Consider the following 57671-nt stretch of genomic DNA (forward strand, 5'->3'; position numbering starts at 1 on the left):
ACCTTTACGTTCGGAGCCTTGCTTATTGCTTACGGCACTATACGGGTAAGCCATAATTACTGGCCCGATCCCAATCATGTTTTTAATACATTCCCGCTCATGGGGGATGCTAACCTGCCGCTGGCTTTTGTGAGCTTAATGACCTTTATCCTGATTATGAGTTCGGTTACGATGGTGCTTGCCGTACACGAAGGACATAAAAGAAATAAGAAAGGTGTGGAAAAATGGTTGCTCTGGACCATTTTGGGCGGCTTCCTGTTTCTGGGTTGCCAGGCCTGGGAATGGACGCACCTCATTACGCATACACATCCGGTTTTAATGGACGGGCAAATACAGGAAATAGGGGCAACCATAAGGCATAATCATTTTGGGCCAATAGTTCCCGGGCTATTTCACAATGGCCACCAGGTTACCTTACCAGGCCCGGTTGGCTTTGGAAATTCCTTTTTTGGAATTACAGGCTTCCATGGGTTTCACGTTTCAATTGGGGTGTTCTTAAACATATTGATGTATTTCTGGACAGTGAATGGACGCTTTGCCCGTTTAGGACATTATGAGATGGTGGAAAAAGTAGGCTTATACTGGCACTTTGTAGACCTGGTATGGGTATTTGTATTTCTTTGTTTTTATCTTATTTAACCGATTTATTGTACTAAAAGCATACGCAACACATGGAACATACAAATCAGTCAATGGCAATTGCGCCCGAAATAACGTTTCAGCACGAGCCGGCCCCTAATACAAAAAGGATATGGAAAACCTTCTGGATATTGCTCATCCTTACTATTGCTGAGCTTGCCCTGGGCTTGTCTCACTACGCTTTTCATGTAGAAGGGTGGTTATTAATGTTTTTGAAAGGAGGCATGATCATTCTTTCCATATGCAAAGCCGTATATATTGTATCTATATTCATGCACCTTGGAGATGAAGTAAGGAACCTTAAGCTTACTATACTGGTACCGTTGTTACTGTTTATATGGTTTATCCTTGCTTTTTTGTGGGACGGTGTGGCATATAAAAACCTGCGCAACAAGTTTAATGTGCCGGCTCCTACCGAGCAGGCAGCGCCTCACGATGTGCAGAAACCCGGAACGCTGAATTAAATGTAGGGAATACTGATCATATTTTTATTTTTATGCCATCGCCCAACCAGCGATGGTTTTTTTGTAGATGTAGCTAAATCTTTTACTATGCGGAGTACTTTTGCACTGCTGTTAAGTGCCTTCCTGCCGGAGAGCTGTTCTTCTACCCGGCAATAGAAAAAGGGTATACGGCAGATGACCAAACCGTTTTTGCCTTACTGGAACGTTTGAAGAAAAATGCGGATGATAAAGACGCGGCAGCTTTACTGCCGGAAGCATACAGGCAGGCGTCTGATGTACGTAAAGCCATGAACAGCAATACCTATAATAATGGGAGTGCCGGTGACCGGTGGATGGAAATTGCCAGCCAGCTCCAGGTGGCTGCGCAAATGTATAGCCAGATCAAATCCATTCCGGCGGCTGCCAAAGTAATTCCTAACCCCTGGAGCCCTACCCTTAAAATACAGGAAGCGAAACAAAAAGCAGCGGAAGAATATTACAACCAGGGGCCGCATGAAGTGGCGCGCTATAGCGGCTACAAGGAGGCTCTGGAGGCTTCGGACCGGAGCCTGATCAATAATACCGGGACGCAGCGTCCGCCATTACGGGAGGAGCTGGCAGAAAGATTAGTAAACAATTGCTACAACCAGTTGCTAAGCAGGATACGGAGCGGCGTAAGTTTTTGAGAAGCTGTTTAAAAGTTGATGGTTCTTTTTCTCGCCACTACTTCCCATTGGGTAGTAATTTTTTTATTTTCCACCACGTAAGCCTTATCGTATAAGGCAACGGTAGGGCATATGTGTACCGGCACGCCGTATAGCACATCACCCGTATGGTAAGAAGAAGCGTTGGGCACACGCAATACAAAGTGTTCCTCGCTTTGCCCTGTGGGTACTGCATCGGGGGCATTCAAAAAGTGAACCCGCGGTAACGGGTTTTCAGCCGCAACAGCTTTATGCCCGAGGTCGGTGCAAATGGTATGCTCATCTACGATGGAAATAACCCTTGTAATTACAAGGGCCGCATAGTCGAAAGCTTCATCCGGGAAAGCATGCTTATATCCCCAGTCGGTAAAAATGAAAGTACCCGGACTGCATTCCACATTTTTCCGGTGGGCATGCGTTGGAAAAGTAGGTGTGCCGCCCATTACCATTTTTAAAGCGCGCTGATGGATTTCTGCTATTTTTTGATGCAGTGCAGCTACCTGCTGAAATCCTTCATCACTATTTTGTTGCCGTGTAGCGGTATCCGTATCGCGTATATGACCGTCATAGCCATGCAAACCAACCAGCTTTACATTTTTCAACGACAGGATAAACGCAACAAGCGGTAAAGCTTTTCCGGGAACAATACCTGTTCTGTTCATCCCGATATTCAGGTCTATAAAAACATTCATTACAATGCCATGCGCCTCAGCCACCTTGCTGATGTGTTTTGCGTTGGCTTCATTATCTGTTAAACAGGCAAAATAAACAGCAGGGTATGCTTTAATAAGGTTCGCAAATCGTTCTGCTTTAGGACCAACAAGCTGGTAAGCCAGCAGTACATCCGGCGCCCCGGTTGTTGCCAGCATTTCGGCTTCCGCAATGGTAGCGCATTTAAACTGGGTTATGCCTTCCTGCAGCATCATGCTGCACACTTCAGCCATTTTATTGGTTTTAACATGCGGCCGCAATATGCTTACATCGCTTACCATGCTTTTTAACAAACGGATATTTTCTTTTACCCGGTCTTTATACAACAGCAATGCCGGGGAATCTACTTTGTCAATATCATCAACCTTATACCATTCATTTGTTGAAGGAATATAATCAGCCATAACCCATTTATTTTATCATACCAGTTCAAATATCGCTTCTATCTCCACCGGTATATTGCCCGGTAAGGAGCCCATGCCTACTGCGCTGCGAACGCCTACGCCATTTTCTTCTCCCCATATGGCCGCAAACAATTCACTGCAGCCGTTAATTACATAAGGTTGCTTTTCAAATTCGGGCGTGCAATTTACCATGCCCAGTACTTTAATTACCCGCTTTATATTGTCGAGGCTACCGATCTGGGCCTTTATGGTTGCCAGCATCGTAAGTCCTACCTGCTTTGCAGCCAGTTTACCCTGTTCCTCATCCATATCTTTTCCAATACGTCCTTTTATAAGGCTTTGGTCTTCCTGCACGGGTCCGTGTCCCGAAAGATAAAGATGGTTACCATCAATGAGGCAGGGTTTGTAAACGCCCATTGGCTTTGGTGCCGGTGGCAGTGTTAATCCTAAACGAACTAATCGTTCTTCGGCAGTTCCGTCTTGCATATCAATACAATTTAGTTCAGCAAATATATTCATCAATTGCGTGATACCCGAAAGGAATAAATCTTTTGTATATTTATAAAGATTTCATTTTTTAGGTGTAGAAAAAAACCTTTGGTATGTATTGTAACTCCCACAGTATAGTTAAAAAAATATGCACGGCGGCAGTGCTGTTCCTTATTGCCCTGCCTGTTTTTGCGCAGGAAATTGGCGCGCAGTTATACAGTTTCAGAAAGCAACTGCCGGGTGACGTGCCCGCTATGCTCGAAAAAATAAGTAAAATGGGCATTAAGGAGCTGGAAGGCGGGGATAGCTATGGGTTACCTGTGGATGAGTTTAAATCACTGTTGAAGAAAAATAACCTGGAAATGGTGAGTGTGGGCGCCGATTTTCAGCAACTGGCCAAAAACCCGCAGGCATCTGTTGATCTGGCTAAAACCTACGGCGCAAAATACGTGGTGGTGTTCTGGATTCCGCATGCAGATGCTTTTACCATTGATGACGCAAAAAATGCGGTTACCGTATTTAATACGGCCGGGAAATTGTTGAAAGAAAATGGTATTGCTTTGTGCTATCATCCGCATGGATATGAATTTGGCGCTTATGGCAAAGGCACCCTGTTTGATTACCTGGCGCAGAATATGAATCCCGCTTATGCGAACTTTGAAATGGATGTATTTTGGGTAAAACATCCCGGTCAGGATCCGGTAGCATTGCTTAAAAAATATCCCAAACGTTTTCCTTTACTGCATCTTAAAGACAGGAAAGCCGGAACAGTGGGCAACCAGAAGGGAGAGGCGGATGTAGAAACCAATGTGGTACTGGGTTCTGGCGATGTGGGCATTGCCGCCATAGTGAAGGCGGCAAAGAAAGCCGGCGTAAAACACTATTTTATTGAAGACGAATCCTCCCGTTCGGTAGAGCAGGTGCCGCTTAGCCTGGCTTACCTGAAGTTGCTGAAATAACCGGGATTTGAAATTTGAAATTGATGATTTGAACAGGCTAATAGGCTTGAGGTAGAATATGTACAGGTTTACTTAACCTGCAACCTGATACTGCAACCTGATACCTGACACCTGATACCTGACACCTGACACCTGACACCTGTAACATCCCTTTCCGTTTTCAAATTTTCACGTTCCTGTATCCGCACCGTTGATGCCGTATTGAACCCTGTTCCTTCCGAAGGTCATATGCCGGGGGGGGCAGAACATAGGTTTTTGAATAGTAGTTGCTTCATGATACCCGGTTTTTAAAATTTAAAAAATACACCGCGAAGAATCGCGGCGTCTCTTGTATACTTAAAACTCCAAAACGGCTTTTATATATTATATTTTTACGGTGATTTGTATTATTCGCAATAACAAAAAAGTTTATTCAGAAAGCTTGCCATATTGTGTTTCCTTCTTCTTCATTTTTAGTTTGGTCGTAACCAGCGCTCCTATTTTTTCTCCCTGCTTTACAGCTACATCAATAGAATTCCGGTAGTGAATGCCGCCATAAAATCGGCTGATACCGGCTTCCGTTGCAGCTTCAAGGGGCGACTGGAAATCCCTGTCCGGCCAACCCCATGCCCTTTCCGTAGTATCGCGGAATGGCAGGCTTTCGCCATTGCCATAAATAGAAGTAAGCACGGTAGCAGCAGCCGTGGAAATGATAGCATGACCGCTGGTATATTCAGGAAAAGGCGGTGTTTGCAATTCAGGCTTCCAGTCCTCATCAATATACTTATTGATATAGGTTTCGGGACGAATAACATTCCATCCGAATTTCATATCCCAGCATGAGATAAATGCATCCATAATGGCAAACGCTACAGCGGTGTAGTGATATATTGTTTCATCAAAATCCACTTTTTTATTTTTGGCTATGATGCCGGTAATGCCCATCCAGTGCCCGCCTGGCGTCATAGCTTTGGTGGCAAACATTACGTGCCCGGCTACATTCATCTTAAACCCGTTGCAATCCCAGAAATCTGCGATGGCTTTTTGCTCAGGACTAAGGTTTTTACCGGTGAGGTATACTTCCTTCACCATTTTATAAAAAGCGCTATTGCTGTCTTTGCTGAAGTGCGGTGGCGGCGGCGCTATGAATTGATTAGCGCTGTCCATAACAATTGTTCTTATTGCCCGCCAATGCGGTTCCACTGCCTGAAAATATCCCGGCGGAGTGGGTACCCATTCGCCTTCATCATCGGGCACGGTATATTTTGCCGCCGAACGGGTTTGAGCATAGTTATCTTTTTTGCTCCATTGCAATACATGCTTTGCAACGGTATCTGCATATTTTACAGAGTTGTTATACATATCGGGGGGCATGCCATGATCTTTCGCCAGTTGATGCAACGAGTCTGTAATAGCAGCGGTAGTTTCCTTGGAAAACGTTAGCGCCTCGCCAATTTGCATAAATGCCAGTGTAGCCGCAAACTGGTATTGAATGGGTGCGCCGGGAGGTGGGGATGGTACGTCTTGCCAGTCTTTCAGTTGCCCGCTCAGCGTGCTGTATTTTGCATTGCCATGTGCCATCACTTCATAAGCCGCCATGTGCGCGTAAGCATAAATTCTGCTGGCTACAGGCGGCGTAAAAATATCGTAGGTAATAACTTCCGTCAACTGGTTGGTTATGTTGCTGTACAAAAGCGGGTTGCTCCATACCGCTTCGTAATCGTTTTTAGTATTACATGCCTGTAATACAATGGCTGCTGCCGCAATGGAACAAATGAACTTCTTCATGTTTTTAATTAGCCTGGTTAATATTTTATTGCGATGTACAATCATCATATAGCGCTGATAAAATGTAATCTTTAGTAGGGATAAAGTGTAAAACATCATATCATCTTATGGGCAAATGGCAGGGTATGCTTTTGTCTATAAGCAAAAAAATATACGGAGTAACAGCGCTCCTGTTTTATAAAAAATCATCGTATGGCCTGTTTGTTACACAAAGGCAGCAGCGCCGGGGTATGATTAATTAACAGGAAACGCGGCATTCAAAATCGGGGGGTTGCCAGGGGGAGGTGGCAGAAAAAGAAAGGAGTGCAGCAGGTGCAGGATGATGATAGACTGCTGCAAGAGTTTCGGTAATGATCTGCCAGTCTTCATTTTCCTGGCAGATATAATCACCGCCTGAAAAATGAAAAGAAAAAGAAGTATGGGATGATTTGCTGTTGGCAGCGTCCTTTTGAAGATCGTTGACCAGGCTGAAGAATGCGTCACGGGCTGTGCTGATCTTTATTTTTATATGGTTCGGTATGCACAGGAGAACGAGTGAATCGTTGAATATTTTGCGTTTTACATACTTGTAATGCACGCCATCAATATCTATTTCGCCATCATATCTTTCAAAATCGTTCCAGTTGCTGTGGTAAGGAAGATGTATGGGAATTTTTATTTCTACCAGGTCCTTTTCGTCATATTGCCGCTGATCTAATTGTACTTCCAGTTTTGCATTTTGCTGTACTTCCCAATATTGCAGTAAAGTGCTGTAACCAAAAAGGTTAAAGAGAAAGATCAATAGCAGGGATATAGCAGTTAACCGGCGTAAAATCAATGCAGTTATTTTTAATAAAAAATAAAAGATATTGCAATATAAATCTATTTCATTAAAAAAAGAACATGTTTATATAACATGCTTCTTATGAGTGCTGTGCCAAATGCAAAATGTGAAACGTGAGAAGTGGTAAATAGCGGGAGGTGAGATACACTATTGCCGGTTCACCTCTATCTCCCGCCTGAATGCCAGCCCGAAAGAATCATTCTGGCGGGCGCTCACTTTTCGCAATAGCATACACACATCATTTGCCTGGCTTAACATGAGCAGTTCTTATTTAGCGGCAATTACGCTGATCTCTACATTTACGTTTTTAGGTAATCCTTTAACTGCCACTGTTTCCCTTGCCGGAAAATTGCCCGAAAAATAGTTGCCATATACTTCGTTCACTATGGTAAATAAGCTCATATCCGACAAAAAAATAGTTGTTTTTACTACATGCTCAAAGTTAAGTCCGGCCTCGCTCAAAATGGCTGCTATGTTTTGCATTACCTGTGTTGTTTCGGCCCCGGCGTCTTTTGCGTCAATATTACCCGTTGCAGGGTTAATGGCTATTTGACCCGAAACGAATAACAGGTTGCCTGTCATTACCGACTGGCTGTAAGGTCCGATAGGGGCAGGCGCGTTTTGTGAATTAAGAACAGTTTTATCCATATGTATATAAGTATAAATGCAAAGAATGGTAGAAGTGCGAAGTTACTTAATCAGCCCAATGCCTGCTGGTTTGGGATTCGGCTTTGAATTTTGCTTTTTATTTTTCTTTTGTGATTTGTTTCCTGGTTCTTTATACTCCCTTCGGATTTCTAAATTCCGGTTTCGGGCTTTTAAACTTATTTTTGACAAACGCTAAAAAGTTGAATTAAATGGCCCTTTTGTTACATATTGATACTGCATTGGAAAAGGCCTTCGTGGGGTTGTCGCGGGATGGCGCATTATTGATGGAACTGAGTAATCCGGTGCAGTACGATCATGCCGCTTTTGTGCAGCCGGCTATACAGCAAATACTAAGCGATTTGCCTGTTGATATTAATGATATTGATGCGGTTGGCGTAATCAGCGGACCGGGCTCTTACACGGGTTTACGGGTGGGTATGGCCAGCGCCAAAGGAATTTGTTATGCGCTCGGTAAGCCATTGCTGGCAGTAAGTACGCTTGAAGTAATGGCCGCGGCGGCCATTGAGGCATTTCCCGGCTTTGATGCTTACGCCCCGATGATTGACGCGCGGCGGAATGAAGTGTATACAGCAGTATATAACCCGCACAGGGAAGTGGTATTATCTCCCCACGCAGCAACACTTTCCGGGGATTTATTTGCACAGGCGGCGGAGTATAAAAAAATCCTTTGTTCCGGCAGTGGAGCATCTAAATGGGAAGCTATGCCTGCGGTTAATGAAAATGCCTGTTTTGAAAAGGTAGATTATAGTGGTATTCACCTGTCAGCGCTTTTGTTTAACTCCTTTAAAAACAATGACTTTTGCAACCTGGCGTATACAGAACCGCTATATGTAAAAGACTTCTATTTTGCAGGATCTGAAAAGGCGAAATAGCACCCTATACATTTTTATTACTTTAACATGTGGGAGGGCGTTATTTGTGTTTTCGGTTATATCTTTGCAGTTGATATATTAATGATTAAATTTTAAAGTTATTATTCCTATGACAGGCCTTACAAATCCATACACAATGGTATTGAACGGATCGGCGCAGGAGAATGCATCCGAATTGCGGATTGACTTTCTCAATGTTAAAAAAGCCGCGCTTATTTTAAGGGCGCTCAATCACAAGTTGAGGCAGCAAATGATTCAGTTACTGGATGAAAAACAAAAAATGACGGTTACTGAATTATATGTGCAGTTAAGGCTTGAGCAATCGGTTGCTTCGCAGCATCTGGCCATCTTAAGAAGAGCAGGCATGGTAAGTACTACCCGGGAGGGAAAGTTTATTTACTACGCTGTGAATCATAAGCGTTTAGCCGAAATATACCATTTTGTTGAGCAATTATTAGGTTAATTCTTGTTGCTTTACTATAAACGGTTGATGTACCATTATCATCAACCGTTTTTATTTAAACACATTTTAAACTACGCTGTCTGAAATGTTGTACCCACACCGTAATGCTTTTACTCCCCGGCAATTAAGTGAACTGCTCGGAGATAATGACCATTTTATAGTGGTTGATACCCGCAGTGCCGCCACCTTTACAGAAGGGTTTATACCTGGCTCTCTTTTTATGGGGTTTGACGGACCCATTATAGAATGGGCTGTTAACCTGTTGCCCGCCGGTAAAAAAATTGTATTAATTACTCCTGCGGGAAAAGAAGAAGTTTGTGCAGGACTGCTGGCAGATGCCGGGTTTATGAATGTGGCCGGTTACTTAGAAGGCGGGTTTGAAGCATGGAAAGATTCCGGGGGAGCCATTGATATGATCATTGATGTGGATGCCGGGGAGCTGGCAATGGACATTCCCTTTGATGAAAACCTGGTAGTAGTAGATGTACGCCGGCCGGTAGAATATGCGGACGGCCATGTACAGGACGCTCTACATATTCCCCTGATTGACATGAAAGACCCGGGCAATATCGCCCATCTTAATGAAAGAGACAATCTGTACCTGTATTGCGCCGGAGGATACCGGAGTGTTATTGCCGCTTCGCTGCTTAAAATACAGGGCTATAATAACCTGCGTAATGTTACCGGTGGATGGGAGTCTATAAAACATACCAAAGGAATTACCATTGTAAAAGACAGCAGCGCGTTGAATTGAGTTAGGTGTCAGGTGTTAGGTATCAGCCGATGGCTAAAGTATACTAATGATGAACTGGTAGTTCCTTCTTTCACTTCTCACCCTTCCCTGCAACCTGTAACCTGCAACTCATTCTGCTCCCAGCCCGCCTTTACCTTTGTATAATTTTATCGGCCCGTCTAATTTTACTTCAAGCACCGTCATATAACCATCGGTAGCCGTGCCCGGAATTTCGTCAATGTATACCAAACCCGGCACCGGGCTCCACGATATTTTACCCACAATTTTATGGCTTAGCAACTGGTCTGCTCCTACCACTTTAATGCTTTGAATGGCATTGTACAATCCTTTGATCACTAATTTACCCCTGTTAAGGGCAGGTACAAAAAGATAAAGGGTGGAGGAATCTTTTGATATGGTACTTGGCCCATAAAAATAGCCTGGCGGCATACCGGCCTCCGTGTTAAAAATGGCTTCTTCGTGTTTGTGCGTCCAGTTGCCCAGTTCTTTTAATAAGTGCACCTGTTCCGTGGGTATCCAGCCATCTTCCCGTGGTCCAATGTCAAACAACAGGTTACCGCCATTGCTGATCACATCGGCAAAAATGGTAATCAGTTCATAAGGCGTTTTATAAGCGCTGTCATCCGGGTGGTATCCCCAGTTGTTGTTAGACGTCATGCAAAGTTCCCATGGGTTAAGCGAAGGGCGGGTAATCGGAAAATTTTGTTCAGGTGTTTCATAATCGCCATAACCGGCCAGCCGCCCGTTAATAATAGCGTTGGGGTTATGTGCAAGGATCATTTTTCTTACTTTTTGCGCCTGCCATTCGGCGGCGCTGTGTTCCCAATCGCCATCAAACCAAAACAGATCCGGGTTAAATTGTGTGCTGAGTTCTTTTATTTGTGACTGGTAAAATACCAGGTACCTGTTCCATCTTGAGGAGTCATTTTTTACCTGGTAGCGGCTGCTGTCCTTTAAAAACCCGGGGTAATCCTGATGGCTCCAGTCTAATATGGAAAAGTAGACCCCGGTTTTAAGTCCGGCATTTCGTAATGCGGCAAAAAAAGGTGTAATCACATCTTTCCTGGCGGGGGTAAGTTTAGCCGTACTCATATTGTTGGCTTTGGTATCCCATAAAGCAATGCCATCATGATGTTTGGTAGTTATTACCGCATACCTGGCGCCCGATTCTTTAATCAGTTGCGCCCATGCGTCCGGATTATAGTTTTTGGCGGTAAAGCCATTCAGTTGCTTCATATAGTCGGCATACGGCATCTTTTTGTTATGAAACGCCCAGCTTTCATCTACGCCGTTTACGGAATAAATGCCCCAATGGATGAATATGCCCAGTTTGGCGTCTTTAAACCATTGCATCTTGGCAGCGTTATCATTGGCATGGGGTTGCCCCTGCGCGTAAAAGCCGGTTAAGAGCAGGAGCAGCGCGTAAAAAAGTGAACGTATCATAGCTATATTGATTTTTTATATACTCTGTGAAGCAAATATCTTTCATTTTGCCGGAGATGAAATAGGAAAATTGGACTGGGGTTCTAGTTATTTTAAAAATTTATTAAAAACATTTTGTTTTTTTTGATAAAGTTTACTTTCTTTAACGTTTAATTCACAAAAAGTTAACCTTATTTTAAATAAAATGGCTGGTAAGACTCAATTATATAGGAAAAGAATAGTGAATCATCTTTATTTTTCCAAGATGCTTTCCTGTGCAGAAGTGAGTATGAAAATTGAAAAAAGTCTTTCTCTGACCACAAAGATATTAAATGAGCTGGTGGAGGAAGGATTTGTGGTGGAAACGGGGCATGCTCCTTCCAGTGGCGGCAGGCGGGCACAAATGTATGCGCTTAGGCCCGATATTATGTATACCGTATCGGTTGCCATGGATCAGTTTATTACCCGTATAGTAATAATGGACATGCAAAACAGGCATATTGGACAAATGGAGCGCTTTGAATTAAATATAGCCAATAATCCCGGGGCGCTGGACATTATTGCCGACAAGATCAGCGGCATGATAGAGCAGTCGGGCATAGCAAAAAATAAAATTGCGGGTATTGGTATTAGCATGCCCGGGTTTGTAGATGCCAGGGGAGGTGTAAATCATTCCTTTCTTGCAAACCGTCAGGGAACCATTACCGCTTTTGTTGAAAGCAAAACCGGTGTTCCCACTTTCATTGATAACGATTCAAGCCTCATTGCGCTGGCTGAGCTGAAGTTTGGCGCTGCCCGTAATAAAAAGAACGTAATGGTCATTAATGTGGGTTGGGGCATTGGTTTGGGTATGGTATTAAATAACGCGTTATTCAGGGGCGATGACGGTTTTGCGGGGGAGTTCAGCCATATCCCGCTTTTTCAGAATGGTAAGCTGTGCAGTTGTGGCAAAAGCGGATGTTTGGAAACCGAAGCTTCCTTAACGGCGGTAATAGAAAAAGCGCTGGAAGGGTTATCATCCGGCAGCACTTCAGTTTTAAAAAAGGCTGCGCTTGAGTTCCTTAGTCCGGAAGATGCGGGGGATGCTATTATTGACGCTGCGGCAAAAGGCGATCGTTTTGCGGTTGAACTGCTGTCGGAGGCTGGTTATAATATTGGCCGTGGTATTGCTATTTTAATTCACCTGTTAAACCCGGGATTGGTAGTGCTGAGCGGCAGAGGGGCTTCTTCCGGCAAAATATTACAGGCCCCTATTCAGCAGGCATTAAATGAGCATTGTATTCCACGGCTTGCTGCAAATACCGAAATTATAATATCCGACCTGGGGCATGAAGCCCAGCTTATAGGCAGCGCGGCCCTGGTAATGGAGAAATATGAGAAAGGAATAACACGTAAAAATAAGATCCAGGAAGCTGCCTGAGAGGAACCCTTAAACAAGATTTACAACTAAAACTAGCAATGATGAAATCAAATGTTATGCGCCTCTTGTTAATGCTTTTTATAGTATTATCGGGAGCTTATGCTTTTGCACAGCAAAGGAAAACGGTTTCCGGAACCGTGTCAGATGAAAGCGGGGCAGCGTTGCCCGGCGTATCGGTTGCTCCAAAAGGCGCAACTGCCCTTACAGCTACAGATGGAGATGGACATTTTAGTGTATCATTAACGGCTTCTCAAAATGTACTGGTATTTTCTTCAGTAGGATATGAAACCATGGAAGTAACAGTGGGAACGCAAACCACTTTATCGGTAATACTTAAACCAAGTTTTAAGGAAAATGAAGCGGTTGTGGTAACAGCATTGGGTGTAGCCAAACAAAAAAGGCAGTTAGGGTATTCCGTAACAGAAGTTAAAGGAGCTGAGTTGTCAAAAACAAACGAAATAAATCCTATTAATGCTTTACAGGGCAGGGTTGCAGGCGTACAGATTGATATGGGGGGAGCCGGAGGCCTTATGTCTAACTCCAAGATTGTTATCCGTGGTAACTCAACTTTAGGGAAAAACAATCAACCTATTTTTGTTATTGATGGCGTAATAATGGACAATGATATATTCAGTGGAAGCGGACGCGATTTTGGTAACGACCTGAAGAACCTGAATATGGAAGACTTTGAAAGCGTATCTGTATTAAAAGGTTCGGCTGCTGCAGCCCTGTACGGAACAAGGGCGGTGAACGGGGTTATTTTAATTACTACGAAAAAGGGCAAGCAACGAAATGGTATTGGTGTAACCGTTAACCAGTCGCTGAACATAACTGATCCCTATTCGGGGCCAAAGTTTCAAAACGAATTTGGTGGAGGAACTGTTGGCGATTTCTTTACCGATACCAGAGACCAGAATTACAAAGCCAATGAAAGGTGGACGACAAAAGTATTTCCAACTGATCCTGTTTCCGGCTTGCCATATATTGACAGGGGGATTGGTCGTGAGCTGGAAAACTGGGGCCCGCGTATGCTGGGGCAGGATGTAATTAATTACGATGGAACGCCTACCAAATATCTTCCGCAGCCTAACAATTTTTTAGATGCTTTTCAAACAGGTGCTGGGTATAATACTAACGTGGCTATTGACGGTGGAACAGAGAAGTCAACTTTTCGTTTATCCTACAACCGCAACGAGGCAGAAGGTGTAGTAAGCAACAACAAATTTGCAAAAAATGCTTTTGACCTTCGGGTTACACATCAGTTCACAAAGTTTCTTGAAGTCGATATGAGTGCGGCATATACCGATTTTAATGGCAAAAACCCACCCCGCCTGGGCGGATTGGATGCATTTGCTTCTTACAACTTTGGAAAATTATATTCCTGGATGATGCCGCGTAATTATGATACCAAGTACTGGTCGCAACAGGAGCATTATACCAGCCAGTTTGGGGGCGCGCCTAACCCGGGCAATAACGCTGAAACCAATCTTGCGCCTGAAACAAGATTCTGGTTCTCTCTTTACGAAAACAATTATTTTCAAAAAGAACAGTTGCTCAGAGGGCGTGTAGCGTTTACCGTTACATTAACAGATTGGGCTAAGTTGATACTGGAAGGAAATATCAACAATATATATACGCGTAACGAAACAAAAGAACTTGGACAAGGGCTTAATTTTTCTGGCGGCGCTTATGCACTTAACTTTCAAACCAAGGAAAGTAATATGCAGAAATGGATGCTGATGATGAACAAGGATATTAACCCCGATCTTACAATCAGTGGTTATATAGGTGGAGAAGCGCAGCGCTATAAAACCACTTTCGAAAATAGCGCTACAGATGGAGGTTTAAGTTACCCGGGCAATTATTTCATAGCCAACTCTGTTAACAAACCTGTTACCACTGCAGGCATTAGAAATCGCAGAACGTTTAATTCATTATATACCAGCGCCGACATTGGTTATAAAAACATGTTATTCCTCCAGGCAACCTGGCGCGGTGACTGGTCGTCTGCGCTAACCTATTCCAATGGAACAGGAAATAATTTTTATAACTATCCTGCTGCAAGTTTATCATGGATATTTACGGAGACTTTTAAAAGTAGTCTGCCTTCGTGGATAACCTTTGGTAAGTTAAGAGGCAATTTAGCGGCTCTGGGTGGCGATACTGATCCATTTAAAATTAATCCTGGATTTGCTTTTAACGGATATAGTAACGCAAACGGACAAACCATTCCCTTGTCGACTTACAGTACAAGTTCCGTATTACAACCCAATCTTAAACCTCAGCGAAAAATTTCAAAAGAGCTGGGTTTAGAAATGCGTTTCCTGGAAAACAGGCTTGGTTTAGATGTAAGCATATATCAGGACAATACAAAAAATCAATTATTAGACATTGGAACTCCAACCGAATCAGGTGTAAGCACCATCTTTATTAATGCGGGAAATATACAGAACAAGGGTATTGAAATTTCTTTAGATGCCACTCCGCTAAGAATAAAGAACTTTAGCTGGAACACCGCGTTGAATTATGCTGTTAACAGAAATATGATCGTAGACTTGTATCCCGGGAGGACCGAGTATAACCTAGGAGCAAATATAGGGGAGATCAGCACCTGGGCGGTTGTAGGTAAGTCCTATGGAACCTTGCGTTCTCAAATTAACTCAACTGCTTTTCAGGCGGTGGACGGAAACGGCAAACCGGTAGATGATCCCCGTAACGGCCTTCCTATTCTACAATGGCGCAGCGATTCAAGAACCGCGTTTCCTAACAGAAGTAATGTATGGCAGGATGTGGGAGATATTAATGCGAAGTTCCGAGCAGGATGGGACAATACTTTTAACTATAAAAACTTTAGCCTGAATGTATTATTTGATGCTAAAATAGGCGGCGATTTTGTTTTACTCAGTTATCGTTATGGCACGCACACAGGGGTGTTTCCTAATTCTCTTCCTGGCAGAGATGCTAAAAACGGAGGAATTGAATGGACATCTCAGTATGCCAATGACGGAGGCACTTATGATGATGGCATAATACCCGAGGGTGTTTTTAAACCAGGACAAATGGTTGATAAACCGGGAGGCGGACAAGCGGATGTAGGCGGTATGACTTACCAGCAGGCTTATGACCAGGGATTGGTTGAACCTTCGCATCTTCCTCAGTTCTATTATCGTTATGGTTCTTCTTCAACAGGCGTTTCTGATTACTGGGTTTTAAAAAATTCATGGATATCGCTGCGCCAGGTAGCTGTTTCATATCGGTTCCCATCTAAGCTTTACGAAAAATTAAAGTTGAATGCTTTGTCATTATCTGTTGTTGGGCGCGACCTGTTGTATTTACATAATACATTGCCTTACAATTTTAATCCGGCTTCAAATAATTCAAATAATACCGCTTATTCAGGTGAGGAAGGGTTTTTGCCAATGATGCGTTCATTTGTATTTACGCTCAGGGCTTCATTTTAATGAAATTGTTTTTTTTATTTAATTATTACAAATCATGAAACGCGTTTCAAAATATATAGCGGTTATGGGATTAGCGGTATTAACCTGCGGTTCCTGTACCAAACAATTTGGTGAGTTAAATACAGATCCAACTATTGTTACTACCCCCGATATTAAGTTCCTGTTAAGTTATTCGCAGGAAAGAGTAATGACCTATAATGGAGGAGAATGGATATGGGAAGGAATGGAGCAGTTGTTCAGGTATACCCAACACGTTACGGCCAGTCCGTATGAAATAACAGGTAATGTAAACGGTCGCTATGGCGTTTATTATTCCCAGATATTGCCTAACCTGTTTGAAATAAGAAGGCAGATCAGCACAATACCTAAAAAGGAGCAGTACCAGAAAATGCAGGAAGTTACCTATATCGTACAAGTGCTGCACGGTATTAAGGTTACCGACATGAATGGTTCCATTCCTTACACCGAAGCAATACAAGGCAGATATGAAAGTAAGTATAACCCGGTATATGATACACAAGAAGACCTTTTCAACACCTGGCTAACAGAACTGGATAATGCGATCAGTGTTTTATCTAATAGCTCGCTTCTTAATCAACAAACCTATGGTAATTCCGATATTTTTTACAAAGGCGACTGGGTAAAATGGGTAAAATTAGCCAACACGCTAAAGTTGCGCATTGCGGCGAGGTTAGAAAATGAGGATGTTGCTAAAACAAAGGAAATATTTAAGCAGGTGATGCAGGATGCTATTGGACCTATTGATAATGATGATGCGCAATTATCTTATTCCAACCCCGATTTTTCACCTTTTGGAAATGATATCAATTACAGAAGTGCCCGCTATGGCAGTACTTCTATAGTTAACTTTCTGAAAGCCGCTGATGACCCCCGATTACCTATCTATTTTGAGACAAATGACCTGGAAGGAACTTATGAAGATACCTTAACAAAATATGCTGCTAACCTCCCTGCATTTATTGATCCCAATGATCCGCATATTAATTTCCAGGGAGCGCCTGCAGACTGGACAACCAACCCAACTGTTGCCGGTTATATCAGCAATGCTTTTGCCGTAGGGAATACCAATGCAGGTAATACTGTTTCCCGTTTTTTTCTGATCTCTCCTATTAATCGTAAATTTTTCTCTCCGAGGTTAGATGGAGCTACGGGTAATTACACGGATGTTTTGGTAACCAATGCCGAATCCTGCCTGTTGGTAGCAGAGTTTATAGAAAAAGGATATGGGGATGGTATAGATACAAAAGGTACTGCGGAAGACTGGTATAAAAAAGGCGTTAGCTCTTCTATAAAAACGATGAACTCCATAGCGGTAGCCGCGCAATCGGCTACCGGTTTTAGTGGTAATGGCATTGCGGAAATTGAGGACTATTTAAATGGATCCAAGGTAAAATTTAACGGAATCAATGATCTCGAAAGAATTTATATTCAGCAATACCTGAATTTTTACCGCAATGCAAGTGAGGCATTTGTTTTTGTTCGCAGAACGGGGTATCCAAAAAACAGTTCCATCTATTATCAGCGTGAATTGTTTAATGAACCCATTGCAAGACGCTGGTGGTTGACTGATCCCGGAGAAGTAAACAGAGCAAACTGGAATGCGGCTATGACAGCACAGGGTTTTACACCCAATGCACAGGATATGCCCACGTTAAGCACGCAGAGAATATGGTATGATAAAAATGCGCCTGACTTTGGTGAAGGGCAATAGATTAGATATTTGAACAGTTCAACCTCGGCTACCATAGTAAATTGAAAGTTATATCATAAAGAATAATCAGTTTGTATCTTCTTAAAATGTTTTATCGTTATCAATCATCATTAAAACTCAACTGCAAATGAAAAAATGTAAAAAAATACTTTTACTGCTTTCGATGATCTTCCTGGTGAGTAGTTTCCTTTTCGCTCAGGAAGCGCGGGTCATCAGCGGCGTAGTAAAAGATGACAAAGGGAATCCGGTTGCAGCAGCAACCATATTGGTAAAGGGCTCTACCGCAACCGCCGTTTCAGATGGAAACGGGCGTTATTCAATTACTGCCGACAGGAAGAATGCTGTTCTTCTGATCAGTTCTGTAGGGTTTACTTCAAAGGAAGTAAAAACCGGAGATGTAACTACCTTAGATGTTGAACTATCAGCATCAGCCGCTGATATGAATGAAGTAGTAGTAACGGCACTGGGTGTAAAAAGAGATAAAAAATCTATTGGGTTTGCCGTACAGCAGGTAAAAGCGGAGGATATTAATATCGCTGCCCCTGTAGATTTAGCCCAGGGTTTAATGAGTAAAGTTGCTGGTTTAAACGTTTCGAACAGTAATGGTTTGAATAACTCCGCTTCAAGAATTGTAATTAGAGGAAACAATAGTATCACTGGTAATAACCAGCCCATTATTGTAATTGACGGAGCCATTTTAGATAATAAGCCTTTGGCGCAGTCAAATATTGACGTACAGGACGGTATCCAGGATTGGGGAAACTATATGAGTTATGTGAATATGGAGAATGTAGAAAGTGTAAACGTATTAAAAGGTCCTAATGCTGCCGCATTGTATGGCGCACGTGGTGCGAATGGCGTAATATTGATTACTACTAAAAAGGGGAGTGCTAAGAAAGGAATAGGTATTGATTATAGTTTTACCAACAACTTTACCAATGTATATCGTTTTCAGGATGTACAGAATGAATATGGTGGAGGTTTTGCTGCCGGCTTGTGGACATTGAATCCCCAGCTTCCTAAAACAGAAAGCGGAGAATCTTACCTGCCTACTTTGTATCCTTCAGCCTGGAACGGTAATCAATATGCAGTGAACGGAACAGGTGTTAACGCTTCACATGAAGTAATTCCTGGTGGAATGAATACATGGGATGTGTTTAGCTGGTTTGGTGCAAGTTCATCCTGGGGGCCAAAATTAAATGGTCAAATGGTTCGGTGGTGGGATGGCGAATTAAGGCCTTATTCCCCTCAGCCCGATAACAGGAAATTTTATTATAAAACAGGTACTGACAGAACCCATAATATATCTTTTTCCGGTGGCGGTGATTTTGGTACCGTTAGGGTGTCTATTTCCAGAACAGACGCTGATGCAGTAGTACCCAACACTAATAATAATAGCACCAATTTTTCTCTCGGCTCTAATCTGAAAATTTCAAAAGCAATTACTGCGGAAATATCTGCGGGCTACAACCAGGCGTATAGGTTAAATGCACCAGAAATAGGAAATAATAATTCCTGGACCAAGTTCTCGATATATGGAATGTCCAGGGAATATCAGCCTTTGGAATGGAAATACTATAAGAATGCAGACGGTTCAAAATATAGCTTCCCCGGATCTTATCCACATGCAGAATATGGTAATAATCTTTGGTGGAGGTTTTTTGAAAACAACAGCAAGCTGAACAGGGACGAATTCCTTTCAACCATAAAATTGAATGCAGAGATCGCTCCATGGCTAAGTGCTTTCGTAAGAACATCGGTTGATTTAATTGGTACAAATTTTATTACTCAGAATAATACTACTTCAGTTGACCATATGCAAGGCGGTTCTTTCACTAAGACGATTAGTAAAGACAAGATTTACAATACCGATATTATGGTGACTGCTCATAAAAATGATTTATTTATAAGAGGCTTCAATGCAAGTGTTTCCGGTATGTTTAATACCTATTCTAATACATCAGCAGGTGTTGTCGGATCTAATTGGAGTACTTTTGCCGTACCGGACGTTTACTCTCTCGGCAATTATGTAGACAAGAACAATACCAGCGCAACAGAAACCCGCTACGATGTAAAGTCACAATCAGTTTTGGGATTACTTAACCTTAGCTACAAAGATTATTTATTCCTTGATCTTACAGGTAGGAATGATGTAACATCTACACTTCCAAAAAACAATAATTCCTATTTCTACCCATCTGGAAGTTTAGCTTTTGTTTTTACAGAAGCGCTTAATATGGGCAGCATACAGAATTTTCTTTCTTACGGCAAACTGAGGTTAGCATATGGGAAAAGTGCTAATGCTGCACCGCCTTATCAGTTAGACTTCCAGTATAATGTAGGTACTTTTGGAGGACAGCCTATTAATTCGCTTCCTACCACAGTTCCGCCTTATGAATTGCAATTCCAGACATCAAGGTCTTATGAAATTGGAACAAGTTTAGGCTTCTTCCAGAACAGATTGAATTTTGATATCACTTATTATGATATCTCCTCTACAAAACAGATCATGACTGCGTCATTACCGGTGTCTTCAGGGGCATCTGCCATAACCTTCAATACTGGCGAATTGACTAATAAAGGTTTTGAGTTTATCATCAATGCAACACCTGTTAATAGAAGAAACTTTTCCTGGAATGTAACCTTAAATGGCGCTGCAAACAGGAACAAAGTTGTTGCTCTTTCTGAAGGCGTAAAAGAATTGAGAATCGGAGATGTATTTGGTAACCTTGGTGTTTTCATGAAAGTATCTCCGGGTGATCAATATGGTACACTTTACGGTACCGATTTTCTTAGAGATGCTAAGGGCCGCAAGCAAATTAAAAATGTTACAGATGGAAGTGGAAATGTTGTCGGTACTTTATACCAATCAACAGTAGATCCTATTGCTATAGGTAATGCTACTCCGAAACTTACAGGTGGCATTGGTAACACTTTCCGCTACAAAAATTTTAGCCTGTACGCATTGGTTGATTGGAAATTGGGTGGAGACATGTATTCATTCGATCATTCCACCGCTATGGGTGGTGGCTTATCTCCTGCAACATTAGTTGAAAGAAACGGTGGAGGATTGCCCTACACGTTCCCTGATGGCACTTCAGGTAATGTAGGTGTAATAATGGAAGGTTACAATGTGGATGATGGAAAGGAAAATGACAGAGTAGTTAACTCTATTTATAAGTATGGCGGTTCTTACACAGGTTGGACGCATTTGAACAGACCAAGAAGCCTTTCTGTTTTCGAGAATACATGGGTTAAGCTGAGAGAAGTTGCTTTATCTTACAATTTGCCCAAAAATTTGTTGGGTCAAGCAAAGGTTTTCCAGAATCTTTCTGTGTCTGTTATCGGCAGAAACCTGTTCTATATCTATACAAGCTTACCTGATCATCTTAATCCTGAAGGCATTAACGGCGTTGGGAATGGGCAGGGTTTGCAATGGTCTGCTTTTCCAGGTATGAGAACATTCGGCTTTAGCATTAAAAGCCAATTCTAACTTTTAAATTTTTGTACAATGAAATTTCAAAATATAAAGAATACAGCAAAGCCATTGGTTATCCTATGTACGATGGCACTGGGTATTTCTTCCTGTAATAAGGATTTTGGCGATATCAATAAGGCGTGGCAAAATAAGACATATAACGCTACCATTCCTGCCACCTATAATTATATAGCATCAACCATGCAGGATGCAGGTGGGATCGGAACGATATATACTTCCTTTCTATACCAATCCACACAGTTAGCAGCCCAGTATGCTCAGTCTGGTTACAGGCTGGACAATTCAGTTGGCGGTTCCTGGGATAGCTATTATTATGCGTTATCCAATTATTATAAAGTAATGGATCTGATCGCAGCATCTTCTGATTCTTCTAAAATGATTAATGTAAAAGCAATGCTGAAAACAATGCTGGCTTATAAGGCATTGAAAACAACTACGCTTTTCGGAGATATGCCTTACTCAGAAGCTGGTAAGGTATTTTATGGGTCTGCTAATTTCAGGCCTGCATATGATCCGCAATCTGCTATATTCAGTTCAGCACTTGATGATTTGAAATGGGCGATAGATAATTTTTCTACAGATGCCGATCAAATATCATTGGGAGCAAGTGAAACAGTTTTTAATGGTGATATTGCGAAATGGGTAAAGTTTGCGAATTCATCACGTTTAAGATACGCGATGGTTATGCGTGATAAAGACGCGGCGAAAGCAGATGCGATTATTGCGGATGCGTTAAGCAAACCTTTATTGACTGCCGGAGATAACTATGGATTTTATCCTGCAACACTTTCCAATACAGTATATGATAGACGTGGAATGTACACAGGTAACTCTTACGTTCGTATGGGATCTACTATGTGGCATGCAATGTCTTCTACTGATGCTGAAGATGGTTCAGGAATCTATGATTTACGTGCTAAAATTTTCTTTGAGCCAAACAGTGATGGCGATTGGGTACCCTATCCAATGAACCCGGGAACAAGCACACCTTCTGAAACAGGTGGAAATGCGGGAGGAATTGTAAATGATCCTTACGATGAATCAAGGCTTACAGCATGGGAAGTTAATGGTGTTTACAAGTTTTCCCCGCTGAATTTTTACTATGTCGCTGATAAAACTTTTCCACAGTTATTTATAACAAGTGCGGAAGTTAGTTTTTTGAAAGCTGAAATTTACAATAAAGGAATTGGTGGAATTACCGCTAACCCTGCTTTAGCTAAACAGTACTATGAAGAAGGGATTACAGAATCTGTAAAGTTTTGGTATGGTCTTGCTAATGGTTCTTCCATATGGCAGGTTAACAAACCTGCTGCTGTTCCAACGGCGCTTGAATTAAGCACAATGTTGGCAAATCCGGCAGTGGCATACAGTGCAGTGCCTTCAACGGCACTGGAACAGATATATAAGCAAAGCTGGATTGCTTTTTTCCATCAGCCGCTTGAAGCCTGGAACCTGCAAAGAAGAACGGGTGGTAAAACACCTGCTGAAGCGCTTTCCCCTTCAAGCCCGGTTCTTAATTTCAACAAGTTGATATATCCGACTTCTGAAACAGAATCAAATTATGATAATTGGAAAGCTGTAACAGGCGGCACCAACGATGAAAAAGTGAAACCCTGGTTTATGCCTTAGTGTTTTGTTATAAATTATGTAGTACAAAAGCAGCCCAACCGGCTGCTTTTGTTGTATATCAACCTTGTCAGGCGCTTACGTCTTCTCCCCTTATTTTTTGGGAATAATTTTCAAATAGCCTTCTTTGTGGGTTAAAAAAGCATTGCAATTTTTTAAATGATCTTCCATGCTGTTGAAATTATCATCATAAACATAACTGCTGAATTCCCATGCGCGCAAAAGCATACGTATATAGGCATCGCTTTCTCTTTGCTTTGTTAACTTTTTAATAGCCCCCATGTAATCTTCCCTATATACCGTTGGAATAATAATTTTTGATAAGGCTTTCGGGCTAAGTTCAGCATTCATCATTACTCTTGCAATTCTGCCATTCCCGTCCAGGAATGGATGAACTTCGCTTACCAGAAACATCATATAAGCAGCTTTTGCGAAAGGATGCCGGAGCATGCTGTACCATTCATATCCTTTTTTCAATGTTCCCGCTACGAGTTTCATGTTTACGAATTCAGTACCTCCGGCGCGATTATTTTTATCCTTAAACTCCCCGGGGTTTTTAGATTTTCTGGCACTTAATAATACAGCATGCCTTTCTCTTAATAGCTTTAATAAATCATCAGCGCTTGTTGGTTGAATTGACATTTCAGTCCTGTTGGATACAATCTGGTAAGTTCCTAATACATCATGTGAATCTTCGTCTCTTGCAGGCAAAGGCGTGGCAGTAGTTATAATCTGCCTGGCTTCATCAATGGTAAACTTCGTGCCCTCAATGTGATTTGAAAAATACCCTTCAAAAAAAGCAAAATTTTGATAGGATTGAATACGCTTATTCTGATCAGGATAATCAGGATAGTCCCTTTTTACCAGGTCTTCATATAACGATTCAAAAAGTTGAATTCTGTATAGGTCTACCGGCTCACCGGGTACTCTTGCCCTTGCAACAGCGCTTACCAGATTTTTTGATAGTCCGGTACCAAGCAGGTCTGTAATTAATTGGTTTAGCGCTGCAAATTCCTTTTCCATATTAAGCAGAGGTGCAATTTCTTTTGCCCTGTCTCTAACCTGGTTGAGCGCATCCTCGCCTTTTACTCTTAAATAGAACTCTATCTTTTCTTCTAATTTTTCCCGGCTGAGGGTTTTGGAATGCTCACCAGCACCTTTAGCTCTTTGCAAATTTTCCAGGTAGGCACGGGCAAGCCCGGATGCCCTTAGATTCCCCAAAAATAGCATATCATCTTCCAAAGGATCCGGGCCCTTGATGAAATGTAGTATCAGCCCCGGTAATGCGGCCGTTCCTTTATAACTGTGCGTAAGATAAAGATGTACTTCGGGCGTGTGTATTCGTTCTAAGGCGCTTCTATGACACAGGTCTGAAGCAAAAGCCTGTACCAATTCCATCGAATCACTTTTCCCGGTGCTTCTTCCAAACAGGAGGTATATACTCTGGGGGCTATTTTGCGAAGGAGTCCCTGACCTTCAAGTTTTCCGATTTCTTTTGATCGTTCTTTTGTTCCCACTATAATTTCCCGGAGTCTGTTCATGGTAATATTTTCCTCTTAATTTAGATTTTTTCGTTAAACTGGCTATATTTTCCACTTAATATCTATTTTATAGAAATAATTTCATCTAAATATAAAACCTATCCCACTAAAATATATAAAAATGGTAATATTTTCATCCAAATATGCCGTTTTCTAAAATACTTTTATCCTGGTTATAGCTATCATGTAGATTATGACCAATAGCAATCTTTTTAATCGTCTTTGTTCTTTACAAAGGATTAATTTCGATTCTTATAAAATAATGAAATAAGCATGTCTACCCGTAGAAAATTTTTGCAAACCTCCGTAATCGGTTCTGCCGCGGTGTTAACAGGTGAGCAGGTATTGGCCGCTTTGCCAAAACCGGTTATTAATAAACCCGTTGTTGTATCTACCTGGGATTTTGGAAAGGCCGCCAATGCGGAGGCCTGGACGATACTGGGTAAGCGTGGCAGGGCTTTGGATGCCGTAGAAGCAGGTGTAAAAATACCGGAAGCCGATCCCTCCAATCAGAGCGTTGGGTATGGCGGTTTGCCAGACAGAGACGGGCACGTAACCTTAGACGCCTGTATTATGGACGAGCATTACAATTGCGGGTCGGTAATGGCGCTGGAGCATATTGTACACGCTGTTTCGGTTGCCCGGTTGGTAATGGAAAAAACGCCGCATATTGTTTTAGCCGGAGATGGCGCCCTGCAGTTTGCCCTGGCAAACGGATTTAAAAAAGAGAACCTGCTTACACCGGAAAGTGAAAAAGCATGGAAAGCATGGCTGAAAACGGCCAAATATGAACCGGTAATGAATGTTGAAAATAGATTGTACAATAAAAATAATGATCCTATGCCCGGCGGACCCAACAACCACGATACCATTGGCATGGTAGCTATGGATGCAACCGGAAGCCTGAGCGGGGCCTGTACTACCAGTGGCATGGCCTATAAAATTCACGGACGGGTGGGAGATTCTCCCATCATTGGTGCGGGGCTGTACGTTGATAACGAAATTGGCGCCGCAACTTCTACCGGCGTAGGCGAAGAAGTGATCCGCATTGTAGGTTCGCACCTGGTAGTGGAACTCATGCGTCAGGGCCGCTCGCCCGAAGCCGCCTGTAAAGAAGCGGTACAGCGTATCATTAAACGCAGCCCGGAGCAGTCAAAAAAAATACAGGTGGGGTTTCTTGCCCTGAATAAAAAGGGGCAATACGGCGCTTATGCCTTACAGAAGGGTTTTACTTATGCTGTAAAAAGTGAGAAAGAAGAGAAAGTGTATGCTTCGAAGAGTATTTATTAGAAGGTATCAGGTGTCAGGTATCAGGAATAGGGCAAGGGATGGGGAGGAATGTTTTTAAGTATAAATAGTTAAGAGAAATTATAATTAATCATGTCTAAGCGTATGGTGCTGGAGGTTTGTGCTTTTAATATTCAATCTGCTGTTATAGCAGAAAGGGCCGGGGCAGCAAGGGTGGAGTTATGCGACAACCCGGTGGAGGGAGGAACCAATCCGAGCTACGGTACCATTAGAATAGTAAGAGAAAAAATTTCAATTCAACTATACCCCATTCTTCGTCCGCGATCAGGCAATTATTTTTACGATGAAGCCGAATTGGCTATTGTAAAAGAAGATATACGCGTTTGTAAAGAACTGGGCTGCGATGGTATTTCCGTAGGTATTCAAACCATTACGGGTGACATAGATATGGAAAGATTTAAACAGATTGTAGAATGGGCTTATCCTATGGGCGTTACCTGCAACCGGGCTTTTGATGCCACTCCCGATCCATATAAAGCGCTGGAAGATATTATTGCATGCGGTTGTGAGCGGGTGCTTACTTCCGGGCAGGCAAGTGCCGCCCCGGATGCGGGGAAACTGCTCGGGCAATTAGTGCAGCAGGCAAACGGTAGAATCAGCATTATGCCCGGCGCCGGCGTGCGCTCCTCTAATATAAAAAAGCTGATAGCAGAAAGCGGCGCTTACGAATACCATACTTCTGCGCGAAAAGTTATACCTAATCCCATGTTGCACGGTAATCCTGCTGTACTCGACAGTGGAAACATATACATGGCTGATATAGAAGAGCTGAAGGCAATCCTGGCTATTATGCAATAAGAAATAAGCATAGAGCCGGAAAATATTTTATTACTTGATTCAAAACCCATCCGATTCAAACATTATTTAATCGAATAAGCAGCTTTTTCTAATATAATCTTCTCTATAATTTAATGTAATAGAAGACGGTTTATCGCTAATTGCATGAACTTATCTTGTTATAGTTAAATAAAATCAATCTTTTTGTTTTTTTTAATAAAGTATTGTTAATTTAGCAATTTAATTACAATAATTTAATGTTTGTGCAAAAATGCTTTATCTTATTGGAATTATGCATATAATCTTTTTACAGATATTTTATAAATTCAAAACTAACAGCAATGAAGAAATCAGCAAGTCGTTTTTTGCTCATGGCAGTGCTCTTCTTATGCAGTGCATTTGTTTTCGGGCAAACCACAAAAACTGTTACTGGTGTAGTAAAAGATGCATCCGGTACAGTACTTCCCGGTGTTTCCGTTACTGAAAAGGGTCGCAAAACCGGCGGCACTTTTACCGATGAGTCTGGAAAATTTTCCATCAATGTAACTGATAATGCAGTGCTCATATTCAGTTCTGTAGGATTTTCGACACAGGAAGTGCCAGTAGGTTCAAACACCGATCTTAGTGTAAATTTGGTGGCGTCTGATAACGCTCTAACGGAAGTGGTAGTAACTGCAATGGGAATCAAAAAAGAGCAAAGAAAATTGGGTTACGCAGTATCAACTGTTACTTCCAAAGACATCCTTTTAACTTCTCCCACTAATTTCGCTTCGGCATTATACGGTAAAGCTCCTGGCGTAAACATCAATACTAATCCCGGTGGCGCAACCAGTGCAGTTAGTGTAGGTATACGGGGTTTGAATTCAATTAATTTTTCCCGTCAGCCATTATTGGTAGTAGATGGAGTAGTAACACGTAATGGTGAAGCCAATAATGATGGTTTCTGGAGTTCTCCTCGTATTAATGGGAATGGGCTTTTGGATATCAATCCGGAAAATATTGAAACATTAACCATTTTAAAAGGAGCTGCTGCTTCGGCATTGTATGGTTCAGATGCAGCAAATGGTGTAATCGTGATCACCACTAAAAGTGGTAAAGGCAGAGAAGGGCTGGGCGTGGATTTTAATTCATCCTACATTAGCGAAACAGTTGCCATAGTACCCGATTTACAGAATGAATATGGACCAGGGTATGATCGGGGAACCAATACAGGCAGTTTCGGCTCCGATGATGAGGGCTGGATTCATAAAACAGTAGATGGTCAGGCAGTAAAGTATCCTATTTTCAGGGCATACGGTCAGTTTGGCCCTAAGTTTACCGGTGAAGATGTATATTGGTGGGATGGCGCTATGAGGTCTTATGTTGCTCAGAAAAATTACTGGAAATCCTTTTACAGGGATGGCATGAGCGCTGTACAGAATATTGCCGTAAGCAACGCCACAGATAAATTCAATTACAGACTTTCTTATACCCGTAACGATTATAAAGGAATCCAGATTGGCGGGAAGCAGGAAAAGAACACCTTTAATCTTAATTCATCTTACAAAATTACTTCCAAGTTTAGTACCGATCTGGTATTAAGTTATATTAATGAAAAAGTGCACAATCGCCCGTATCAGATTGACAGGCTTACCAATAACTATGGTGGCTTCCTGAGCGCTGCAGAAAGAATGGACGTAATTTTTGATAAATATAAAACGACAAAAGGATACAAATACGTTCCTTACAATGATGTTTCCAAAGACCCTGCGGAAGCATTAAAATATAATATACGCGGTTATGACTTCCTTGATTTTTTATGGAACCAGCTTGAAAATAGTTTTGATGAAACTTCAAACCGGTTGCTGGCATCTGCTACTATTAACTACGATATCGTAAAAAATCTTCGTTTCAGAGGCAGGTTGGGAACCGATTACACCGGATACTTTGCGGAATCAAAAAATAAATCAGCTTACCCTTTGGCTTTTGGTGAAAGTGGTTATTATGGAACAAACTTCAACCGCTATAATTTTACATACGGTGATTTGTTGCTTACTTATAGTAATAAGTTAACAGATAAGTTTACGCTTAATGTATCCGCAGGATACCAGGCCAGAAAAGAAGAATACCGTAATTCCAGTGCAGGTACCAGGGATGGCTTAACACAGGAAAACTGGTATAGCTTTAGCGCTTCTAAAACCACTCCAACATCTGGTTCGTCAACAAGGAGTTTTTTGGTAAAGGATGGCTTGTTCGGAATTTTGGGTGTTGAATACAATAATTTTTTATTCCTTGAAGGAACAGTAAGACGTGAAAGAACTTCTACATTGTATCCGGGCAATAATACTTTTGTTTATCCGGCTGTGAGCGGTTCTTTTGAATTGAGCAATGCTTTTAACTTACCGCAGTTTGTTTCCTATAGCAAATTAAGGGCTTCCTGGGGCATAGTAGGAAATCCCGCGCCTCCTTATGTAGCTAATACCATTTACAATGCGGGAAGTATTAATGGCGTTGCTACACTCTATCCTGGTAATCCTTATGGAAATAACAATTTAAAAAATGAGCAGAAAACAGAGATGGAATTTGGTTGGGAAACCAAATTGTTTAATAACCGTTTAGGATTTGATGTGTCTTATTATAATAACAAGGTCACTGACCAGATACTGAGCCTTACCGTTCCCGCCACTACAGGATCAACAGGTATTTTGGTAAATGTTGGGTCTTTAAGGAACTACGGAGTTGAATTAGGCCTTTATGGATCACCTGTTAAAAATAGATTTTTTCAATGGGAGACAAGATTAAACCTGGCATTTAACCGGAATAAAGTGATCTCTTTAATGGAAGGGCTTGACAGGTTGACCAATTCAAATCTGGACAATGGTTCCTTATTAATTGTTTCGGAAATTGGTAAACAGGCAGGAGATATTATAGGATATAAAAGACGTCAGAATGCCAGTGGTGAATATCTGATTAATGATGCGGGCTATTACGACATCAATTTTGATGACCAGGTAAAAATGGGTAATATTCAGGCAAAGGGACTTGGAGGTATAACGAATACATTAACTTATAAAAATTTCGCGCTTAATTTTCTCGTTGATTTTCGCTGGGGGGGACAAGTTATTTCCCAGGCATTGTTATATGGGACAGGTGCCGGAATGTATACTAATTCTTTGGATGGACGCGATAAAGAACATGGCGGTGTACCCTACTATGTTGATGTAAATGGTGCATTTGTAAAGGTCAACGATAATGTTACATCCGGTCCTAACGGAGAAAAAGTATATAATGATGGTATGATTTTAAAGGGTGTAAAGCAAAGCGATGGAAAGGGAAATGATGTAGTTATTGATGCGCCTAATTTTTACCTGAATACTTATAGCTGGGGATCATGGCCTGGTTCGGGTTCCTACAGTACCTATGAAGGCGCTGTGTTCGACAATGACTTTATAAAATTACGCGAGTTAGCATTGTCCTATTCATTGCCTGTAAAAGCAATGGAAAGAATTAAAATGCAGAATGTAACAATATCTATTTATGGAAGAAACCTTTTCTACTTCTATAAAACTCTGCCTTATCTTGATCCGGAGGAAAGCATTGGAACCAACTCGTTTTCCCAGGCTTTTGCCGGTGGTGCTACCGCCGCAACCCGTTCAATAGGTGCAAGTCTTAGAATATCATTTTAATTCATAACATCAATCAGACGAAAATGAAAAAACATATCATATACATCCTTTTAATTTTTACTATTCCTGTGTACTTCATAACGGGATGTAAAAAATCAGACTTCGATAACAATTATAGTAATCCTGAAAAAACCGTGAATTCAAATATTGAGGGTTTGTTTGCAGGAATTTTCGACAATGGCAGAGTAATGCCAAGGTACTGGAATCTGTATACTTTTCATATTCCTATGCTTGGGGCGTATTCCCAAACTATTGGATATGGTAATGGATCTAAAATTTATGAACAGGCAATTAACTATACAGAGAATCGCTGGACCGACTACTATACAGGTACAATAGCAAGGTACAGGGAATTAGAGAAAAAGTATAGCACTTATGCAGATGGCTCCATAGAAAAAACAGGATACCAGCTTTTCCTGGAAATAGCAAGATTGTTTGTATATGACCAAACTGCACAAATCGTGGATATGTGGGGCGATATTCCCTTTAGTACTGCAGGCCAGTTGAATGCAACCGGCGGAGATATTATATTGGCCAGCTACGACACGGATAAAGATTTATATAGTTTTATTCAACAGGATTTAAAGCGGATTGCCGATTATCTGGCAACGGCAACCCCGGATCCCTTTTATACGGGGCAGTTGCAAAAAAGCGACTACGTGAACGATGGAAGCATTTTAAAATGGAGAAAGTATTGCAACTCACTGCGCCTGCGTCTGGCAATGCGTACCTCTTATTCGGACGAATCCGGATCAAAAGCTATTGTTCAGGAAATTCTTGGTAATCCAACTCAGTATCCTGTAGTTGATAATATTGATGAGACTATACAGATTGTTGCTGAAGGAAGCTTGGTTTCAGGGGATATGGAAAGTGGTTTTGGAATTAACAGCCTGGCTCCGGGATATATGGTAGAGGATTTAATGAATCCTTCACATGATCCGCGACTGCCGGTTATATTCAGTGCTAATAAAAACGGGGAATATCACGGGGTTATTAATACCTGGTCAGCTACCCGTCAAACCGATTCAACTACTGCCGGTTATTATTCAAGATATGATTCGGTTACTTTCATTAAGAATAGAAACTTTCCTGGCATAATACTTACAGCTTCTGAAGTAAGTTTTATTAAAGCTGAGGCATACGAAAGATGGGGTGGAGGTGACGCCAGAGCAGCATATGAGGAAGGTATAAAACAATCTATTGATTTTTATTATTATCTCAACCATCTCAATGATTCCTGGGGGGGGCATGAAACGCCACCAACGCCTTTAGCCGTGAACAATTTCCTTGCTGATCCGATGGTAGCTTATGGTGCAGATCAGGTAGAAAACCTAAAGAAAATTGGCACCCAAAAATGGATTGATTTTGGAATTATGCAGGCCAATCAGGCCTGGGCAGAATATAAGAGAACTAAATATCCCGCGCTTAATTTCCCTACTGATGCGAGTTCTACTTTATCTCCTAATCCACCTGTACGATTGCTGTATCCTTCAACAGAGAGGATATTAAACACAAAGAACTATGAGGCTGTTGCCTCCAAAGACAATGTCACTACCAAAGTGTTTTGGGATGTAAAATAATCTCAGTCAAAACAAAATACAGAAAGATATCACTAAAGAGGCAGGTAATCAACTGCCTCTTTACTTTTGTGTACCCGCGTATTAAATTGTTTTTAGCATGCCAGTTATTAAAGCCGGTTGGATCATTGTTTTTCTAATATCTCTGTTAGTTGTATATACCGGAATAACAGAAAACATATCAGGGGCTATTTCAAAACGCTTAATATGGGCTGCAAATACAGATTCTGTATTGCCCGGCAAACGGTTGGCCTTGCAGTACTGTGGGATGTGCCACCTTTTTCCGGATCCTTCCTTATTGGATAAAAAAACGTGGATAGACCGGGTGTTGCCTAATATGGGATTAAGGCTTGGGATTAATGAAACAGGTAAAGACCCTTATGCCGATTTGCTTCCGGAGGAGCAACCTATCATGCGTAAATTGAATGTATATCCCAGTACACCGTTAATCACCCAAAAAGATTGGGACGAAATTGTAAAATATTTTGAACAGGAGGCGCCCGAAGCACCATTGCCGCAAAAGAAGCACGATCCCATTTCGGATACCTGTACTTTGTTTTTGACTAAGCAGATCAGCTTTGACGATAAGCCGCTCCCCAAAACAACCATGCTGAAATTTAACAGCGCGTCAAATGAAACGTATATAGGAGACGGGCAGCATAAATTATATATATTAGATAATCACTTTAACTTTAAATCGGCATGGAATACAGAGAGCGCTCCCGTTGATATCAGTTTCAGGAAAGGAGCAGCACCTTTATTGCTTACGATCGGGAGCTTTAGCCCCTCGGACCAGCAGTTGGGACGCCTGCTGTCGTTTGATACGAGCTTTACCACCCCGATACCTGAAATTAATATTGATCATTTATCCCGGCCGGTTCAGTTTGCCTGTGCTGATCTGAATATGGATGGAAAGGACGATGCAGTGATCTGCAATTTTGGAAATAATGGCGGGAAGCTTGCCTGGTATGACGATTTCCAGGCGTCAAAAGAAAATATTTTAAAAGCACTTCCCGGCGCCAGGAAAGTAGAGATCAAAGACTTTAATGGAGATGGCAAACCTGATATTATAGTACTCATGTCGCAGGCATGGGAAGGTATTTCCCTGTTTTATAATTTGGGAAAGGGTAAATTCAAAGAAAAAAAACTCCTGCAGTTTTCACCGGTATTCGGAGCAAGCTATTTTGAACTGGCGGATTTTAATAAAGACGGGCATCCCGATATTTTACTTACCAATGGCGATAACTGGGATTATTCGGCAATAAATAAAAATTATCATGGCGTTCGGATTTATCTGAATGATGGCAAAGATAATTTCAAAGAAGCCTGGTTTTATCCATTGTACGGAACATCCAAAGCCGTAGCGGCAGATTTTGATAATGATGGAGATATGGATATTGCTGCCATAGCATTTTACGCTGATCTTGAACATCCTGAAAATGGATTTGTGTATTTCTCTAACGAAGGAAATTTTTATTTTAAATCATCTTCATTGCCAGATGCAGCGTTAGGTAAATGGCTAACAATGGAAGCCGCAGATTTCGATCATGATGGCGATACAGACATTGTATTAGGCTCTTATTTTCATACGGTAGGAGAGTTAAGCAAGCTTATTAATAAAGGCACAACAACTACTTTCCCGCAGCTTCTTGTTTTAACGAATACAACAAAATAAGATTGCTTTTATAACCGTACCTGGGTTTCCGTGGCGGAGCCCCCGGAAGAATATACTGCATACAAAATCGGAACCTTTGTATAGCGGCAGCGGCGGTTCCAGGATGCGGTCGGTGTGCAACGAAGGAGCGTCAGACCGCATGTTCCAAAACAGAAAATGCCGCAGATACGCGCATGTAATCTGCGTATCTGCGGCTAAAGATCAAGCGTGCTGCCTGGAATTGATTTCAGGCAGGATAGAAGTTTTTATGCTTCCTGTTCAGCCTGCACAGGACTGATTACGTCAAGCACTTTATATTTTTTTAGTCCTGAAGGCATTTTCCATTCCACCTCATCGCCTTTTTTAAATCCTATCAGCGCTGCGGCCATAGGCGTAAGAATAGAAATTTTCTTTTGTTTGATATCGGCATGGGGAGGCATTACAATAGTAAGATCGGTTATTTTTTGAGTTGAAGTATCCTCAACCCGCACTTTTGAGTTAAGCCTTATGGTATCCAATGGCAAAGCGTTATCTTTTACTACAATAGCCCTGCTCAACTCATAAGCTAAGGTCATTTCCTCTTCCATATCGTTTACCAGGGATATTCCTACAAGTTGTTTTAGCAGGCGAAAGTCTTCTTCGCACAGCAATACAGGAGTTTTTTCAGCGTTCATAACATCATTTTTAAAATATTAAAAAATAATAGAGAAATATTAAAAGTGTTTATTTGAAATGTTAAAGGCGGTTTTACCGGTTTACTGTTTCGCTTCTTCTTTTGCTCAGCTTTTTTCTGTGAAAATAATCGGATAAAACCTTTTTGTACCGGGCCCTGAAATAGATAATCGGTCCCGCGGAAATTACAAATGCAATCAGCCATAACCACAACTTCTCCGTAATAACGCCGGTAATAAGAATAGCTATATTTAAAGCATAAATGCAACAAAGGCAAATAACCCTTACCGGGAAGGTTATCATATTTCGTTCCATAAAAAAATAATTAAAATAAAAAAATAAGAATGAGTAAATAAGGATATGCCCCCGAACTACAGTATTATTTAAATAAAGTTCGGGGTAAGCGTGTGGAAATCCTTAAAATTTGAAATATAGTATTGTTTCCCGCAGAAGCTGCGAAACGGGAGGATAACATCCGTATACGCAGCATCCGGCACAGGGAAATGTCTCTCCCGCGCCAGTGTGAAACTGCGATATGTAGTATACGTTATCATTTAAGGCAACTGCAAATATACGCAATAAATCCTTAAAATATAGTTATAAGTCTTTTGAATTAAATTTCCTCAGCGACAACCATAAAGGTACAGCAAACCAGGTTATTAAAACCAGGAAGGCAAGTATAACCCCTGCCTGCGTGCCAAAGAAGTTTCTGAATATGGCGCCTGTATAACCCATCAGGGCGGAAATATCCATTTCCAGTAAAATTAAAATGCGGCTCAGGTCAATAGGGTTTAAAGCGCTAACGCCCACCATCGCTTTTTCAAGCGGGTAATCGGCAAACTGGAACAGCAGGAATAATACCATACCATCGAAAAGTAAAGCGAAATACAGCCAAAGCAAAATTACTTTCCCTATTCCTTTGGCTTTATCTCTTGTAGTAACGGATGCAAGCAGGGCTATGGCAACAAAAATAACGGAAAGCAGTAACCCGGTAATGAGCATCATTATTCCTGTAGGCGTAGGCTGGTACAGAAGAATAGGTATACCGGCGCCTATAAAAAAGGAGAGGGAAAGCGATGCTGCCAGTCCCGAAAACAGGCTTAGCCAGATGGTTTTTCTTTTAAGCGGCTGGCTTACGAGCAATTCAATAAATTCTGAACTGTTGTACGTGTATATAGTAGAAAAAACCATACTTACTAACGGAACAATGAGCAATATAACATTCAGTAAGCTTAGCAGGCCTTTTGACGCGTTGTCTTCAAGGTTAAATACGCTTAACGACATCACCAGCAGGAAAGCGGTATAGGCAATTACAATTTTATTGCGCAGGATATCCGCTATTACATATTTAATTATTTTTTTCATGATACATTAGTTTGTCATTATGCTGGCAATGGCTTTTGTAAGCTGGATTTCGCCCGTATCGGCGCGGAGTGCTTCAATGCTTTTATGGAATCTTAACCGGCCGTCCTGCATATAAATAACCTGGGTAACCAGGTCGTCTAATTCACTTAAAACATGCGATGTAATTAAGATGAGTTTGCCTTTTTCTTTTTCGGTAATGATCTTTTCTTTCAGGATACCCGAAGCTACCGGGTCAAGTCCGGCGGTGGGCTCATCTAATATTAATACGGAAGGATTAAAAAGAAAAGCGAGGGAAGCGCTTACTTTTTGCCGTGTGCCGCCCGATAAGGTACTCATCCGCTTTTGCATTAAAGCGTTTAGTCCAAATGCTTCAATGAGATCTTCATCCGTTTTTGTGTTTTTAGTTTGCCGGATGTCGCGCATCATATCTAACACCTGTCCTATTGTCATGTTTTCCGGGTATCTTCCAATTTGCGGCATATACCCTATATCCTTCCTGTATTTCCAGTCGTGTAAAATATTTTTTCCGTTAAAGGTGATGAAGCCGCTGTCGGGAACCACCATTCCAAGAATGATTTTTGCCAGGGTGGTTTTGCCGCTTCCGTTGGGGCCTATCAATGCAATACATTCTCCTTTGTTACAGGTAACGGAAACGTCATCTAACGCTTTGAGCTTCCCGAATTTTTTCGACACATTACTTGTAATAATCATAGCGCTAAAGGTTTCATTAAGGGATGGTCGTCTTTCAGGTTTTCGGGGGTAAGACTGGGCAATACTTTTTCCGTTTTGTCGAGCAGCGTGGTAATAAAGCTGCGGAACAGCATCATGGCCGGTGGGTTCCTTTCAACAATCATGGAGTACATGCTTACCGGCCTGTAGGGAATATCGCCCACTTTATCTTTATCCAGGTCATATCCTTCATATTTATCCCAGTAATTATTTTTAAAGGTATTCAATACTAATGAGCCATTGGTGCCAATATCAAAAGTGTTGCCGATGAAATTATTTTTTTCCAGTGTTATATCCATACAGCTCGCCTGCATTTTAATGGCCCATCCATTGCCTTTAAATGTATTTTTTTCCATTTCAATGCGGCTCGATCCATCCATGAAGATACCGCTGGTGTTGCCTTCAAAATGGTTGCCTTCTATAATGCCGTCCGAAATTTCTTTTAGCAGCAGGCCATAGGCCGCATCGCCCCAGTTATCTTCAAAGCGGTTATACTTCATCGTTACGTTGCGGGTATACATTACGGCTACGCCTGCGCCGTTGTTACGAAAAATATTATTGATATACGTATTGTTGTGCGCAAACATAAAATGCAGTCCATACCGCTGATTTTTTTGCACCGTATTCTTTTCTATCAGCGAATGGGTGGCAAATTCTAAATAAATACCATCCCGGTGCCCTGTAACATTGTTGCCGCTGATGTAAATGCTATCGCTTTTCCAGCAGTGAATGCCGTTGCCCGACAGTTGTGTTGCCAGGCTGGAAGCGGTTATACTGTTGTTTTGTATGGTACACTGCCGTCCCTGCTGGGAATAAATACCAAAAAAATTATCTTCCAGTATATTATTTATAATGGTAACGTGATGCGTATTATAAATTTTAATACCCGCAATATCAACCATGGAAGAATGTCCGGAGTTCCGGATAAGGAATCCGTCAACAGTTGCATTGGGTGATTTTACAGACAGGGGCTCATACTTCTTTTCCCCGTCTAATACCGGGTAATTAACGCCTTTAAGTACAATAGACTTGTTGATAATAATATTACCCTGCCGGTATATGCCTTCGCTTACCAGCACCGTATCGCCGGCAGCGGCCATATCAATGCCCTGTTGTATAGCCGTAATGGTTTGCCCGTTTCCAACTGTTATGGTTTTAGCAAAAATTGGTGTAGCCATTCCCACCATCAACATACTGCATATACCCGCTATAAATATTCTTTTGCACATGTCACATCAAATAAATAAACAATATACCTTAAGGCATTATTTCTTTCCAGGATACTAAGGTGCCTGTAAAATTTTCTCCGGCAGCTTTTTGATCTGCTGCGTTAGAAAAGGCGGCTGTATTTCCGCCCATGGGGCTTTTTAACTGATCGCTTTTTAACAGCAGCGCATCTTCAGCAATAAGCCATTGTTCGGGCTCACTGAAATTGGCCAGGTAATAATTTTTAACGGTGCTTTTATCCCATCCGGGCGTGGCTATAAATGCCAGCATGCAATGGGTATCGTCAAATTTATATAATTTCCCTTTTTGGGTAATGAGTTCGCAGGCAAAGCGGGTATCGCTTATGCCCATCTTGCAGAAAGCGCATTGGTCTGTGCCGGCTTTAATAGGTTCGGGGCCGGAGTTGCATGATGTGAATGCGAAAACGGAGCATAAGGCTAATGCAACAGCAGACATTGACAATTTTTTTGATTTTTTTTGTTTACGAAATACAGATGCGCTGCATGCCAGCAACACTGCCCCGGTTCCTATAAATATCCATCCTCCGGTAGCCGGTATGGAATAAGCGCCAAAATTGAGCAGTTGCTTGAAGCCAATAAGCGGGGGCTGGTACGACATGCCGGGTACTTTAATAGCCGCATTAGGGTCCAGGTTGTGTCCGTAATCGTATTCCCATAGCCAGAAATCAACCATGGCTACAATACCGAACAATACAAAAAGAATAAAAACAGTATATAGCAGGCCGCGTTTGCCTATAATGGCGGTAGCCAGTATAAGGAGGCTAAAGAACCCAATGAGGTAAGGTAGTATTTTAAACTCTATAAAATCATTGGTATGCAGAGTTTTCATACCAATGTAATGATTCAAACCATTAATGATATCTACATTGCCGGCGAGCTTATCAGCATATATGAACAACTGCAAACCTTCAGGATATTGCGGCGCGTCTAAATCTATCTGCCATATAGGAAGGTAGTTTACTGCAAATAAGGCAATGGCACAAATACCCAATATAACCCGGAGGCTTCCTTTTATTTGGTTTCTTTTCATCCTTATATCTTTTATTTTTTTACCAGCCTGGCATGTACCGCTGTATCGTTTTCATTTTATATCGCGCAGCCTTAAAAAGAGAACGGAACGCGGCGCCCGTATATTTGTACAGGAGGCAACCGCATTCCGTTAAAATGTTTTATTGACCGGCCGGTACGTCTTCTGCCGGCAAATTGGTACCTGTACTAAAGGTAAGCGGTACCTTGCTTCCCGCAGGAGATACTCTTACATAGCCCGACATTTCCTGGTGCAGGGCGCTGCAGAAGTCGGTACAATACATGGGGAACATACCTACGCGGTCCGGCACCCATTTAAGGGTAGTGGTTTCTCCGGGCATAACGAGCAGTTCACCGTTATCGGCACCTTTTATGGCAAAGCCATGCGGCACATCCCAATCCTGTTCCAAGTTGGTAACATGAAAGTATACTTCATCGCCCATGCGCACGCCTTCTATGTTATCGGGTGTAAGGTGAGAACGGATAACCGTCATATAAACATGCACTTTATTACCTTCCCGAACCACTTTGGTTTCCTTTTCTCCTTTGGCTACGTAGGGATGCCTGTTGTCTTCAATCTTAAATATTTTAAGCGAATTGTCTTTAATCTTTTCGGCTCTTACCGCTTGCGCATAGTGCGGCTCTCCAATAGTAGGATAATCCAGTATCAGTTGCATTTTATCGCCACTGATATCGTACAACTGTGCGCTCTGCGACAGTTCCGGCCCGGTAGGCAGGTACCTGTCTTTGGTGATTTTGTTATACGCAATAACATATTTTGCATCGGGCTTTCTGGAGTCGCCGCCGGGTATCATCAGGTGACCTACGGAATAATAAGTAGGTACGCGGTCGAGTATTTTAAGATCCTTAATATTCCATTTTACCAGTTCCGATGATACGAACATGGAAGTGATCGCGTTTCCTTTACCGTCAAACTCGGTATGTAAGGGTCCTAAGCCCGGTTTTTGTACTTCACCATACAGTGCAGCTTCGTATTTAATTACAGGGATATTGCCAAACTTGCCTTCAAAAGCCTTGTCTTCTATGGCTTTCAGCATTTTGGTATAGGAAAATACAGGTATCAGCGCGGCTAATTTGCCACTGCCTACTATATATTCGCCGGTAGGGTCTACATCGCAGCCATGCGGCGATTTAGGACATGGAATAAAATAGCACAGTCCTTCCAGCTCACGGGCATCCAGTACAGTTACTTCCTTCAGCATTTCAGAAGTGGAGGTATGCGTTTCTTCACTGAATTTATTATGTGCGTAGTTGGCCTTAATTTTCTTCCCCTTTCCGGCTTTAATATATTCTTCCGCTTTTTTCCAGTTTACAGCCATTATAAAATCCTTATCATTTTTTGACGCGTTTACTTCCAGCAGGGTATTGGCGCCTTCTGTGTTGTAGCACGAGAAGAAGAACCAGCCGTGTGAGGGGCCTTTGCCTGCGTGGCTCAGGTCGAAGTTTACGCCCGGCGTTTCAATCTGGAAAGCGATGTCCATATTGCCGTTGTCTTTGTTTACGCTAACAAAACTAATGGTGCCTTTAAAGTTTTGTTTATAGGTATTAATAGGCACATCGCCGTTAGCGTTATCCATAGGTACGCTAAAACGCGTACCGGCTACCACGTACTCCGTATTTTCGGTAATAAAGGGTGAAGAGTGATTGCCGCCGCTATTGGGCAGTTCCAGTATTTCTGCGGTGCGGAATGTTTTAAGATCAACCCTGGCTATACGCGGGGTGTTATTGCCATTTACAAATACCCACCGTCCGTCAATTTCGCCATTGGTTTGCGACATATTAACGTGGTGCAGGTCATCCCAGGGAACAAAGCCATGAGAAGTGTTCAGCATGGGCTTGGTTTCTTCACTAAAACCCCATCCCTTTTCAGGATCTAAAGAAAATACGGGGATCACTCTCAGTAAACGTCCGGATGGTATTCCGTAAACAGATAATTGTCCGCTAAAGCCGCCCGAAACGAAGTTGTAAAACTCATCATATTTTCCTGGCGGAACATATACTTTTTCAGCAGCATTGCCGCTTACAGCAGTTCCGGCGCTTTTAGGTTTACAGGCATTCATGCCGCCAAGCAGTGTAGCCAGGGCAAGAACTGTTAATGCACTTTGTACAAGTTTCATATTTCAGGTATATTTTAAATAAAAAATGAGAACATTTTATTTTACCCCGTCATTCTGCCGCATAAATTCCACCAAATGCCTGGCATCATCATCACTCAGGCTTTGGTTGGGCATACGCACCAAACATATTTCCAACTGGGCCTGCAGTTCAGGATCCTGGTCTATCATGGCATCGGGGTTCGTAATAAAATTCATTAACCACTCGGGTTTGTGCTTGGAACTTACGCCTTTCCATCCCGGGCCTACCAATCTTTCATCGCTTAACTTATGACAACTGGCGCACTTTACTTCATATATCTGTTTTCCGCTTTGAGCCATTGCCACATCTAATGAAGCGGGCAACTCCACATTTTCAAACTTACCTTCGCCTCTTTTAGGGTCGTAACTGGGATTGCCACCCGCAGTTGATTCGGTAGCGGCGCCGGATGTATTGGTGGCCTCTTTAGTTTCGCCCGGGTTGCCGCAGGCGTAAATGGTAAACGCAATAACACTGATGACAAATAATTTTTTCATACAATTTTTTTTATAAATGCAAGATTACCAAGTATATTTTAATTATTATATGAGCGAAATCATATTGCAAATGTTGGGTAACTTGGGCAATAATGGAGTGATGGTTATCAAAAAGGGGTATGATACATATCAGGTGGCATCTGCCTGCAAAAAATGAATTACTTATTAAAGTGATGTAATGATGATCATAAATACCGATTTACTGCTGGCATATGGCGCTTCTGTTAAAGAAGTGGCTAAGGGAGAACTCATTTACCAGGAAGGTGAAGTGGCTTTGTTTTACTTTCAACTGGTAAAAGGCCGTGTAAAATGGATGAATATTGATGAGGAAGGCAGGGAGTTTATTCAGGATATTGTTGAAGCAGGGGAGAGTTTCGGAGAGGGTATTTTATTTGAGGGCGATGTATATGACGCAACGGCTGTGGCGGAAGAGCCTTCCACATTTATACGGCTGAAGCTGCCTGCTTTTCAACAGTTACTTGATGATCACCCGGACATTCATTTCGCTTTTACCAGGTTGCTATCCAGGCGCCTTCATTTTAAACTGCTGCTGGTAAAAATACTAACGAACTGCAATCCCGAATACCGGCTCATTACGCTGCTGAACTATCTTATACTGCATAAAAAGAATGTTTGCTTTACCTGCAATAAGCTTTTGCTTACCCGCAAACAACTTGCAGGTATGGTGGGTTTACGCATTGAAACCGTTATCCGTACCATTAAGCAACTGGAGCAAAAAGAACTGCTTTCTATAAATAAAGGCAAGGTATACATTACGAATATGACTTAAATCATATCCTGCTTACTGATTAGTTCGTTTTTTTGCAAAAAATCCCGGGTATGGTTAAAAGTTTAATCGGGTGGTTCAGAATATCCGTTTTTAATTTGATGCTTGTTGCTTTTATAGGTGTTTTACTAAGGTATAAAATTGCGTATGCGCTCCCCATTGTGCATCAAAAGCACCTGCTTCATGCGCATTCGCATTTTGCCTTTACCGGTTGGGTAACGCAAATATTAATGGTGCTGCTGGTAGCGCGGTTGTATACCGGGCAGCAAAATCCTTTTAAAAAATACGCTCCGGTATTATACACCAATCTTATTGCAGCCTATGGCATGTTATTCACTTTTCCTTTCCAGGGATATGGCCTGTATTCTATTAGCTTTTCCACACTCTCTATTTTTACCGCTTACGCGTTTACTATTATATACTGGAGCGATATTAACCGGGCTAAACAAAAAAGCCCCGGTGACCCCTGGTTTAAAGCCTCCCTTTTCTTTAGTATTATTTCCTCTGCCGGTGCCTTTGCACTGGCCATAATGATGGCTACCAAAACCGCGCATCCCGATAAATACCTGGCCGCTTCTTATTTCTTTTTGCATTTCCAGTACAATGGATGGTTCTTCTTTGCCTGCGTGGGATTGCTGGTTCATCAGTTACATACATGGGGCATGCAGGTAAGCAATCATAGAGCCATATTCTGGTTGTTCGCCCTGTCCTGCATCCCGGCTTATTTCCTGTCTGCACTATGGCTCCCCATTCCTTTGTGGGCGTATATACTGGTTATTGTTGCGGTTTGTTTTCAGCTTGCGGGGTTTACCCTCTTATGCAGGGCGGTTAAGCAACATTTCAAACAGTTGAAGCCGCTTATTAGTTCATTAGGTAAATGGCTGGTAGCACTATCGGGTGTTGCACTAACGATTAAATTTTTATTGCAATCGGGTTCTATTATTCCCGAACTGAGTAAACTGGCTTTTGGATTTCGTTCTATTGTTATTGGTTATTTACATTTGATTTTACTGGGCGTAATTACGCTTTTTATACTGGGCTACATTGTTATTAACAGGTACATGCGGATTAACAAAGCGGCCGTAACAGGTATTATTATTTTTATTGCGGGTATTTTCCTCAACGAATTCATATTATTCGTACAGGGCGTTGGGGCTATCAGCTATATCAGTATGCCTTATACAAATGAAATGCTTTTGGGAGCTGCTATTTTACTGTTTGCCGGCTTGTTGATACTGAATATAAGCCAGCGGAAGGGTAAGGTAGCGGAGCAGCACTGATTTTTAATTTTTTATTCAATTTTATATGTATCCAAATCCACATCACAAATTTCATATCCCTGTAATGGGCCTTGCCTTTACTATTGATAGTCCGGTTAAGGTTGCCCGCTTTGGCATAGCATCTGTTGTTTCCATTATTGAAGACCGGCTCATTGAAACCATGAGGAGTTATTATTACCCTTTTACCAACCTGCCTTTTGTTCCTATTACTACTAAGGAGATCAATTATCGCTCCAAAAGAATTACCGATTACCTGAACCTGGTCAATTATATCGTTAACCTGCAAATACAGAAGCTGAAAAATGAAGTTTTTGAAGCGGGTTCGGAGATTATGAAATATTTTGAAATGCTGCCTGATGATAATAAAGCAAAGCAATTGTACAGGCGGATGATGCATACCGAAAGCGGGCCGGAAAAGGAAGGTATGGAAAGCTGGTTACGCGGGCAGGTTATACCGGGCAGCATTGACGTAAACATTATGACCAAGTTAGATAAGAATAATTTTGATAAAGCGGGTGTATTGGTGGAGGATGGCTCAGACGCGGTATCGGCATTAAGAGGTTATGCGGATAGCGATCTTTCCAACTCTTCTGTTGTTTTTTCGGCGGGTATGAATCCGCGGTTATATAATTTCCTCGAAAAATGCGATCAGTTTGATGCGGATGATAACGGCTGTTTCCGTAAAAAAATAATTATAAAGGTAAGCGACTACCGGTCGGCGCTCATACAGGGAAAATACCTGGCCAAAAAAGGAATTTGGGTTAGCGAGTTCAGAATTGAATCGGGTTTAAACTGCGGTGGCCATGCTTTTGCAACCGATGGTTATCTGCTTGGGCCAATACTCGAAGAGTTTAAACTTAAAAAAGAAGAGCTTACCGCAGCGCTGTTCGGATTATATAATGCCGCTGTTCAGTTAAAAGGACGCAAAGGCTTTAACCAGCCTCATCCCATAAGCATAAGTGTGCAGGGAGGGATAGGCACGGCGGAAGAAGACGCTATGCTACATCATTATTACGGTATTGCCAGCACAGGATGGGGAACGCCGTTTTTACTGGTACCGGAGGCCACAACGGTAGATGAAGCTACATTGGCCTTACTGAGTAAAGCCAAAAAAGAAGATATAGAGCTGAGCAATCATTCTCCTTTGGGTGTGCCGTTTCATTATCTTAAAGGAACAAGCAGTGCACTGGAGAAACTGGAACGTATTCAAAAAGGCAACCCGGGAAGTCCCTGTACAGAAAAACACCTGGTATCGGATACGGAGTTTACCAAAGAACCCATTTGCACCGCATCGGCCAAATACCAGAAACTGAAGATCGCCCAGTTGCAATCGTTGAAAATGGAAGAAAGGGAATATCAGAAACAACTTAAAAATGTATTGGATAAAGAATGCCTTTGCATAGGATTAAGCAACGCGGCGCCTTTGCAGTATAAAACGCCCTTTCTTAAGCAGCTTACAGCAGTTACTATTTGTCCCGGACCTAATATTGCTTATTTTTCGGATATTGTATCGCTTCAAACCATGACGGAGCATATTTACGGGAAAACCAATATCATGAAAGATTCCTGCCGGCCGCATATGTTTATTGCAGAATTGTCACTATATGTTGGTTATCTTAAAAAACATGTGGAAGAAGATGCCGCTACTGTTCAAAGCCCTAAGGTGAAAAAATATTACAGTGGCTTCTGTCAAAGTCTTATAAATGGGATAGCTTACTACCGCGGCTTACAACAGTCCATTGGTTTGGGTGAACAAAATTTTAACGAGGCGCTGTGTGCGGCCGAAAATGAAATTTACGCTATAAATGAGCGGTTTTCTATAACTGATTTTAGCATTGCATAAACCAAAGATGTAGAAATGGGTGCCGGCAAGGTTATGCTGTTGTACACCTTTCCTGTTTCGTTAATTGGCGATTTTGCCACAAAGAAAAATGCTTCGTGTTTTTGTAGCTAAAATGCTTTTTTATGATCGTCCCCAAAACTGGTTTAAACCGTCATCGAAAATAAAGCGGTGGAAGGCGCTTTGGCGATGAGCCTCAGATCAAAAGCCATGCAGATATTGCGTAAAAAAGATCTGCCTTTTGGGTTAACGGTTATTTTATTTGCTGTTATAGTTACCAGTCCGTCCTCTTCCAGGGTTTTTAATCTTTCCGCAATTCCGGGAAAACGGTCTTCCGGCATCCATCCGGTTTCCAGGAAGCACATCAGGTTAAGAATATGACGGCGGATCTTCAGGTCTTCATCGGTTAAAATATGTCCTTTTACTACGGCTAACGCACCACTGTTTATTTTTTCATAATAGGCCTCAACTGTTTTTTCATTTTGGGCAAAAGCATACCAACTGTCCGATATGGCAGATACGCCCAGTCCAATCATTACCTGCGTGGCGGAAGAAGTATAACCCATAAAATTACGGTGGATCTTTTTGCTGCGCATAGACTGGTATAAGCGATCTTCAGGCAGGGAAAAATGATCCATACCTATTTCTATATACCCTGCGGCTTCTAATAATGCTTTAGCGGTTTTATAAAACTGCAGTTTCAATTCACCCGGCGGCAAATCATCTTCATCAAAGCCACGCTGTCCCACGCCTTTTATCCAGGGCACATGCGCGTACGAATAAAGTGCTACCCTGCCTGGCTTCAGCGCAATAGTAAGGGCAATGTTCTTACGTACATTTTCCAGCGTTTGAAAAGGCAGGCCAAATACAAGGTCGTGGCTTACACTTTCATAACCGGTTGCTACGGCGGTTTCGGTTACGTTTTTTACGTTTTCAAAAGGTTGAATGCGATGGATAGCTTTTTGTACTTTTTCATTATAGTCCTGCACGCCAAAACTTACCCGGCGAAAGCCCAGGTTATATAAGGTTTGCAGGTGTTCCCTGCCCGTGTTATTAGGATGTCCTTCAAAACTAAATTCTCTTTCCGGATGAACGGTGCAGCCCAGCAAAATACCCTCTAACAGTTTTTTTAAATGAGCCGGCGAAAAAAAAGTAGGCGTTCCGCCACCTAAGTGTATTTCGCGGATTACAGGTTTTTCCGGGAAGTTACGCCTGTACATATCCCATTCTTTCAAAAGCGCTTCAATATAAGGTTCTTCCACGCTGTGTTGCCTGGTAATACGTTTATTACAGGCGCAGAAAGTACAAAGGCTTTCACAAAAAGGCAGGTGAATATAAAGGCTGATACCTTCCTGCCCGAATAAACCATTCAGGCGGGCGTCCCGGCTGCTTTCTTTAAAGGATTGCCGGAGCCCGGATATCCATTGCGGAATAGAGAACCCCGCATCCTCCCAGTAGGGAACGGTAGGATAGCTGGTATACCGCGGTCCCGGAACATTATACTTTTGAATAAGCGCTGTATCAGTCATTTGCCGGATTTCATTATCAGTAAAGCAAAATTTCCTGTTTTTTCCTAAAAAAGCGTTAACCTGGATCATACGCGGAACTGAGATGCGACAGGTTTTTTCATAATAGAAGATAAAAAACTCTTTTATTATGGAATTGTCTGTTAACTTTGCCTCCATAAAAGGTATACATGTTTTCAAAAACTTGTGAATATGCGCTCAGGGCAATGTTATTTGTGGGCCAAAAGTCGAAGGATGGGAACAAAACGGGGATCAGGGAAATTGCTGAAGGGATTGATTCCCCCGAATACTTTATAGCTAAAATTTTACAGGAACTCAGCCGGAAACATCTTATACAGTCGCAGAAAGGTCCTGCCGGCGGCTTTTATCTCGATAAAAGAGGAATGGAATGCTCGCTGGCTGATATTGTTAAGGCGATAGACGGCGACACAATTTTTTCGGGCTGCGGGTTGGGGTTAAAAGAGTGTTCAGAAAAAAAGCCCTGCCCTATACACAATTCATTTAAGAAGATCAGGAAAGATATGCATGACATGCTTCAGTCGGCCAAGCTGAATGAGTTTAATGAACAATTGGAAAAGAAATTAACCTTTTTAAAAAGAGTATAATTTTTTATGAAAAAGAAGTGGTACACCCGGTTCATCAAAGGATCGCTTTTAATAGTAGCTTTGATTGGCTTTTCCCCGCTATACGCCCAAACCGGGGAAAAGCCGGCTTATTATTTTACGCATCTCAATGGTTTACTGCTCTTTCTTTTTATGCTCCTGTTTTTTATGCTTGCCACTGTTTTTTACCTGAAATTTAAAACCGGGGAAATGATTAAAATAAACAGAAGATTAAAACAGCGGAACGCTGAAAAAAAATTTGACAGGTATATCGCGAACCTGGACAGCAAACAAATTGACGCTTATTTGAATTATAAAAAGGATAGCGCTCAAACCAAAACAGCTTTACCCGGAAATACAGGAAATACAAATACCCTGCTTAAAAATATTTCTGTTTTTCTTTTGCTGTTTTTAAATGGCAAAATGCTATTTGCCCAGGAGTCGGTGCCCGATAAAGGTTCTGTTCTGGGAGAAACCGGTATTATCATAACCATAGTATTATTGCTTATTCCTATTGGTGCGGGTATTATATTTATGGTTATTAAGGTGCTGAACCTTATTAAGCAAAACCGTAACCGGCTGAATCTTGCTGAGGCCGACCAGTTGGCTCAGTATCTTGCCACTCCTCCTGATGATGATACCCGCGCCGCCCTGCTTAAACGCAAAGAGGCATTGGATTATGAACTTACACATAATGAATTGTCGGGAAGCCTGGCTCCGCAGGATGCAAAGGGACTGATTGGCAGCATCAGCGTAAACAGCGCCTTACCCGTGGTAACGCAAAAAAAGCGGGCGGTAAAGCGGCCTAATATTGATCCTGAACTGTCTAAGCTAATCCTGTGGTATATAGGGTGCGCTACTTTCTGGCTATTGTTTGGCACCACTATAGGTGAATACCTGGGCATAAAATTCGTAGCACCCGATGCGGATCATGTAAGCTGGTTAAGTTTTGGCCGTCTCCGTCCGGTGCATACCAATGCCGTATTCTGGGGCTGGGCTTCCTTAGGCATGCTGGGGCTGGCCTACTATATTGTGCCAAGAGTAAGTAATACAAAACTGGCGAGTTTTAAAATGGGATGGTATGCGCTTTACCTTATTAATGCTTCCGTTATATTAGGATCCATTTGCCTGATGGCGGGTATTAACAATGGCGGAGGAGAATATCGCGAGTACATTTGGCCGGTGATGCTGCTATTTGGCACAGGACTTATTTTAACGCTGATTAATTTTATACAAACCATTGCCAGGCGCACTACTAAGGAAATTTATATTTCCAACTGGTACATTGTTGCCGCCCTTATATTTGGGTTGGTTATTACCGTGGTAGCTTATGTGCCCTGGTGGCAGGATGGATTGGGCGAAACTATTATACAGGGATATTATATGCACCAGGGAGTGGGCATGTGGTTTATGATGATGACCCTTGGCCTGGTATATTATTATTTGCCCCAGCAGTTAAACAGGCCTATCTATTCTTATAGCCTGGGTATACTGGCCTACTGGACGCAAATACTTTTTTATACCCTTATTGGTACGCATCATTTCGTGTTCAGTTCCATACCCTGGTGGCTGCAAACCATAGCCATTGTGGGAAGCGTAGGAATGGTTATTCCGGTAGTAGCGGGCAGCACCAATTTTATAATGACCTTTAAAGGGGGCTGGCATAAAATTTCGGATAGTTACACTTTGCCGTTTTACCTGGTGGGTATTATTTTTTATTTTACCGGTTCACTGCAGGGTACCGCAGAAGCATTCCGCTCTACAAACCTGATCTGGCACTTTACCGATTTTACGGTAGCGCATTCGCATCTTACCATGTATGGTATTATTTCATTTTTTGTGTGGGCGGGCATATATACCGTTATACCCCGGTTAACAGGCAGGGAAGCGCCGCAGATAACGGTAGGCGCTCATTTCTGGTTCGCTTTAATAGGGTTGTTGTTTTATACTGTTCCGCTTATGTATGGCAGTACATTAAAGGGATTAATGTGGATAGAAGGAAAACCTTTTATAGAGAGCGTAATATTTTCGGCGCCTTACTGGCTGTGGAGAGCTGTGGGCGGCAGTTTAATGTGGATAGCACATTTGTTCTTTGCCTATAATATTTATAAAATGTTAAGTGGCAGAGGGATTGTTGATGTAAAAGAGGCCGCTTTTGAAAAACTGGCCCGGAATACAGAAGGCAATATTTGATTACTAATAGAAACACTGACATGGAATTTTTTGATAACTATAAAAAATTATTTGGCGCTACCTTTTTACTGTTTGCCGGGCTTACCATACTGGTAGCTATTTTGCCCGCGTTGCATAATCAAAAAAATAATGCGCCGCTGCCCAACGCGGAAGTAGTGAGTGATGATGCGGTAAAAGGAAAAGCAGTTTTCATTGCCAATGGTTGTGTGGCCTGCCACACCCAGCAGGTGCGTAATGTGGATATGGATAAAACCTGGGGATCACGGCCAAGTATAGCCGCAGATTATGCCGGAATACACCGTACCGATATATGGCGCAATACGGCAACGCTGATGGGAACGGAGCGCACAGGGCCCGATTTAACCAGTATTGGTACCAGGCAACCCAGCCTTGAATGGAACCTGGTGCATTTATTTAATCCGAGGATCGTGGTTAAAGAATCTATCATGCCCGCATATCCCTGGATGTTTGCCATTAAAGTAGAACCGGCGCAGGGCGATGTGGTTGTAAATGTTCCGGATGAATTTCTAAAAGGTAAAACAGGTAAGGTGGTAGCAACCAAACAGGCCTTGCAATTGGTAGCGTACCTTCAATCGCTGAAGCAAACGCCATTGCCGGATGGGCGGCCTGTGCCGGAATTTTTGTATAAAAAAGAAGTGAAAAAAACCGCTGCCGCCGGGGGTGAGGTGCAGGGTTTAGACGGGGCGGCTTTATATGCCACCAATTGCCAGAGCTGTCACCAGGCAAACGGGGAAGGGTTAAAAGGCGCTTTCCCTTCTTTGAAAGACAGTAAAATTGTACTGGACGATAACCCGCAAACAATGGTAGATATTATTATGAACGGCTACAGTGGTAGGGAAAAGGAAGGCTTTCCGCCTATGCCTGCGGTGGGTACCGATAATAAGCTGAGCGCTGAAGAAATAGCGGCTATCATGAACCATGAAAAAACAAGCTGGGGTAATAACGCGAAGCAGGTAACGCCCGAACAAATAAAGGAAATAATAGACGCCGTTAAAGTAAAAGCGAATTAGGTATTAAGGTGAAGTGAAAAGAATAGGCTGGTCAACTTTATAAAAAGACTGAAATGAAAAAAATATTACTGGGTGCTTTTGCCGTATTGCCGGCGCTAATTGTTTTTGCCTGCCCGGTTTGCGAAAAGCAGCAGCCCGAAATATTGCGTGGTATTGCACATGGCGCAGGCCCGGAAGATAACTGGGATTATATGATCGTGTGGGCAATGGTTGTTATTGTTTTGTTTACGCTGTTCTTTTCCGTAAAATGGCTGATCCGGCCGGGTGAGCGGTCGCAGCACCATATTAAAAGATTTATTTTAAATAATGAATAAATGGCATTAAATGGAAGATAAAAGCACCATATTTATTTTTCTTGATGGTGATGAAGCCCCCATCGCCAGGCTTGTTTCACCGGTGAATTTTGAACTGGATACCCGTAAGCTGGTAGACGGCAGGCATACCCTTAAAATTGTGAGTAAAGATCCCAGCGGAAAAGAAGGGCTGCGCATTATTCCGTTTGAAGTAAGGAACGGCCCTGCTATTGATGTAGCGGGCATTAAGGAAAATGCCGTGGTAGACGGCGTACTGCCATTGATGATAAATGCCTATGGAAAAGGCAATTCAAAAGATTTTATGATCAAGGGCAGCGAAACGCCGCAAAGTATTCCTTCGTGGGTGTGGATACTTATTATTGGTATTGGCGGCTGGGCCTTATACTATCTTGTTGCCTATATAAATATGTAATATATAGCCCGATTATGAGTGAAATAAAAGACATATTGACCCTGGAGGATGTTAAAAGGCTGGTTGACATTTTTTACGGAAAAGTGCGGGAAAACGATATGCTGGCGCCAATATTTAATGAGCGCATACAAAACAGGTGGCCCGAGCATATGGGAAAGATGTATACTTTCTGGCAAACGATTTTATTGGAAGAGCGTACCTATTTCGGCAGCCCTTTTCCACCACATGCTCAACTACCCGTTGATCATGCACATTTTGAACAATGGATGCAATTGTTTACACAAACCGTTGACGAACTGTTTGTTGGTGAAAAAGCCAGTGAGGCAAAATGGCGGGCGGGCAAAATGGCTGAAATGTTTGAATATAAAATAGAACACTACCGGAAAACAGGGTTTAAAAATTTGTTATGAAGCGGCTGCTTTTTGTAACTATTATGAGTGTGTTTTTATTTATTTCATTTTGAACCGGAATGTTCAGGGTAAGTTTTTGTACGGTGGAATTGTGTTAATATTAATTGCGCAAACCTTTTGGCTGTTACCGTACTTAGATGCACGTGCAGATATTATTATGAGCGGAAAAGAGGCAACTCCCTCTTCTTTACACTGGGTATTTGTAATGGCTGAACTGGCAAAAGTGTTTTTATTACTTTTTATGAGTATAGCTTTATTTAAAAGAAGGTATGCCTGTAGTACAGATTAAAAGAATATATGAACCATTGGAGGAAACTGATGGCTTTCGTGTGCTGATAGACAGGTTATGGCCCAGGGGCATAAAAAAAGAGATGGCCCATATAGATATTTGGATGAAGGAGGTTGCGCCTACCACCGCTTTACGCAAATGGTTTAACCATGAGCCGGAAAAATGGGCCGAATTCAGCAGGAGGTACACTACCGAACTGAAAGATTCGGATGCTGTTAAGGAATTGGTTGACAGGGTACAAAAGCACAAAAAAACCACCTTGCTTTATTCGGCACACGATGCGCAGCACAACCAGGCCCTGGTATTGCAACAATTCATAAAAGCGCTGATAAAATAAATTAAGCAAAATTATGGACCCTAAACCCATTAAACGAAGTGCAGATATCATGAAGCTTTCCCGCGAGCATCATTTTAGCTTATTGTTTTGCTGGAAAATACGGGAAGGCGTAAAAAAGAAAATAGCGCTGTGGCGCATGATGCAGTACGTACAGTATTTCTGGGATGCCCACCTGCGGCCCCATTTTGCTGAGGAAGAAGCAATTCTTTTTGCTCCCCTGCAGGATGAAATGGTATTGAAGGCTATAGCGGAGCATGAAGTTATAAAACAGGGCGTTGAAGCCCTTAAGATACTACAGGACAAAAACGCGGCGGATGCCTTCGCGAAATTTGCAGATCAGTTAGATAAGCATGTTCGCTACGAAGAACGGGAACTGTTTCCACACTTAGAAAGAATCTTAACTGAGGCGCAGCTTGAAGCTATTGGCAGGCAGTTAAACGCGTTGCCGGCCGATCCTTTACAGGATGATTATGAAGATGAGTTCTGGAAAGAAAAGAATGCTTCGCTGTAGAGCAATTTGAAATTGATGCAGGTCGCAGGTTACGGGTTTCAGGTTTCAGGGAAAATCCGTTTCAATCTGAGCTTATCGTTTATTATAAATTACTGAGTTGTCAGTAGTGAGTACCTTCTCTGGAATTTAAAATTTGAATTTTATTTGGTTCTTATTATTTGCTTCTTGGTTCTTTGTATTTCTTCGGATTTCACATTTAAGGCTTCGGGCTTCCCCCCTTATACTTTCAAAAACACTTTCTTCTTATACAAAAAATACAGGAAAGCCCATTTTACGGCGATATAGCAAAATACAAAAGCAACCGCGCCATAAGGGTCTCCCGACAGTTGGATAAGCCATTCAAAAAAAGCGTTCGTGGTATTTTTCCAGTCAATAAAATGTCCCGACATATAAATTAAAATGGAGTTCATGCCGATAACCACAAAAAAGAAGGCCCATTTTTTATATCCCTTTACATCTATGATATAGTAAAAAATAGCCAGCAGCACCATGCTTAATCCGCCAACCTGCAGCGCGAAAGAACTCGACCATAAATTTTTATTAATAGGGAAAACGAGGTTCCATACCTGTGCTATTACAATCAGTATGGCGCCTGTAACAAATATCCGCGCCGCTTTGGCAGCAGGCGAAAAACTGCTGTTTTTCAGGAATCCTCCTGTTAAAATACCTAAAAGCCCGGTGGCAATGGCGGGGATAGTAGAAAATAACCCTTCCGGATCATGAATATTATTTACATACAATTTACCGGGAAGGAATAAACGATCAAAATAGGAGGCGAAATTACCTTCTATGGTAAGGTCACCTGCGGGAAATCCCGGGGCAGAGGCACATAATAGTATGATCCAATATCCCAATAACAAACTTCCGGCCCATATCATCCGGCTTCTTTGACTTTTGGTATACAAATAAATAATATTAGCGAACATATAGGCTAACCCAATTCGCCCCAATACGCTACCAAACCTCATTTCAGAAATAGGTTGTATGCGCAGATCATTATTATAAATGATACCCAGCACAACTAAAATCAATCCCCGCTTAATTACCCGCCATAGCAGCTTTTGCCGGGACACGCCTTTTTCCAACTGGCGGCCAACAGAATAAGGCGTAGCTACGCCGGCTATAAAAAGGAACAAGGGGAATATCAGGTCGTAAAACCGGAAGCCATTCCAGTCGGGGTGCGAAAACTGGTGTGATAAACCGTTCCAGAACGGGTTGTCTGTTGCTTTGGAAAGGGCATGAAATATACGTTCGCCGCCCATGATCCAGAACATATCAAAGCCTCTCAGGGCATCTAATGAATATAAGCGCTGTGGGCCTAAGGATTGAGACATACAAAGAATATTATATGAGATGGGTTGAAAAAAATCATCGAATATAAGCATTGTTGGGTTTCGGCGTTCCCTGTAAAAAATAAATTTTTTATGAAAAAAAATTGTTAATATTGCAACTACAACTTTGTGTATTATATACACATTTCAGAGTAAAACTTCTATACTTAAAACTCTAATTTGCTTGTTATGGCGCCAAAACGTTTGCTGCAAGGTATTGCCCTGTCAATATTCCTGCTGTTCTTCTCTCTTTCCACCGCGTTAGCTCAAAACAAAACCATTACCGGTAAAGTAACGGATAGTAAGGATAGTGCTCCTTTAGTGGGGGCAACCATCCAGGTTAAAGGTTCCCGTTCGGGAACTACTACCGGCACGAGCGGCGATTTTACGATTACTGTTCCCGCTTCTGCAAAAATATTAGCGGTATCGGCGGTTGGTTATGAAAACCAGGATGTGCCGATTGACTCAGACAATCTTTCTGTTTTGCTCGTTGCGTCTACTTCCAACTTAGATGAAGTTGTGGTAGTGGGTTATGGTACTGCCCGCAAAAAAGATCTTACCGGCGCTGTTACCAAAGTATCAGCTAAAGAATTTAATACCGGCGTGGTCTCCAATCCCCTGCAGCAAATACAGGGAAAGGTTGCCGGTTTGGTGATCGTGCAGCCGGGAGGAGACCCCAATGCCGACCTTACTGTTCGTTTACGTGGCGCCACTTCTTTAACCGGGCAACCCCCGTTGGTAGTAATAGATGGTATAGCGCTGGATGATTTTAACCAGGCTATTAATACACTTAATCCTACCGATGTTGAATCGTATGATATATTAAGAGACGCTTCGGCTGCCGCCATCTACGGATCAAGGGGTGCAAACGGTGTTATCATCATTACTACTAAAAAAGGAAAATCCGGAAGAACGCAGGTTGATTATGCGGGATCAATTGGTATTTCCAATATTTCAAGAAAGCTGGATATGCTTTCCGCCGATGACTGGAGAAAGGCTATACCCAATGAGTGGAGAGATTACCTGGCGCTGGATCTTGCTAATAATCCTAATCCGGATTCATTGGCACAGGCCAATTTAACCGCATTAGATAAAGGTGTGAATGTAGATTGGGTGGATGAAATTACACGCCCCGCGGTGTTTACTTCGCATTCAATAGCTATTGGGGGCGGTACCGGGAACTTCAATTACAGAGCATCGGTTGGTTATGTGGATCAGCAGGGTGTTGTTGTAAATAGTGGAAAAAAAATGACAACTGCACGTTTCACTGCAAATCAAAAGGGTCTCGATAATAGATTGAATGTGCAGTATAATTTGAATGCCAGCACTACAAAGAGAGATTTTCTTCCCGATCAGCGCAACACCTCCCAGGGTGTAACAGATGGCGGTAGCGCTGTTTTTAACCTGGCATACAACTATCTTCCCGTTTACCCGGTAAAAAATGCAAACGGGAGTTATTTTCAGATTATAGACCAGGACCTGGAGAATCCATTAGCCAGGTTAAAAGATGTATACAGTAAAAGACAGGATAATTTTTACCAGGGTTCAGTAAAAGTGGATTATGAATTCTTTTCAGGGTTTAAATTAGGTACATTCGGAGCCATGTCGAGGTATAATGATGTGTTTGATTATTTTGAACCCAAGATACCGGAAAAAAATAACAGTCCGGCTGCTGTAAAAGCAAACGCGAATAAAGCCATATTCAATGGTGATATACATGCTAATTACCGCAAAGAATTTGGAGCGCATAGCATTAATGTTACCGGCGTATATGAATACAACAAGTTTGTAAATGATGGTTTTGTTGCGGGGGCACGGGGGTATATTGTTCCTGAATTATTGAACAATAACCTGGGTGCTAATTCAGATATCCGTTCCAATGATATCGGATCGTACAAGGGTGAGGTCAAACTGGTTTCTTTTCTCGGAAGGGTAGAATACAATTTTGATGATCGCTTTTTAGTAACGGCTAATTTTCGCAGGGATGGATCTTCCAAATTTGGAGCTAACCACAGGTGGGGAGATTTTCCTTCCATATCGGCAGCCTGGACAATGAGCAATGAAGGATTCATGAAAGATATACCCTGGCTAAACTTTTTGAAACTCAGGGCAAGCTATGGATTAACGGGTAACCAGGACAATATTGGTTCGTACGCCTATCAATTGTTATACGGAACCCAGGGATTGTATTATGATAATGGGAACTTATTACAGAGCTATGGTGTTTCGCAGGAAAACAATCCCGACTTAAAATGGGAAGTGCGTAAATCCATGAATTTTGGTATTGACTTTACCCTCTTAAACAACAGGTTAAGTGGTACGTTAGATGTATTTAGTGATAAAACCCAGGATATGTTGTTTACCTATGATCTGCCACAACCTCCGTTTCTTACCAACAGGGTAACCGCCAATGCGGCAACGGCTACTAATAAGGGTGTTGAATTATCGTTAAACGGAACCATCATCAGGAACAATAATTTCTCCTGGAATGCTTTATTTAATGTGGGTACACTACGTAATAGAATTACCAACCTCAATGGCAATTTTAAAGGAACGGAATTGGTGATCAGCAGGCGTTTATATGGTTATGCAGACGGGCGTGGTTTAAGTAACGCCTATATTTCCGTGTTACAGCCGGGTTATACTGCAGGCGCTTTCTGGTTGTGGGAATTTGCCGGTTTAGATGCTACCGGAAAGCAATTGTTCAATGACTATGATGAGAATGGCAAGGTAGTAGGCACCACACGCGATCCGAAAGATGATGATCGTGTATTCATAGATCCTACTCCTAAGTTTACCTGGGGCTTTACCAATAACTTTACTTATAAGGATTTTGATCTCAGTTTTGCTATAAGGGGAGTACAGGGGCAGAAAGTATTTTCCAATACTATACTGAATCTCGCAACGATTACGCGTTTAGCAGGGAATAATATTCTTAAAGAAGGACTGACCAATGGCATTACGGAACAGCCGCAGCCTTCAACTTACTGGCTCAAAAATGCGTCATACATGAGAATGGATAATGCCACACTGGGTTATAATTTTAAAATGAACTCAAAAGTAGTTCAGTATTTGAGGGTATTTTTCGCAGCAAACAACCTGTTTGTTGTTACGCCCTATAAGGGAATAGATCCAGAGATTAAAGTAGACGGCGACAGGAGATATATTGACAGAAACTATTATCCAAAAACGCGTTCATTCACTTTTGGTATAAACATGTCTTTATAAAATACTATTGATACTGATCTTTAAAAATATTTTTATGATACAACGTTTTTGCAGATTAACCTTTTTAACTGCTGTATTAACAGGTGTTTTTTCCTGTACCAATCTTGATCCCAAAGTGTATGACCAGATAGAGAATTTCTGGAATACACCTGAGCAGGTAGCGGCCGGTGTGGCGCCAGCCTATTCCGGGTTAAGAGGACTGCCAAGTGGCGCTATCTTTAATTTAAATGAAGTTACTTCCGATGAAGTTGTGGTGCCTACCCGGGGTAGCGACTGGTACGATAACGGGGCATGGCAGCAGTTATGGCAGCATGGCTGGGATCCCAATCATGGGGATATCTCCAGCGCATGGACTTTTATTTATACCGGCGTAGCCAATATTAATCGGATACTTCAAACGGTTGGGGCACTGGAACCTGCTCCATCAGACCTGGCTGGTATTCAGGCTGAATTAAAAACCATACGTGCTTTTTATTATTTCCAGGCATTAGATCTTTTTGGCAATGTGCCT

Annotated in this window: 46 protein-coding genes (2 of these 46 only partly in view); 30 read left to right on the forward strand and 16 right to left on the reverse strand. The window is 42.0% G+C overall.

The annotated features are described in order from the left end of the window. From VL121_RS17995 to VL121_RS18005, 3 genes are all read left to right on the forward strand, one after another. Nucleotides 1-639: the 3' portion of a cytochrome c oxidase subunit 3 gene (locus VL121_RS17995; protein ID WP_325407948.1), read on the forward strand. It extends 105 nt beyond the left edge of the window; 639 of the gene's 744 nt are visible here — the last part of the coding sequence; the start codon falls outside the window, past its left edge; the stop codon is at nucleotides 637-639. Between the two features lie 32 nt (nucleotides 640-671). Then, a complete protein-coding gene (locus VL121_RS18000; RefSeq protein ID WP_325407950.1) occupies nucleotides 672-1103 on the forward strand; it encodes a cytochrome C oxidase subunit IV family protein in 432 nt (143 codons plus the stop codon). A 206-nt stretch (nucleotides 1104-1309) separates the two neighbouring features. Continuing rightward, a complete protein-coding gene (locus VL121_RS18005; RefSeq protein WP_325407952.1) occupies nucleotides 1310-1768 on the forward strand; it encodes a hypothetical protein in 459 nt (152 codons plus the stop codon). An 8-nt stretch (nucleotides 1769-1776) separates the two neighbouring features. Here VL121_RS18005 and VL121_RS18010 read toward each other — a convergent pair whose 3' ends face one another. Together VL121_RS18010 and VL121_RS18015 are read right to left on the reverse strand one after the other, a co-directional pair. Next, the gene (locus tag VL121_RS18010) at nucleotides 1777-2901 is read right to left on the reverse strand and encodes a D-TA family PLP-dependent enzyme (protein WP_325407954.1); all 1125 of its coding nucleotides are present in this window, start codon (nucleotides 2899-2901) and stop codon (nucleotides 1777-1779) included. Nucleotides 2902-2916: 15 nt separating this feature from the next. Further along, complete coding sequence (locus VL121_RS18015; protein ID WP_325407956.1) at nucleotides 2917-3387, reverse strand: RidA family protein; 471 nt, start codon at nucleotides 3385-3387, stop codon at nucleotides 2917-2919. Nucleotides 3388-3503: 116 nt separating this feature from the next. Between VL121_RS18015 and VL121_RS18020 the strand changes: the two genes are divergently transcribed. After that, the gene (locus VL121_RS18020) at nucleotides 3504-4349 is read left to right on the forward strand and encodes a sugar phosphate isomerase/epimerase family protein (RefSeq protein ID WP_325407958.1); all 846 of its coding nucleotides are present in this window, start codon (nucleotides 3504-3506) and stop codon (nucleotides 4347-4349) included. Nucleotides 4350-4757: 408 nt separating this feature from the next. Here the strand turns inward: VL121_RS18020 and VL121_RS18025 are convergent, their stop codons facing one another. The 3 genes from VL121_RS18025 to VL121_RS18035 form a co-directional block, all read right to left on the reverse strand. Beyond that, nucleotides 4758-6164, reverse strand: coding sequence for a vanadium-dependent haloperoxidase (locus VL121_RS18025; protein WP_325407960.1), 1407 nt, complete (start codon nucleotides 6162-6164; stop codon nucleotides 4758-4760). 190 nt (nucleotides 6165-6354) lie between these two features. After that, on the reverse strand, nucleotides 6355-6933 hold the full coding sequence (locus tag VL121_RS18030; protein WP_325407962.1) for a hypothetical protein: 579 nt from the start codon (nucleotides 6931-6933) through the stop codon (nucleotides 6355-6357). Nucleotides 6934-7206: 273 nt separating this feature from the next. Further along, nucleotides 7207-7587: a Rid family detoxifying hydrolase gene (locus VL121_RS18035; protein ID WP_325407964.1), complete on the reverse strand. Its 381-nt coding sequence runs from the start codon at nucleotides 7585-7587 to the stop codon at nucleotides 7207-7209. 209 nt (nucleotides 7588-7796) lie between these two features. Here VL121_RS18035 and tsaB point away from each other — a divergent pair, with 209 nt between their 5' ends. The 3 genes from tsaB to VL121_RS18050 all read left to right on the forward strand — a co-directional run bounded on the left by tsaB (nucleotide 7797) and on the right by VL121_RS18050 (nucleotide 9697). After that, nucleotides 7797-8480, forward strand: a complete 684-nt coding sequence (gene tsaB, locus VL121_RS18040) for a tRNA (adenosine(37)-N6)-threonylcarbamoyltransferase complex dimerization subunit type 1 TsaB (protein WP_325407966.1) — start codon at nucleotides 7797-7799, stop codon at nucleotides 8478-8480. Between the two features lie 109 nt (nucleotides 8481-8589). Next, nucleotides 8590-8943: an ArsR/SmtB family transcription factor gene (locus VL121_RS18045; protein ID WP_325407968.1), complete on the forward strand. Its 354-nt coding sequence runs from the start codon at nucleotides 8590-8592 to the stop codon at nucleotides 8941-8943. 85 nt (nucleotides 8944-9028) lie between these two features. Further along, nucleotides 9029-9697 (forward strand): rhodanese-like domain-containing protein, encoded by a 669-nt coding sequence (locus VL121_RS18050; protein WP_325407970.1) that lies wholly within the window; start codon nucleotides 9029-9031, stop codon nucleotides 9695-9697. A gap of 108 nt (nucleotides 9698-9805) precedes the next feature. On the opposite strand, the gene VL121_RS18055 is transcribed toward VL121_RS18050, so the two are convergent. Then, nucleotides 9806-11140 (reverse strand): alpha-L-fucosidase, encoded by a 1335-nt coding sequence (locus VL121_RS18055; protein ID WP_325407972.1) that lies wholly within the window; start codon nucleotides 11138-11140, stop codon nucleotides 9806-9808. 184 nt (nucleotides 11141-11324) lie between these two features. Here VL121_RS18055 and VL121_RS18060 point away from each other — a divergent pair, with 184 nt between their 5' ends. The 5 genes from VL121_RS18060 (at nucleotide 11325) to VL121_RS18080 (ending at nucleotide 22860) form a co-directional block, all read left to right on the forward strand. Further along, a complete protein-coding gene (locus VL121_RS18060; RefSeq protein ID WP_325407974.1) occupies nucleotides 11325-12539 on the forward strand; it encodes an ROK family protein in 1215 nt (404 codons plus the stop codon). A gap of 56 nt (nucleotides 12540-12595) precedes the next feature. Next, nucleotides 12596-16000, forward strand: coding sequence for a SusC/RagA family TonB-linked outer membrane protein (locus tag VL121_RS18065; protein ID WP_325407976.1), 3405 nt, complete (start codon nucleotides 12596-12598; stop codon nucleotides 15998-16000). A 34-nt stretch (nucleotides 16001-16034) separates the two neighbouring features. Continuing rightward, nucleotides 16035-17732 carry a SusD/RagB family nutrient-binding outer membrane lipoprotein gene (locus tag VL121_RS18070; protein WP_325407978.1) on the forward strand — a complete coding sequence of 566 codons (1698 nt, stop codon included), beginning with the start codon at nucleotides 16035-16037 and terminating at the stop codon, nucleotides 17730-17732. A gap of 127 nt (nucleotides 17733-17859) precedes the next feature. Further along, nucleotides 17860-21225, forward strand: coding sequence for a SusC/RagA family TonB-linked outer membrane protein (locus VL121_RS18075; protein ID WP_325407980.1), 3366 nt, complete (start codon nucleotides 17860-17862; stop codon nucleotides 21223-21225). A gap of 72 nt (nucleotides 21226-21297) precedes the next feature. Continuing rightward, on the forward strand, nucleotides 21298-22860 hold the full coding sequence (locus tag VL121_RS18080; RefSeq protein ID WP_325408056.1) for a SusD/RagB family nutrient-binding outer membrane lipoprotein: 1563 nt from the start codon (nucleotides 21298-21300) through the stop codon (nucleotides 22858-22860). Nucleotides 22861-22950: 90 nt separating this feature from the next. Here VL121_RS18080 and VL121_RS18085 read toward each other — a convergent pair whose 3' ends face one another. Continuing rightward, nucleotides 22951-24255: a Fic family protein gene (locus VL121_RS18085; protein WP_325407981.1), complete on the reverse strand. Its 1305-nt coding sequence runs from the start codon at nucleotides 24253-24255 to the stop codon at nucleotides 22951-22953. A 416-nt stretch (nucleotides 24256-24671) separates the two neighbouring features. On the opposite strand from VL121_RS18085, the gene VL121_RS18090 reads away from it, so the two are divergent. From VL121_RS18090 to VL121_RS18110, 5 genes are all read left to right on the forward strand, one after another. After that, nucleotides 24672-25688 carry a glycosylasparaginase gene (locus VL121_RS18090; RefSeq protein ID WP_325407983.1) on the forward strand — a complete coding sequence of 339 codons (1017 nt, stop codon included), beginning with the start codon at nucleotides 24672-24674 and terminating at the stop codon, nucleotides 25686-25688. A 90-nt stretch (nucleotides 25689-25778) separates the two neighbouring features. Then, nucleotides 25779-26504: a copper homeostasis protein CutC gene (locus tag VL121_RS18095; RefSeq protein WP_325407984.1), complete on the forward strand. Its 726-nt coding sequence runs from the start codon at nucleotides 25779-25781 to the stop codon at nucleotides 26502-26504. A 320-nt stretch (nucleotides 26505-26824) separates the two neighbouring features. Beyond that, nucleotides 26825-30148, forward strand: coding sequence for a SusC/RagA family TonB-linked outer membrane protein (locus VL121_RS18100; protein WP_325407986.1), 3324 nt, complete (start codon nucleotides 26825-26827; stop codon nucleotides 30146-30148). Nucleotides 30149-30171: 23 nt separating this feature from the next. After that, complete coding sequence (locus tag VL121_RS18105; protein ID WP_325407988.1) at nucleotides 30172-31728, forward strand: SusD/RagB family nutrient-binding outer membrane lipoprotein; 1557 nt, start codon at nucleotides 30172-30174, stop codon at nucleotides 31726-31728. Nucleotides 31729-31825: 97 nt separating this feature from the next. Beyond that, nucleotides 31826-33400, forward strand: coding sequence for an FG-GAP repeat domain-containing protein (locus tag VL121_RS18110; protein WP_325407990.1), 1575 nt, complete (start codon nucleotides 31826-31828; stop codon nucleotides 33398-33400). Nucleotides 33401-33645: 245 nt separating this feature from the next. Here VL121_RS18110 and VL121_RS18115 read toward each other — a convergent pair whose 3' ends face one another. The 7 genes from VL121_RS18115 to VL121_RS18145 all read right to left on the reverse strand — a co-directional run bounded on the left by VL121_RS18115 (nucleotide 33646) and on the right by VL121_RS18145 (nucleotide 41069). Next, the gene (locus VL121_RS18115; protein ID WP_325407992.1) at nucleotides 33646-34053 is read right to left on the reverse strand and encodes a GreA/GreB family elongation factor; all 408 of its coding nucleotides are present in this window, start codon (nucleotides 34051-34053) and stop codon (nucleotides 33646-33648) included. Between the two features lie 595 nt (nucleotides 34054-34648). After that, the gene (locus tag VL121_RS18120) at nucleotides 34649-35416 is read right to left on the reverse strand and encodes an ABC transporter permease (protein WP_325407994.1); all 768 of its coding nucleotides are present in this window, start codon (nucleotides 35414-35416) and stop codon (nucleotides 34649-34651) included. A 6-nt stretch (nucleotides 35417-35422) separates the two neighbouring features. Then, a complete protein-coding gene (locus VL121_RS18125) occupies nucleotides 35423-36127 on the reverse strand; it encodes an ABC transporter ATP-binding protein (protein ID WP_325407996.1) in 705 nt (234 codons plus the stop codon). Continuing rightward, a complete protein-coding gene (locus VL121_RS18130; protein ID WP_325407998.1) occupies nucleotides 36124-37374 on the reverse strand; it encodes a nitrous oxide reductase family maturation protein NosD in 1251 nt (416 codons plus the stop codon). The genes VL121_RS18125 and VL121_RS18130 overlap by 4 nt, the downstream gene beginning before the upstream one ends. 28 nt (nucleotides 37375-37402) lie before the next feature. Then, nucleotides 37403-38422 (reverse strand): nitrous oxide reductase accessory protein NosL, encoded by a 1020-nt coding sequence (locus VL121_RS18135; protein ID WP_325408000.1) that lies wholly within the window; start codon nucleotides 38420-38422, stop codon nucleotides 37403-37405. Nucleotides 38423-38561: 139 nt separating this feature from the next. Further along, nucleotides 38562-40556, reverse strand: a complete 1995-nt coding sequence (nosZ, locus tag VL121_RS18140) for a Sec-dependent nitrous-oxide reductase (protein WP_325408002.1) — start codon at nucleotides 40554-40556, stop codon at nucleotides 38562-38564. 36 nt (nucleotides 40557-40592) lie between these two features. After that, nucleotides 40593-41069, reverse strand: a complete 477-nt coding sequence (locus VL121_RS18145) for a c-type cytochrome (protein WP_325408004.1) — start codon at nucleotides 41067-41069, stop codon at nucleotides 40593-40595. A 178-nt stretch (nucleotides 41070-41247) separates the two neighbouring features. Here VL121_RS18145 and VL121_RS18150 point away from each other — a divergent pair, with 178 nt between their 5' ends. The 3 genes from VL121_RS18150 (at nucleotide 41248) to VL121_RS18160 (ending at nucleotide 44979) form a co-directional block, all read left to right on the forward strand. Next, complete coding sequence (locus VL121_RS18150) at nucleotides 41248-41859, forward strand: Crp/Fnr family transcriptional regulator (RefSeq protein ID WP_325408006.1); 612 nt, start codon at nucleotides 41248-41250, stop codon at nucleotides 41857-41859. A gap of 50 nt (nucleotides 41860-41909) precedes the next feature. After that, nucleotides 41910-43136 (forward strand): hypothetical protein, encoded by a 1227-nt coding sequence (locus VL121_RS18155; protein ID WP_325408008.1) that lies wholly within the window; start codon nucleotides 41910-41912, stop codon nucleotides 43134-43136. Nucleotides 43137-43200: 64 nt separating this feature from the next. After that, a complete protein-coding gene (locus VL121_RS18160) occupies nucleotides 43201-44979 on the forward strand; it encodes a hypothetical protein (RefSeq protein ID WP_325408010.1) in 1779 nt (592 codons plus the stop codon). A gap of 143 nt (nucleotides 44980-45122) precedes the next feature. On the opposite strand, the gene hemN is transcribed toward VL121_RS18160, so the two are convergent. Continuing rightward, the gene (hemN, locus tag VL121_RS18165) at nucleotides 45123-46661 is read right to left on the reverse strand and encodes an oxygen-independent coproporphyrinogen III oxidase (RefSeq protein ID WP_325408012.1); all 1539 of its coding nucleotides are present in this window, start codon (nucleotides 46659-46661) and stop codon (nucleotides 45123-45125) included. A gap of 11 nt (nucleotides 46662-46672) precedes the next feature. Between hemN and VL121_RS18170 the strand changes: the two genes are divergently transcribed. The 8 genes from VL121_RS18170 to VL121_RS18205 all read left to right on the forward strand — a co-directional run bounded on the left by VL121_RS18170 (nucleotide 46673) and on the right by VL121_RS18205 (nucleotide 52601). Further along, nucleotides 46673-47107, forward strand: a complete 435-nt coding sequence (locus tag VL121_RS18170) for an RrF2 family transcriptional regulator (RefSeq protein WP_325408014.1) — start codon at nucleotides 46673-46675, stop codon at nucleotides 47105-47107. Between the two features lie 6 nt (nucleotides 47108-47113). Continuing rightward, complete coding sequence (locus tag VL121_RS18175) at nucleotides 47114-49297, forward strand: cbb3-type cytochrome c oxidase subunit I (protein WP_325408016.1); 2184 nt, start codon at nucleotides 47114-47116, stop codon at nucleotides 49295-49297. A gap of 20 nt (nucleotides 49298-49317) precedes the next feature. After that, on the forward strand, nucleotides 49318-50328 hold the full coding sequence (locus VL121_RS18180; protein WP_325408018.1) for a cytochrome c: 1011 nt from the start codon (nucleotides 49318-49320) through the stop codon (nucleotides 50326-50328). A gap of 53 nt (nucleotides 50329-50381) precedes the next feature. Next, nucleotides 50382-50642 (forward strand): hypothetical protein, encoded by a 261-nt coding sequence (locus tag VL121_RS18185; RefSeq protein WP_325408020.1) that lies wholly within the window; start codon nucleotides 50382-50384, stop codon nucleotides 50640-50642. A gap of 10 nt (nucleotides 50643-50652) precedes the next feature. Further along, the gene (locus VL121_RS18190; RefSeq protein WP_325408022.1) at nucleotides 50653-51054 is read left to right on the forward strand and encodes a cytochrome C; all 402 of its coding nucleotides are present in this window, start codon (nucleotides 50653-50655) and stop codon (nucleotides 51052-51054) included. Nucleotides 51055-51068: 14 nt separating this feature from the next. Further along, entirely contained in the window at nucleotides 51069-51464 is a 396-nt protein-coding gene (locus VL121_RS18195; protein WP_325408024.1) for a group III truncated hemoglobin, read from the forward strand. A gap of 269 nt (nucleotides 51465-51733) precedes the next feature. Then, nucleotides 51734-52090, forward strand: coding sequence for a DUF488 domain-containing protein (locus tag VL121_RS18200; RefSeq protein ID WP_325408026.1), 357 nt, complete (start codon nucleotides 51734-51736; stop codon nucleotides 52088-52090). Between the two features lie 13 nt (nucleotides 52091-52103). Next, nucleotides 52104-52601 (forward strand): hemerythrin domain-containing protein, encoded by a 498-nt coding sequence (locus VL121_RS18205; protein ID WP_325408028.1) that lies wholly within the window; start codon nucleotides 52104-52106, stop codon nucleotides 52599-52601. 218 nt (nucleotides 52602-52819) lie between these two features. Here VL121_RS18205 and VL121_RS18210 read toward each other — a convergent pair whose 3' ends face one another. Further along, entirely contained in the window at nucleotides 52820-53935 is a 1116-nt protein-coding gene (locus VL121_RS18210) for an acyltransferase family protein (protein ID WP_325408030.1), read from the reverse strand. Between the two features lie 186 nt (nucleotides 53936-54121). Between VL121_RS18210 and VL121_RS18215 the strand changes: the two genes are divergently transcribed. Together VL121_RS18215 and VL121_RS18220 are read left to right on the forward strand one after the other, a co-directional pair. Then, the gene (locus VL121_RS18215; RefSeq protein ID WP_325408032.1) at nucleotides 54122-57160 is read left to right on the forward strand and encodes a SusC/RagA family TonB-linked outer membrane protein; all 3039 of its coding nucleotides are present in this window, start codon (nucleotides 54122-54124) and stop codon (nucleotides 57158-57160) included. 34 nt (nucleotides 57161-57194) lie between these two features. Then, nucleotides 57195-57671, forward strand: the 5' portion of a protein-coding gene (locus VL121_RS18220; protein ID WP_325408034.1) for a RagB/SusD family nutrient uptake outer membrane protein. It continues 1044 nt past the right edge of the window; only the first 477 of its 1521 coding nucleotides appear in the window; it begins with the start codon at nucleotides 57195-57197; the stop codon falls past the right edge of the window.

This window comes from Agriterribacter sp. (genome assembly GCF_035497235.1).
Taxonomy (GTDB): domain Bacteria; phylum Bacteroidota; class Bacteroidia; order Chitinophagales; family Chitinophagaceae; genus Agriterribacter.

Excerpts from the sequence above, each read along its gene's own strand:
- VL121_RS18000 (WP_325407950.1), top strand. The coding sequence starts at position 672 with ATGGAACATACAAATCAGTCAATGGCAATTGCGCCCGAAATAACGTTT.
- VL121_RS18010 (WP_325407954.1), bottom strand. The coding sequence starts at position 2,901 with ATGGCTGATTATATTCCTTCAACAAATGAATGGTATAAGGTTGATGAT.
- VL121_RS18015 (WP_325407956.1), bottom strand. The coding sequence starts at position 3,387 with ATGCAAGACGGAACTGCCGAAGAACGATTAGTTCGTTTAGGATTAACA.
- VL121_RS18020 (WP_325407958.1), top strand. The coding sequence starts at position 3,504 with ATGTATTGTAACTCCCACAGTATAGTTAAAAAAATATGCACGGCGGCA.
- VL121_RS18025 (WP_325407960.1), bottom strand. The coding sequence starts at position 6,164 with ATGATGATTGTACATCGCAATAAAATATTAACCAGGCTAATTAAAAAC.
- VL121_RS18035 (WP_325407964.1), bottom strand. The coding sequence starts at position 7,587 with ATGGATAAAACTGTTCTTAATTCACAAAACGCGCCTGCCCCTATCGGA.
- tsaB (WP_325407966.1), top strand. The coding sequence starts at position 7,797 with ATGGCCCTTTTGTTACATATTGATACTGCATTGGAAAAGGCCTTCGTG.
- VL121_RS18045 (WP_325407968.1), top strand. The coding sequence starts at position 8,590 with ATGACAGGCCTTACAAATCCATACACAATGGTATTGAACGGATCGGCG.
- VL121_RS18050 (WP_325407970.1), top strand. The coding sequence starts at position 9,029 with ATGTTGTACCCACACCGTAATGCTTTTACTCCCCGGCAATTAAGTGAA.
- VL121_RS18055 (WP_325407972.1), bottom strand. The coding sequence starts at position 11,140 with ATGATACGTTCACTTTTTTACGCGCTGCTCCTGCTCTTAACCGGCTTT.
- VL121_RS18060 (WP_325407974.1), top strand. The coding sequence starts at position 11,325 with ATGGCTGGTAAGACTCAATTATATAGGAAAAGAATAGTGAATCATCTT.
- VL121_RS18065 (WP_325407976.1), top strand. The coding sequence starts at position 12,596 with ATGCGCCTCTTGTTAATGCTTTTTATAGTATTATCGGGAGCTTATGCT.
- VL121_RS18070 (WP_325407978.1), top strand. The coding sequence starts at position 16,035 with ATGAAACGCGTTTCAAAATATATAGCGGTTATGGGATTAGCGGTATTA.
- VL121_RS18075 (WP_325407980.1), top strand. The coding sequence starts at position 17,860 with ATGAAAAAATGTAAAAAAATACTTTTACTGCTTTCGATGATCTTCCTG.
- VL121_RS18080 (WP_325408056.1), top strand. The coding sequence starts at position 21,298 with ATGGCACTGGGTATTTCTTCCTGTAATAAGGATTTTGGCGATATCAAT.
- VL121_RS18085 (WP_325407981.1), bottom strand. The coding sequence starts at position 24,255 with ATGGAATTGGTACAGGCTTTTGCTTCAGACCTGTGTCATAGAAGCGCC.
- VL121_RS18090 (WP_325407983.1), top strand. The coding sequence starts at position 24,672 with ATGTCTACCCGTAGAAAATTTTTGCAAACCTCCGTAATCGGTTCTGCC.
- VL121_RS18095 (WP_325407984.1), top strand. The coding sequence starts at position 25,779 with ATGTCTAAGCGTATGGTGCTGGAGGTTTGTGCTTTTAATATTCAATCT.
- VL121_RS18100 (WP_325407986.1), top strand. The coding sequence starts at position 26,825 with ATGAAGAAATCAGCAAGTCGTTTTTTGCTCATGGCAGTGCTCTTCTTA.
- VL121_RS18105 (WP_325407988.1), top strand. The coding sequence starts at position 30,172 with ATGAAAAAACATATCATATACATCCTTTTAATTTTTACTATTCCTGTG.
- VL121_RS18110 (WP_325407990.1), top strand. The coding sequence starts at position 31,826 with ATGCCAGTTATTAAAGCCGGTTGGATCATTGTTTTTCTAATATCTCTG.
- VL121_RS18115 (WP_325407992.1), bottom strand. The coding sequence starts at position 34,053 with ATGAACGCTGAAAAAACTCCTGTATTGCTGTGCGAAGAAGACTTTCGC.
- VL121_RS18120 (WP_325407994.1), bottom strand. The coding sequence starts at position 35,416 with ATGAAAAAAATAATTAAATATGTAATAGCGGATATCCTGCGCAATAAA.
- VL121_RS18125 (WP_325407996.1), bottom strand. The coding sequence starts at position 36,127 with ATGATTATTACAAGTAATGTGTCGAAAAAATTCGGGAAGCTCAAAGCG.
- VL121_RS18130 (WP_325407998.1), bottom strand. The coding sequence starts at position 37,374 with ATGTGCAAAAGAATATTTATAGCGGGTATATGCAGTATGTTGATGGTG.
- VL121_RS18135 (WP_325408000.1), bottom strand. The coding sequence starts at position 38,422 with ATGAAAAGAAACCAAATAAAAGGAAGCCTCCGGGTTATATTGGGTATT.
- nosZ (WP_325408002.1), bottom strand. The coding sequence starts at position 40,556 with ATGAAACTTGTACAAAGTGCATTAACAGTTCTTGCCCTGGCTACACTG.
- VL121_RS18145 (WP_325408004.1), bottom strand. The coding sequence starts at position 41,069 with ATGAAAAAATTATTTGTCATCAGTGTTATTGCGTTTACCATTTACGCC.
- VL121_RS18150 (WP_325408006.1), top strand. The coding sequence starts at position 41,248 with ATGATGATCATAAATACCGATTTACTGCTGGCATATGGCGCTTCTGTT.
- VL121_RS18155 (WP_325408008.1), top strand. The coding sequence starts at position 41,910 with ATGGTTAAAAGTTTAATCGGGTGGTTCAGAATATCCGTTTTTAATTTG.
- VL121_RS18160 (WP_325408010.1), top strand. The coding sequence starts at position 43,201 with ATGGGCCTTGCCTTTACTATTGATAGTCCGGTTAAGGTTGCCCGCTTT.
- hemN (WP_325408012.1), bottom strand. The coding sequence starts at position 46,661 with ATGGAGGCAAAGTTAACAGACAATTCCATAATAAAAGAGTTTTTTATC.
- VL121_RS18170 (WP_325408014.1), top strand. The coding sequence starts at position 46,673 with ATGTTTTCAAAAACTTGTGAATATGCGCTCAGGGCAATGTTATTTGTG.
- VL121_RS18175 (WP_325408016.1), top strand. The coding sequence starts at position 47,114 with ATGAAAAAGAAGTGGTACACCCGGTTCATCAAAGGATCGCTTTTAATA.
- VL121_RS18180 (WP_325408018.1), top strand. The coding sequence starts at position 49,318 with ATGGAATTTTTTGATAACTATAAAAAATTATTTGGCGCTACCTTTTTA.
- VL121_RS18185 (WP_325408020.1), top strand. The coding sequence starts at position 50,382 with ATGAAAAAAATATTACTGGGTGCTTTTGCCGTATTGCCGGCGCTAATT.
- VL121_RS18190 (WP_325408022.1), top strand. The coding sequence starts at position 50,653 with ATGGAAGATAAAAGCACCATATTTATTTTTCTTGATGGTGATGAAGCC.
- VL121_RS18195 (WP_325408024.1), top strand. The coding sequence starts at position 51,069 with ATGAGTGAAATAAAAGACATATTGACCCTGGAGGATGTTAAAAGGCTG.
- VL121_RS18200 (WP_325408026.1), top strand. The coding sequence starts at position 51,734 with ATGCCTGTAGTACAGATTAAAAGAATATATGAACCATTGGAGGAAACT.
- VL121_RS18205 (WP_325408028.1), top strand. The coding sequence starts at position 52,104 with ATGGACCCTAAACCCATTAAACGAAGTGCAGATATCATGAAGCTTTCC.
- VL121_RS18210 (WP_325408030.1), bottom strand. The coding sequence starts at position 53,935 with ATGTCTCAATCCTTAGGCCCACAGCGCTTATATTCATTAGATGCCCTG.
- VL121_RS18215 (WP_325408032.1), top strand. The coding sequence starts at position 54,122 with ATGGCGCCAAAACGTTTGCTGCAAGGTATTGCCCTGTCAATATTCCTG.